Annotated in this window: 59 protein-coding genes (2 of these 59 cut by a window edge); 52 read left to right on the top strand and 7 right to left on the bottom strand. The window is 71.0% G+C overall.

From position 1 onward, the window contains the following. The 6 genes from aroB to nusB all read left to right on the top strand — a co-directional run. Positions 1-588, top strand: partial view of a 3-dehydroquinate synthase gene (gene aroB / locus IE257_RS27855; protein ID WP_189972643.1) — the 3' portion only. 504 nt of this gene lie to the left of the window's left edge; 588 of the gene's 1,092 nt are visible here — the last part of the coding sequence; the start codon falls outside the window, past its left edge; the stop codon is at positions 586-588. Beyond that, positions 585-1,025 carry a type II 3-dehydroquinate dehydratase gene (gene aroQ, locus IE257_RS27850; protein WP_030387213.1) on the top strand — a complete coding sequence of 147 codons (441 nt, stop codon included), beginning with the start codon at positions 585-587 and terminating at the stop codon, positions 1,023-1,025. Before aroB ends, aroQ begins: the two co-directional genes overlap by 4 nt. A gap of 92 nt (positions 1,026-1,117) precedes the next feature. Continuing rightward, a complete protein-coding gene (locus IE257_RS27845) occupies positions 1,118-1,924 on the top strand; it encodes an AAA family ATPase (RefSeq protein WP_189972740.1) in 807 nt (268 codons plus the stop codon). Between the two features lie 94 nt (positions 1,925-2,018). Next, positions 2,019-3,125, top strand: a complete 1,107-nt coding sequence (locus IE257_RS27840; RefSeq protein ID WP_189972642.1) for an aminopeptidase P family protein — start codon at positions 2,019-2,021, stop codon at positions 3,123-3,125. 59 nt (positions 3,126-3,184) lie between these two features. Continuing rightward, a complete protein-coding gene (efp, locus tag IE257_RS27835) occupies positions 3,185-3,751 on the top strand; it encodes an elongation factor P (protein WP_189972641.1) in 567 nt (188 codons plus the stop codon). Between the two features lie 3 nt (positions 3,752-3,754). Continuing rightward, positions 3,755-4,189 (top strand): transcription antitermination factor NusB, encoded by a 435-nt coding sequence (nusB, locus tag IE257_RS27830; protein WP_189972640.1) that lies wholly within the window; start codon positions 3,755-3,757, stop codon positions 4,187-4,189. Positions 4,190-4,358: 169 nt separating this feature from the next. Here the strand turns inward: nusB and bldD are convergent, their stop codons facing one another. Continuing rightward, on the bottom strand, positions 4,359-4,859 hold the full coding sequence (gene bldD, locus IE257_RS27825; RefSeq protein WP_030008755.1) for a transcriptional regulator BldD: 501 nt from the start codon (positions 4,857-4,859) through the stop codon (positions 4,359-4,361). 287 nt (positions 4,860-5,146) lie between these two features. Here bldD and pyrR point away from each other — a divergent pair, with 287 nt between their 5' ends. From pyrR to IE257_RS27755, 14 genes are all read left to right on the top strand, one after another. Beyond that, positions 5,147-5,722: a bifunctional pyr operon transcriptional regulator/uracil phosphoribosyltransferase PyrR gene (gene pyrR / locus IE257_RS27820; RefSeq protein WP_189972639.1), complete on the top strand. Its 576-nt coding sequence runs from the start codon at positions 5,147-5,149 to the stop codon at positions 5,720-5,722. Positions 5,723-5,829: 107 nt separating this feature from the next. Then, positions 5,830-6,822, top strand: a complete 993-nt coding sequence (locus tag IE257_RS27815; RefSeq protein ID WP_189972638.1) for an aspartate carbamoyltransferase catalytic subunit — start codon at positions 5,830-5,832, stop codon at positions 6,820-6,822. Between the two features lie 2 nt (positions 6,823-6,824). After that, entirely contained in the window at positions 6,825-8,111 is a 1,287-nt protein-coding gene (locus IE257_RS27810; protein ID WP_189972637.1) for a dihydroorotase, read from the top strand. Further along, complete coding sequence (locus tag IE257_RS27805) at positions 8,108-8,698, top strand: PH-like domain-containing protein (protein ID WP_189972636.1); 591 nt, start codon at positions 8,108-8,110, stop codon at positions 8,696-8,698. Before IE257_RS27810 ends, IE257_RS27805 begins: the two co-directional genes overlap by 4 nt. Continuing rightward, complete coding sequence (gene carA / locus IE257_RS27800) at positions 8,695-9,858, top strand: glutamine-hydrolyzing carbamoyl-phosphate synthase small subunit (RefSeq protein WP_189972635.1); 1,164 nt, start codon at positions 8,695-8,697, stop codon at positions 9,856-9,858. Before IE257_RS27805 ends, carA begins: the two co-directional genes overlap by 4 nt. Further along, positions 9,851-13,159: a carbamoyl-phosphate synthase large subunit gene (gene carB, locus IE257_RS27795; protein WP_189972634.1), complete on the top strand. Its 3,309-nt coding sequence runs from the start codon at positions 9,851-9,853 to the stop codon at positions 13,157-13,159. Before carA ends, carB begins: the two co-directional genes overlap by 8 nt. A gap of 89 nt (positions 13,160-13,248) precedes the next feature. Further along, positions 13,249-14,358 (top strand): quinone-dependent dihydroorotate dehydrogenase, encoded by a 1,110-nt coding sequence (locus IE257_RS27790; protein WP_189972633.1) that lies wholly within the window; start codon positions 13,249-13,251, stop codon positions 14,356-14,358. Continuing rightward, positions 14,355-15,194, top strand: a complete 840-nt coding sequence (gene pyrF, locus IE257_RS27785) for an orotidine-5'-phosphate decarboxylase (RefSeq protein ID WP_268251442.1) — start codon at positions 14,355-14,357, stop codon at positions 15,192-15,194. The genes IE257_RS27790 and pyrF overlap by 4 nt, the downstream gene beginning before the upstream one ends. Before the next feature lie 304 nt (positions 15,195-15,498). Then, positions 15,499-15,822 (top strand): integration host factor, encoded by a 324-nt coding sequence (locus tag IE257_RS27780; RefSeq protein WP_030008746.1) that lies wholly within the window; start codon positions 15,499-15,501, stop codon positions 15,820-15,822. Positions 15,823-15,883: 61 nt separating this feature from the next. Continuing rightward, entirely contained in the window at positions 15,884-16,447 is a 564-nt protein-coding gene (gmk, locus tag IE257_RS27775) for a guanylate kinase (protein ID WP_030008745.1), read from the top strand. A 73-nt stretch (positions 16,448-16,520) separates the two neighbouring features. After that, a complete protein-coding gene (rpoZ, locus tag IE257_RS27770) occupies positions 16,521-16,793 on the top strand; it encodes a DNA-directed RNA polymerase subunit omega (protein ID WP_004948662.1) in 273 nt (90 codons plus the stop codon). A gap of 130 nt (positions 16,794-16,923) precedes the next feature. Further along, positions 16,924-18,123, top strand: a complete 1,200-nt coding sequence (gene coaBC, locus IE257_RS27765; RefSeq protein ID WP_189972738.1) for a bifunctional phosphopantothenoylcysteine decarboxylase/phosphopantothenate--cysteine ligase CoaBC — start codon at positions 16,924-16,926, stop codon at positions 18,121-18,123. A 212-nt stretch (positions 18,124-18,335) separates the two neighbouring features. Then, positions 18,336-19,544: a methionine adenosyltransferase gene (gene metK, locus IE257_RS27760; RefSeq protein ID WP_189972632.1), complete on the top strand. Its 1,209-nt coding sequence runs from the start codon at positions 18,336-18,338 to the stop codon at positions 19,542-19,544. A 237-nt stretch (positions 19,545-19,781) separates the two neighbouring features. Beyond that, a complete protein-coding gene (locus tag IE257_RS27755) occupies positions 19,782-21,881 on the top strand; it encodes a primosomal protein N' (RefSeq protein WP_268251441.1) in 2,100 nt (699 codons plus the stop codon). Between the two features lie 114 nt (positions 21,882-21,995). Here the strand turns inward: IE257_RS27755 and IE257_RS27750 are convergent, their stop codons facing one another. Beyond that, positions 21,996-22,544 (bottom strand): hypothetical protein, encoded by a 549-nt coding sequence (locus IE257_RS27750; RefSeq protein WP_189972630.1) that lies wholly within the window; start codon positions 22,542-22,544, stop codon positions 21,996-21,998. Between the two features lie 251 nt (positions 22,545-22,795). Here IE257_RS27750 and fmt point away from each other — a divergent pair, with 251 nt between their 5' ends. The 9 genes from fmt to IE257_RS27710 all read left to right on the top strand — a co-directional run bounded on the left by fmt (position 22,796) and on the right by IE257_RS27710 (position 29,380). Further along, complete coding sequence (gene fmt / locus IE257_RS27745) at positions 22,796-23,740, top strand: methionyl-tRNA formyltransferase (protein ID WP_189972629.1); 945 nt, start codon at positions 22,796-22,798, stop codon at positions 23,738-23,740. 135 nt (positions 23,741-23,875) lie between these two features. Continuing rightward, positions 23,876-25,351 (top strand): RsmB/NOP family class I SAM-dependent RNA methyltransferase, encoded by a 1,476-nt coding sequence (locus IE257_RS27740; RefSeq protein WP_189972628.1) that lies wholly within the window; start codon positions 23,876-23,878, stop codon positions 25,349-25,351. A 179-nt stretch (positions 25,352-25,530) separates the two neighbouring features. Then, positions 25,531-25,662 carry a hypothetical protein gene (locus IE257_RS39010; protein WP_268251440.1) on the top strand — a complete coding sequence of 44 codons (132 nt, stop codon included), beginning with the start codon at positions 25,531-25,533 and terminating at the stop codon, positions 25,660-25,662. 89 nt (positions 25,663-25,751) lie between these two features. Beyond that, the gene (locus IE257_RS27735; RefSeq protein WP_189972627.1) at positions 25,752-26,183 is read left to right on the top strand and encodes a hypothetical protein; all 432 of its coding nucleotides are present in this window, start codon (positions 25,752-25,754) and stop codon (positions 26,181-26,183) included. 92 nt (positions 26,184-26,275) lie between these two features. Beyond that, entirely contained in the window at positions 26,276-26,962 is a 687-nt protein-coding gene (gene rpe / locus IE257_RS27730) for a ribulose-phosphate 3-epimerase (protein WP_189972626.1), read from the top strand. A 124-nt stretch (positions 26,963-27,086) separates the two neighbouring features. Continuing rightward, positions 27,087-28,100: a sugar-binding transcriptional regulator gene (locus tag IE257_RS27725; RefSeq protein ID WP_030388458.1), complete on the top strand. Its 1,014-nt coding sequence runs from the start codon at positions 27,087-27,089 to the stop codon at positions 28,098-28,100. 125 nt (positions 28,101-28,225) lie between these two features. Further along, on the top strand, positions 28,226-28,447 hold the full coding sequence (locus tag IE257_RS27720; protein ID WP_030012151.1) for a CarD family transcriptional regulator: 222 nt from the start codon (positions 28,226-28,228) through the stop codon (positions 28,445-28,447). Between the two features lie 49 nt (positions 28,448-28,496). Next, a complete protein-coding gene (locus tag IE257_RS27715) occupies positions 28,497-28,952 on the top strand; it encodes a guanyl-specific ribonuclease (RefSeq protein ID WP_189972625.1) in 456 nt (151 codons plus the stop codon). Then, positions 28,949-29,380, top strand: coding sequence for a barstar family protein (locus IE257_RS27710; RefSeq protein WP_189972624.1), 432 nt, complete (start codon positions 28,949-28,951; stop codon positions 29,378-29,380). The genes IE257_RS27715 and IE257_RS27710 overlap by 4 nt, the downstream gene beginning before the upstream one ends. A 161-nt stretch (positions 29,381-29,541) precedes the next feature. Here IE257_RS27710 and IE257_RS39230 read toward each other — a convergent pair whose 3' ends face one another. From IE257_RS39230 to IE257_RS27685, 5 genes are all read right to left on the bottom strand, one after another. Continuing rightward, positions 29,542-30,018, bottom strand: a complete 477-nt coding sequence (locus IE257_RS39230) for a group II truncated hemoglobin (protein WP_189972623.1) — start codon at positions 30,016-30,018, stop codon at positions 29,542-29,544. Further along, positions 30,015-30,344 (bottom strand): antibiotic biosynthesis monooxygenase family protein, encoded by a 330-nt coding sequence (locus IE257_RS39225; RefSeq protein WP_189972622.1) that lies wholly within the window; start codon positions 30,342-30,344, stop codon positions 30,015-30,017. The genes IE257_RS39230 and IE257_RS39225 overlap by 4 nt, the downstream gene beginning before the upstream one ends. A gap of 73 nt (positions 30,345-30,417) precedes the next feature. Continuing rightward, positions 30,418-30,927, bottom strand: coding sequence for an ATP-binding transcription factor AbmR (gene abmR, locus IE257_RS27695; RefSeq protein ID WP_189972621.1), 510 nt, complete (start codon positions 30,925-30,927; stop codon positions 30,418-30,420). Positions 30,928-30,982: 55 nt separating this feature from the next. Next, a complete protein-coding gene (locus IE257_RS27690; RefSeq protein WP_189972620.1) occupies positions 30,983-32,722 on the bottom strand; it encodes an FAD-dependent oxidoreductase in 1,740 nt (579 codons plus the stop codon). Further along, entirely contained in the window at positions 32,719-32,991 is a 273-nt protein-coding gene (locus IE257_RS27685) for a UBP-type zinc finger domain-containing protein (RefSeq protein WP_372453103.1), read from the bottom strand. Before IE257_RS27685 ends, IE257_RS27690 begins: the two co-directional genes overlap by 4 nt. 296 nt (positions 32,992-33,287) lie before the next feature. On the opposite strand from IE257_RS27685, the gene IE257_RS27680 reads away from it, so the two are divergent. The 23 genes from IE257_RS27680 to IE257_RS27570 form a co-directional block, all read left to right on the top strand. Next, positions 33,288-34,112, top strand: coding sequence for a type 1 glutamine amidotransferase domain-containing protein (locus tag IE257_RS27680; protein ID WP_189972619.1), 825 nt, complete (start codon positions 33,288-33,290; stop codon positions 34,110-34,112). Between the two features lie 42 nt (positions 34,113-34,154). After that, complete coding sequence (locus IE257_RS27675; RefSeq protein WP_189972618.1) at positions 34,155-35,801, top strand: thiamine pyrophosphate-binding protein; 1,647 nt, start codon at positions 34,155-34,157, stop codon at positions 35,799-35,801. 37 nt (positions 35,802-35,838) lie between these two features. Next, positions 35,839-36,273, top strand: coding sequence for a nuclear transport factor 2 family protein (locus IE257_RS27670; protein WP_189972617.1), 435 nt, complete (start codon positions 35,839-35,841; stop codon positions 36,271-36,273). A 35-nt stretch (positions 36,274-36,308) separates the two neighbouring features. Beyond that, positions 36,309-36,764 (top strand): nuclear transport factor 2 family protein, encoded by a 456-nt coding sequence (locus IE257_RS27665; protein ID WP_229920700.1) that lies wholly within the window; start codon positions 36,309-36,311, stop codon positions 36,762-36,764. Between the two features lie 13 nt (positions 36,765-36,777). Next, on the top strand, positions 36,778-37,161 hold the full coding sequence (locus IE257_RS27660; protein ID WP_052873961.1) for a nuclear transport factor 2 family protein: 384 nt from the start codon (positions 36,778-36,780) through the stop codon (positions 37,159-37,161). Positions 37,162-37,174: 13 nt separating this feature from the next. Beyond that, positions 37,175-38,788, top strand: coding sequence for a GMC family oxidoreductase (locus tag IE257_RS27655; protein WP_189972615.1), 1,614 nt, complete (start codon positions 37,175-37,177; stop codon positions 38,786-38,788). Beyond that, complete coding sequence (locus tag IE257_RS27650; protein WP_189972614.1) at positions 38,781-39,392, top strand: DJ-1/PfpI family protein; 612 nt, start codon at positions 38,781-38,783, stop codon at positions 39,390-39,392. Before IE257_RS27655 ends, IE257_RS27650 begins: the two co-directional genes overlap by 8 nt. Further along, positions 39,392-39,826, top strand: a complete 435-nt coding sequence (locus tag IE257_RS27645) for a VOC family protein (protein WP_189972613.1) — start codon at positions 39,392-39,394, stop codon at positions 39,824-39,826. The genes IE257_RS27650 and IE257_RS27645 overlap by 1 nt, the downstream gene beginning before the upstream one ends. Positions 39,827-39,829: 3 nt before the next feature. Continuing rightward, positions 39,830-41,653, top strand: a complete 1,824-nt coding sequence (locus tag IE257_RS27640; protein WP_189972612.1) for an AGE family epimerase/isomerase — start codon at positions 39,830-39,832, stop codon at positions 41,651-41,653. A 37-nt stretch (positions 41,654-41,690) separates the two neighbouring features. Beyond that, complete coding sequence (locus tag IE257_RS27635; protein ID WP_030388474.1) at positions 41,691-42,041, top strand: STAS domain-containing protein; 351 nt, start codon at positions 41,691-41,693, stop codon at positions 42,039-42,041. Further along, complete coding sequence (gene glgX / locus IE257_RS27630) at positions 42,038-44,194, top strand: glycogen debranching protein GlgX (RefSeq protein ID WP_229920699.1); 2,157 nt, start codon at positions 42,038-42,040, stop codon at positions 44,192-44,194. Before IE257_RS27635 ends, glgX begins: the two co-directional genes overlap by 4 nt. Positions 44,195-44,210: 16 nt before the next feature. Further along, positions 44,211-44,522, top strand: coding sequence for an STAS domain-containing protein (locus IE257_RS27625; protein WP_030388476.1), 312 nt, complete (start codon positions 44,211-44,213; stop codon positions 44,520-44,522). Positions 44,523-44,536: 14 nt separating this feature from the next. Further along, the gene (locus IE257_RS27620; protein ID WP_229920708.1) at positions 44,537-44,992 is read left to right on the top strand and encodes an ATP-binding protein; all 456 of its coding nucleotides are present in this window, start codon (positions 44,537-44,539) and stop codon (positions 44,990-44,992) included. Continuing rightward, positions 44,974-46,233 (top strand): PP2C family protein-serine/threonine phosphatase, encoded by a 1,260-nt coding sequence (locus IE257_RS27615; RefSeq protein ID WP_189972611.1) that lies wholly within the window; start codon positions 44,974-44,976, stop codon positions 46,231-46,233. Before IE257_RS27620 ends, IE257_RS27615 begins: the two co-directional genes overlap by 19 nt. Next, complete coding sequence (locus IE257_RS27610; RefSeq protein WP_189972610.1) at positions 46,234-46,995, top strand: MinD/ParA family ATP-binding protein; 762 nt, start codon at positions 46,234-46,236, stop codon at positions 46,993-46,995. It abuts the gene before it with no gap. A 70-nt stretch (positions 46,996-47,065) separates the two neighbouring features. Continuing rightward, positions 47,066-47,806 (top strand): type 1 glutamine amidotransferase domain-containing protein, encoded by a 741-nt coding sequence (locus IE257_RS27605; RefSeq protein ID WP_189972609.1) that lies wholly within the window; start codon positions 47,066-47,068, stop codon positions 47,804-47,806. 29 nt (positions 47,807-47,835) lie between these two features. Then, entirely contained in the window at positions 47,836-49,329 is a 1,494-nt protein-coding gene (locus tag IE257_RS27600) for an aldehyde dehydrogenase family protein (protein WP_189972608.1), read from the top strand. Positions 49,330-49,388: 59 nt separating this feature from the next. Continuing rightward, positions 49,389-50,003 (top strand): NADPH-dependent F420 reductase, encoded by a 615-nt coding sequence (locus IE257_RS27595; RefSeq protein WP_229920698.1) that lies wholly within the window; start codon positions 49,389-49,391, stop codon positions 50,001-50,003. A 2-nt stretch (positions 50,004-50,005) separates the two neighbouring features. Continuing rightward, positions 50,006-50,539, top strand: a complete 534-nt coding sequence (locus tag IE257_RS27590) for a (2Fe-2S)-binding protein (protein ID WP_229920697.1) — start codon at positions 50,006-50,008, stop codon at positions 50,537-50,539. Continuing rightward, entirely contained in the window at positions 50,536-52,941 is a 2,406-nt protein-coding gene (locus tag IE257_RS27585; protein ID WP_189972605.1) for a xanthine dehydrogenase family protein molybdopterin-binding subunit, read from the top strand. The genes IE257_RS27590 and IE257_RS27585 overlap by 4 nt, the downstream gene beginning before the upstream one ends. Then, entirely contained in the window at positions 52,938-53,771 is an 834-nt protein-coding gene (locus tag IE257_RS27580) for an FAD binding domain-containing protein (protein WP_189972604.1), read from the top strand. Before IE257_RS27585 ends, IE257_RS27580 begins: the two co-directional genes overlap by 4 nt. Positions 53,772-53,873: 102 nt before the next feature. Continuing rightward, entirely contained in the window at positions 53,874-55,100 is a 1,227-nt protein-coding gene (locus IE257_RS27575) for an MFS transporter (protein ID WP_189972603.1), read from the top strand. Beyond that, positions 55,097-56,348, top strand: the 5' portion of a protein-coding gene (locus IE257_RS27570) for an ATP-binding protein (RefSeq protein WP_189972602.1). 275 nt of this gene lie beyond the right edge of the window; the window shows 1,252 of its 1,527 coding nt (coding positions 1-1,252); its start codon is at positions 55,097-55,099; the stop codon falls past the right edge of the window. Before IE257_RS27575 ends, IE257_RS27570 begins: the two co-directional genes overlap by 4 nt.

Below are 56,348 nucleotides of genomic sequence, written 5' to 3'. Positions count from 1 at the left end.
TGCGACCTGGCGGCGCTGGACTCGCTGCCGGTCAACGACTACGTCAGCGGCCTCGCCGAGATCATCAAGGCCGGATTCATCTCCGACCCGGTGATCCTCGACCTGATCGAGGCGGACCCGGCCGCGGCCCGTACGCCCGAGGGCCCGCACACCGCCGAGCTCATCGTGCGCTCCATCCAGGTCAAGGCGGACGTGGTCTCCAGCGACCTCAAGGAGTCGGGTCTGCGCGAGGTCCTCAACTACGGCCACACCCTCGCGCACGCCATCGAGAAGAACGAGCGCTACAAGTGGCGGCACGGCGCGGCCGTGTCCGTCGGCATGGTCTTCGCCGCCGAACTCGGTCGGCTCGCGGGCCGCCTCGACGACGCGACGGCCGACCGGCACCGGGAGATCCTGGCCGCCGTGGGCCTGCCGCTGACCTACCGCGGCGACCAGTGGCCCAAGCTGCTCCAGACCATGCAGGTCGACAAGAAGTCCCGCGGCAACCTGCTGCGCTTCATCGTCCTCGACGGACTGGGCAAGCCGACCGTCCTGGAGGGCCCCGACCCGGCGCACCTGATCGCCGCCTACGGCGAGGTGTCGGCGTGAGCCGCCCCGTGCTCGTGCTGAACGGCCCCAACCTGGGCCGGCTCGGCTCGCGCGAGCCCGACGTGTACGGGGCCACCTCGTACGCGGGGCTGGTGGAGAGCTGCCGTTCGCTGGGCGAGGAGCTCGGCTTCGACGTCGAGGTCCGCGAGACCAACGACGAGGGCGAGCTGATCCGCTGGCTGCACGAGGCGGCGGACGGGAAGATTCCCGTGGTCATCAACCCGGGGGCCTTCACCCACTACTCGTACGGCATGCGGGACGCGGCGGCGCAGCGCACGGCGCCGCTGATCGAGGTGCACATCTCGAACCCGTACGCCCGCGAGGAGTTCCGCCACACCTCGGTCATCGCCGCAGTGGCGACCGGGACGGTGGCGGGCTTCGGTATCGGTTCGTACCGACTCGCGCTGCGCGCACTGGCGGACGAGATCTCGGCCTGACACTCTGCCTGAAGGTGCTGGTGGACGGCCGGGCCCCGGCAGTCATATAACGTTCTCGCATCAGTCGCTTGAACGAGACGGAGTGGCAGCGGATGCAGCACGGAGTGGGGGGCGGGGGCGCGGGCGCCGGCTGGGGGCAGCCGGGAGCGCACCCGTCGGCGCCCCCGCAGCCGCCGATACCCCCGGCGCAGGGCTGGCCGGGGTCGCCCCCGCCGCAGTCTCCGCACCAGCCGCCCCACCAGCCCCATCAGCAGCAGTCGTCGTATCCGGCGCAGCCGGTGCCCGCCGTGCCGGAGCCCACCGGGCACATTCCGCTGCCGCCCGCCGTGGCGGGTACCGGCGGGGCCGTCCTCGCCGTGCTGCTGATCGGCCCCGCCGGCGCCGGGAAGACCACCGTCGCCCGGCACTGGGCCAGCACCCGGCCGGTGGCGACCGCCCACGTGAGCCTGGACGACGTCCGCGAGTGGGTCTGCTCCGGCTTCGCGGATCCGCAGGCGGGCTGGAACGAGCACTCCGAGGCCCAGTACCGGCTCGCCCGCCGCACCTGCGGCTTCGCGGCCCGCAACTACCTGGCGAACGGCATCTCCTGCATTCTGGACGACGCGGTCTTCCCGGACCGGCCCGTCGTCGGGCTGGGCGGCTGGAAGCGGCACGTGGGCCCCACTCTGCTGCCCGTGGTGCTCCTGCCCGGCCTGGAGATCGTCCTGGAGCGCAACGCGGCCCGCTCCGGCAACCGCCGGCTCTCCGACGAGGAGGTCGCGCGGATCCACGGCCGGATGGCCGGCTGGTACGGCTCCGGCCTGCCGATCATCGACAACTCCCACCTCGACGTGGAGGGCACCGCCCGCGCCCTCGACGAGGCACTGGCCCGCGCCCTGGCGGCGCCCGGCAGCTGGTAGGCGCTGAACCGCCGGACGCCCCGCCGGACACCCCGGGGCCCGTCCGGACGCGCTCGCCGGGCCGGATCCCGCGGGCGCTCGTACGCTCGAAGACATGTCAGACGTGTACGCCGCCCGCCGGAGCCTGCTTCGCGACCGATGCGCCGCCGCGGGGAACGCCGCCGCACTGATCACGCGTCCGGCGAACGTCCGCTACCTCTCCGGGGCGTCCCCGCTCGGCGCGGTGCTGCTCGTCGGCCCCGCCGAGGACATGCTCTTCTGCGCCGGTGCGCCCACCGGCGAGGCCGACGAGGGCCGCCTCGACGAACGCCTGGACGTCTCCGTGCTGGGCAGCCCCGGCGGTGACCCGGCCGTCGCCGCGGCCGACCTGGCCGCCTCCCTGCGGGCCGAGTCGCTCGCCGTGGAGGAACACCACCTCACCGTCGGCCGGCACCGGGCCCTGCGCTCCGTGGCGCCCAAGCTGCGCCTCGCGGACCTCGGCACCGCCGTGGAGCAGCAGCGCCTCGTCAAGGACGAGGAGGAGATCGCCTGCCTGCGGATCGCCGCGGAGATCGCCGATCAGGCCCTCGGCGAGCTGCTGGAGTCCATCCTGGTGGGGCGTACGGAACGGCACCTCGCTCTGGAGCTGGAGCGCAGACTCGTCGATCACGGGGCGGACGGCCCCGCCTTCCCCACCTCCGTCGGCACCGGCCCGCACTCGGGCCGCTCCCGGCACCGGCCCTCCGACCGCAGGGTGGAGGAGGGCGACTTCCTCACGGTCTGCCTGGGCGCCAACTACCGTGGCTACCGGTGCGAGATCGGGCGGACCTTCGTGATCGGCACCAGCCCGGCCGACTGGCAGATCGAGCTGTACGACCTCGTCTTCACCGCCCAGCGGGCCGGGCGCGAGGCCCTGCTGCCGGGGGCCGCGTACCGGGACGTGGACCATGCCGCACGCTCCGTCCTGGACTCGGCAGGGCACTCGGAAGCCCTGGCTCCGTCGACCGGACACGGCGTGGGCCTCGAAATCGACGAGGACCCGCAGCTTGCACCTACGGCAATGGGTAAACTGGACGCTTGCGTGCCGGTCACCGTCGAACCGGGGGTTCACCTCCCGGGCCGGGGAGGTGTCCGGATCGATGACACGCTCGTCGTACGCCCCGAGGCGGACGGCGGTCCCGAGCTACTCACCATTACGACCAAGGAGCTGCTCGCGCTCTAGTCGGCTCTGCCGGTCCGTGCGCGCACCCGTGGTCTTCCAGTGCAGGAGATTCCGCAACCGTGGCTTCCACGAACGACCTCAAGAACGGCATGGTGCTGAAGCTCGACGGGGGCCAGCTCTGGTCCGTCGTCGAGTTCCAGCACGTCAAGCCCGGCAAGGGCCCGGCCTTCGTGCGTACCAAGCTGAAGAGCGTGATGTCCGGCAAGGTCGTCGACAAGACGTTCAACGCCGGCACCAAGGTCGAGACGGCCACCATCGACCGCCGTGACATGCAGTTCTCTTACATGGACGGCGAGTACTTCGTCTTCATGGACATGAGCACCTTCGACCAGCTGATGGTCGACAAGAAGGCTGTCGGCGACGCCGCCAACTTCCTGATCGAGGGCTTCACCGCCTCCGTCGCCCAGCACGAGGGCGAGGTGCTCTACGTCGAGCTCCCGGCCGCGGTCGAGCTCAAGATCGAGCACACCGACCCGGGCGTCCAGGGCGACCGCTCCACCGGTGGCACCAAGCCCGCCACGCTGGAGACGGGCTACGAGATCCAGGTCCCGCTCTTCGTCACCACCGGCGAGACGGTCAAGGTCGACACCCGCACCAGCGACTACCTCGGCCGGAAGAGCAACTAACCCGTGGCTGCTCGGAGCAATGCGCGCAAGCGCGCCTTCCAGATCCTTTTCGAGGCCGACCAGCGCGGGGTGCCCGTGCGCGAGGTGCTCGCGGACTGGATCCGCCACGCGCGATCGGACGACCGGCAGCCGCCGGTCAGCGCCTTCACGATGGATCTCGTCGAGGGTTACGCCGACAAGGTGGACCGCATCGACGACCTGATCATCACCTACGCCGTGGACTGGGAGCTCGACCGCATGCCGGTCGCCGACCGGAACATCCTGCGGCTCGGTGCCTACGAGCTGATCTGGGTGGACGAGACCCCGGACGCCGTGGCCATCGACGAGGCCGTCCAGCTGGCCAAGGAGTTCTCGACGGACGAGTCGCCCTCGTTCGTGAACGGCCTGCTGGCCCGCTTCAAGGACCTGAAGCCGAACCTGCGGCGCAGCGAGAGCTGACCGCACGGCCCAGCGCCGGCACCGCCCTCATACGGAAGGGCCCGCAACGACAGCGTTGCGGGCCCTTCCGTATGAGGGCGCGAGGGAACGAAAAAGCCGGTGGGTGCCCGACCCCCGCAAGGGTCCGGCACCCACCGGTAAACGTTTCTGCTGGTCTGGGGCCCGGAACTCAGAGTTCCTCGTGCGCCACCGCACGGCGCGCATCCGCGTCCAGCACGCCCCAGCTGATCAGCTGCTCGGTCAGCACCGAGGGGGACTGGTCGTAGATGACGGCCAGGGTGCGCAGGTCGTCCTGGCGGATCGACAGCACCTTGCCGTTGTAGTCGCCGCGCTGGCTCTGGATCGTCGCGGCGTAGCGCTGCAGCGGGCCGGCCTTCTCGGCGGGGACGCCCGCCAGGCGCTCCAGGTCGAGACGCAGCTTCGGCGGCGGCTCGGCCGCTCCGCCGGGAGTCGTGCCCGGCAGCAGTTCCTGAACCGGAACCCCGTAGAAGTCCGCCAGCTCGGCAAGACGCTGGACGGTCACGGCGCGGTCCCCGCGCTCGTACGAACCGACCACGACGGCCTTCCACCGGCCCTGGGACTTCTCCTCGACACCGTGGAGGGAAAGGCCCTGCTGGGTGCGGATGGCGCGGAGCTTGGCCCCGAGCTGTTTGGCGTATTCGCTGGACATAACGCTCCCGGACGCTGTGACGCTGTGACTGATGGACACTGCGACTACGTAACTACGTGCGGCTCCGCCGCGCGGCTGGTAACTCACTGTGAGGTTACGCAGCGTTACTTGGATGCGTCAAGCCGAATGGTCTTGGTCGCCCCCCGGGGGCTCACTCCCGGCAGCCGTGTGAGAGCCGTTCCGTACCGGCCCGGTCCGAGTCACCGGGCTCTCCCTGGTACCGTGTGAGACGTACATCAGACGTCCTTTAAGGTCCGTCCCGTGAGGCGGAGAAGGAGGTCCTTTTCATGGACACCCAGCAGCACACCGATTCCATGCGTCCCGTACTGGACGCGCAGGACATCGCGCGGGTCCTGACCCGCATCGCCCACGAGATCGTCGAACGCGCCAAGGGCGCCGACGACGTGGTGCTCCTCGGCATTCCGACCCGCGGTGTCTTCCTCGCCCGCCGGCTGGCCGCCAAGCTCGAAGAGATCACCGGTACGAAGATCCCGGTCGGCTCCCTCGACATCACCATGTACCGCGACGACCTGCGGATGAAGCCCGCCCGCGCGATCGGTCGCACCGAGATCCCCGGCGACGACCTCGACGGCCGCCTGGTCGTCCTCGTCGACGACGTGCTCTTCTCCGGCCGCACCATCCGTGCCGCCCTCGACGCCCTCGGCGACCTCGGCCGCCCCCGCGCCGTGCAGCTCGCGGTCCTCGTCGACCGAGGCCACCGGGAACTGCCGATCCGCGCCGACTACGTCGGCAAGAACCTCCCCACGTCGCTGCGGGAGACCGTCAAGGTCCAGCTCCAGGAGGAGGACGGCCGTGACGCCGTACTGCTCGGCCAGCGGACCACCCCGGAAGCAGGCCAGTAGACCGTCCGAGTGACGGGCCCCGACCGGGCCCGCGCCGCGGCCTGCCCTGCCCGCTCGCACCTCCGCCCGTCAGTCCGCCTGCCCTCCCGACCTACGGAGCCATCCAGATGAAGCGCCACCTCATCTCGGCCGCCGATCTCACGCGCGACGACGCCGTCCTGATCCTCGACACCGCCGAGGAGATGGCCCGCGTCGCGGACCGGCCGATCAAGAAGCTGCCCACCCTGCGCGGCCTCACCGTCGTCAACCTCTTCTTCGAGGACTCGACCCGCACCCGGATCTCCTTCGAGGCGGCCGCCAAGCGGCTCTCGGCCGATGTCATCAACTTCTCCGCCAAGGGTTCGTCCGTTTCCAAGGGCGAATCCCTGAAGGACACCGCGCTGACCCTGGAGGCCATGGGGGCCGACGCGGTCGTCATCCGCCACCACGCTTCCGGCGCCCCCTACCGGCTCGCGACCTCCGGCTGGATCGACTCCGCCGTCGTCAACGCCGGCGACGGCACCCACGAGCACCCCACCCAGGCCCTGCTGGACGCCTTCACCATGCGCCGCCGCCTGGTCGGCCGCGACGCGGGCCTCGGCAAGGACCTGAACGGCCGCCGGATCACCATCGTCGGCGACGTCCTGCACAGCCGCGTGGCCCGCTCCAACGTCCACCTGCTGCACACGCTCGGCGCCCAGGTCACCCTGGTGGCCCCGCCCACGCTCGTCCCGATCGGCGTCGAGACCTGGCCGTGCGAGGTCTCGTACAGCCTCGACGACGTGCTGCCGAAGTCAGATGCGGTGATGATGCTGCGTGTGCAGCGCGAACGCATGAACGCCGCCTTCTTCCCGACCGAGCGCGAGTACTCCCGCCGGTACGGGCTCGACGGCGACCGCATGGCGAAGATGCCCGAGCACGCCATCGTGATGCACCCCGGCCCGATGAACCGCGGCATGGAGATCACCGCCCAGGTCGCCGACTCCGACCGCTGCACCGCCGTCGAACAGGTCGCCAACGGCGTCTCCACCCGGATGGCCGTCCTGTACCTGCTGCTCGGCGGCTCCGAGCCCGCCGTCACCACCACCCCCGCAGCCACGCGTACCGAGGAGAGCAAGTAACCATGAGCAAGATCCTTATCCGTGGCGCGAAGGTACTCGGCGGCGAGGCGCAGGACGTCCTGATCGACGGCGAGACCATCGCCGAGGTCGGCCGGAACCTCTCCGCCGAGGGCGCGACCGTCATCGAGGCCGAGGGCCAGGTCCTCCTCCCCGGCCTTGTCGACCTGCACACCCACCTGCGCGAGCCCGGCCGCGAGGACTCCGAGACCGTGCTCACCGGCACCCGCGCCGCCGCCTCCGGCGGCTACACCGCGGTGTTCGCCATGGCGAACACCTTCCCGGTCGCCGACACCGCCGGCGTCGTCGAGCAGGTCTGGCGCCTGGGCAAGGAGTCCGGCTACTGCGACGTGCAGCCCATCGGCGCCGTCACGGTCGGCCTGGAGGGCAAGCAGCTCTCCGAGCTCGGCGCCATGCACGAGTCCGCCGCCCGCGTCACCGTCTTCTCCGACGACGGCAAGTGCGTGGACGACGCCGTGATCATGCGCCGCGCCCTGGAGTACGTGAAGGCCTTCGGCGGCGTCGTCGCCCAGCACGCCCAGGAGCCCCGCCTCACCGAGGGCGCCCAGATGAACGAGGGCATCGTCTCCGCCGAACTCGGTCTCGGCGGCTGGCCGGCCGTCGCCGAGGAGTCGATCATCGCCCGCGACGTCCTGCTCGCCGAGCACGTCGGCTCCCGCGTCCACATCTGCCACCTCTCCACCGCCGGCTCCGTCGAGATCGTCCGCTGGGCCAAGGCCCGCGGCATCGACGTCACCGCCGAGGTCACCCCGCACCACCTCCTCCTCACCGAGGAGCTCGTGCGCTCGTACAACGCGGTCTACAAGGTCAACCCGCCGCTGCGCACCGAGCGCGACGTGCTGGCCCTGCGCGAGGCGCTCGCCGACGGCACGATCGACATCGTTGCCACCGATCACGCCCCGCACCCGCACGAGGACAAGGACTGCGAGTGGGCCGCCGCCGCCATGGGCATGGTCGGCCTGGAGACCGCGCTCTCCGTCGTCCAGCAGACGATGGTGGAGACCGGACTGCTCGACTGGGCGGGCGTCGCCGAGCGGATGTCCTTCGCCCCGGCGCGCATCGGCAGCCTGGACAACCACGGCCGCCCCGTCTCGGCAGGTGAACCCGCGAACCTGACCTTGGTCGATACCTCGTACCGTGGTGTCGTGGACCCCGCACACTTCGCCTCCCGCAGCCGCAACACGCCTTACGAGGGCCGTGAGCTGCCGGGGCGCGTCACTCATACCTTCCTGCGGGGCCGGGCAACGGTCGTGGACGGGAAACTGGCGTGACACCTGCAGTAATCCAACTGGCCGCCGAGGCCGCCGAACGACAGTCGGCGGAGGTGACCAGCCTCGGCGCCCGCATCGCGTGGGTGATCGGCCTGGTCGTCTTCATCGCGTTCGTGTACTGGCTGATGCGGCAGGGCTGGAAATGGCGCGGCGCTCTGCAGAACGATCTGCCGGAGCTGCCCGCCGCACCCGACGGTCTCCCCGAGCACCGGCTGGCGCTGACCGGCCGGTACCACGGCTCCACCACCGCCGGACAGTGGCTCGACCGCATCGTCGCCCACGGTCTGGGGCTGCGCAGCCGGGTCGAGCTCACGCTCACCGACGCGGGCCTCGACGTGGTCCGACCGGGGGCCAACGACTTCTTCGTACCGGCCGCGCAGCTGCGCGGCGCCCGCCTCGACAAGGGAATCGCGGGCAAGGTACTCACCGAGGGCGGGCTGCTCATCGTCACCTGGGCGCACGGCGACAAGTTGATCGACTCCGGATTCCGCTCCGACCGCGCGGCCGAACACGCCGCCTGGGTCGAGAGCATCAGCACGCTGACCACACAGAACTCATCCATCACGACGGAAGGCGCCGAACGATGACGACCTCCACCAGGGGAGCAGCCAAAGCTCCCGCCGTACTCGTCCTGGAGGACGGTCGGATCTTCCGCGGCCGCGCCTACGGCGCTGTGGGGGAGACCTTCGGCGAGGCCGTGTTCTCCACCGGCATGACCGGCTACCAGGAGACCCTCACCGACCCGTCGTACCACCGGCAGGTCGTCGTGATGACCGCCCCGCACGTGGGCAACACCGGAGTCAACGACGAGGACCCCGAGTCCTCCCGTATCTGGGTGGCCGGCTACGTCGTACGCGACCCCGCCCGCGTCCCGTCCAACTGGCGCTCGCAGCGCTCGCTTGACGAGGAACTCGTCAAGCAGGGCGTCGTCGGGATCTCCGGCATCGACACCCGCGCCCTGACCCGCCACCTGCGCGAGCGCGGCGCCATGCGCGTCGGCATCTTCTCCGGCGAGGCCTGGGTCGGCATCCGCGACGAGGCCCTGCTGGCCAAGGTCAAGTCGCAGCCTCAGATGAAGGGCGCGAACCTCTCCGCCGAGGTCGCCACCAAGGAGGCGTACGTCGTCCCCGCGATCGGCGAGAAGCGCTTCACCGTCGTCGCCGTCGACCTCGGCATCAAGGGCATGACCCCGCACCGGATGGCCGAGCGCGGCATCGAGGTGCACGTGCTGCCCGCCACCGCCACCGTCGAGGACGTGTACGCGGTCGACCCCGACGGCGTGTTCTTCTCCAACGGCCCGGGCGACCCGGCCACCGCCGACCACGCGGTCTCCGTCATGCAGGGCGTGCTCGCCCGCAAGACCCCGCTCTTCGGCATCTGCTTCGGCAACCAGATCCTGGGCCGCGCGCTCGGCTTCGGCACCTACAAGCTGAAGTACGGCCACCGCGGCATCAACCAGCCGGTCCAGGACCGCACCACCGGCAAGGTCGAGATCACCGCGCACAACCACGGCTTCGCCGTCGACGCGCCCCTCGACAAGGTCTCCGAGACCGCCTACGGCCGCGCCGAGGTCTCCCACGTCTGCCTGAACGACAACGTCGTCGAAGGCCTCCAGCTGCTCGACCAGCCGGCCTTCAGCGTCCAGTACCACCCCGAGGCGGCTGCCGGCCCGCACGACGCCGCGTACCTCTTCGACCGCTTCACGTCTTTGATGGAAACCGCCCTGATGGAGGCCGAGCGTGCCTAAGCGCACCGATATCCAGTCCGTCCTGGTCATCGGCTCCGGCCCGATCGTCATCGGACAGGCCGCCGAGTTCGACTACTCCGGCACCCAGGCCTGCCGCATCCTCAAGGCCGAGGGCCTGCGGGTCATCCTGGTCAACTCCAACCCCGCGACGATCATGACCGACCCGGAGATCGCCGACGCCACGTACGTCGAGCCGATCACCCCCGAGTTCGTCGAGAAGATCATCGCGAAGGAGCGCCCCGACGCGCTGCTCCCGACCCTCGGCGGCCAGACCGCGCTCAACACCGCCATCTCCATGCACGAGCAGGGTGTGCTGGAGAAGTACGGCGTCGAGCTCATCGGCGCCAACGTCGAGGCCATCAACAAGGGCGAGGACCGCGAGCTCTTCAAGGGCGTCGTCGAGGCCGTCAAGGCCAAGATCGGATACGGCGAGTCCGCCCGCTCGGTCATCTGCCACTCGATGGACGACGTCATCAAGGGCGTCGACACCCTCGGCGGCTACCCCGTCGTCGTGCGCCCCTCCTTCACCATGGGCGGCGCCGGCTCCGGCTTCGCCCACGACGAGGAGGAGCTGCGCCGCATCGCCGGCCAGGGCCTGACGCTCTCCCCGACCACCGAGGTGCTCCTGGAGGAGTCCATCCTCGGCTGGAAGGAGTACGAGCTGGAGCTGATGCGCGACACCAAGGACAACGTGGTCGTCGTCTGCTCCATCGAGAACTTCGACCCGATGGGCGTCCACACCGGCGACTCGATCACCGTCGCCCCGGCGATGACGCTGACCGACCGCGAGTACCAGCGGCTGCGCGACATCGGCATCGCGATCATCCGCGAGGTCGGCGTCGACACCGGCGGCTGCAACATCCAGTTCGCGATCGACCCGGTCGACGGCCGCGTCATTGTCATCGAGATGAACCCGCGCGTCTCCCGCTCCTCGGCGCTCGCGTCGAAGGCCACCGGCTTCCCGATCGCCAAGATCGCCGCCAAGCTGGCCATCGGCTACACGCTCGACGAGGTCCCCAACGACATCACCGAGAAGACCCCGGCCTCCTTCGAGCCGTCCCTCGACTACGTCGTCGTCAAGGCCCCGCGCTTCGCCTTCGAGAAGTTCCCGCTGGCCGACGCCACCCTCACCACCACCATGAAGTCGGTCGGCGAGGCCATGGCCATCGGCCGCAACTTCACCGAGGCCCTCCAGAAGGCCCTGCGCTCCCTGGAGAAGAAGGGCTCGCAGTTCACCTTCGTCGGCCCCACCGGCGACAAGGACGAGCTGCTGCGCACCGCGGTCCGCCCGACCGACGGCCGCATCAACACCGTCATGCAGGCCATCCGCGCCGGCGCCACCCAGGAAGAGGTCTTCGAGTTCACGAAGATCGACCCCTGGTTCGTCGACCAGCTCTTCCTCATCAAGGAGATCGCGGACGAGCTCGCCGCCGCCGAGAAGCTCGACCCCGAGCTGCTCGCCGAGGCCAAGCGCCACGGCTTCTCCGACGCCCAGATCGCCGAGATCCGCGGTCTGCGCGAGGACGTCGTCCGCGAGGTCCGGCACGCCCTGGGCGTCCGCCCGGTCTACAAGACGGTCGACACCTGCGCCGCCGAGTTCGCCGCGAAGACCCCGTACTTCTACTCCTCGTACGACGAGGAGTCCGAGGTCGCGCCCCGCACCAAGCCCGCGGTGATCATCCTGGGCTCCGGCCCGAACCGCATCGGCCAGGGCATCGAGTTCGACTACTCCTGCGTCCACGCCTCCTTCGCCCTCAGCGACGCCGGCTACGAGACCGTGATGGTCAACTGCAACCCGGAGACCGTCTCCACCGACTACGACACCTCCGACCGCCTGTACTTCGAGCCGCTCACGCTCGAGGACGTGCTGGAGATCGTCCACGCCGAGTCGCTGGCCGGCCCCGTCGCCGGTGTCATCGTCCAGCTGGGCGGCCAGACCCCGCTGGGCCTCGCCCAGGCCCTCAAGGACAACGGCGTCCCCGTCGTCGGCACCTCCCCGGAGGCCATCCACGCCGCCGAGGACCGCGGCGCCTTCGGCCAGGTCCTGGCCGAGGCGGGCCTCCCGGCCCCCAAGCACGGCACCGCCACCACCTTCACGGGTGCGAAGGCCATCGCCGACGAGATCGGCTACCCGGTCCTGGTCCGCCCGTCCTACGTGCTCGGCGGCCGCGGCATGGAGATCGTCTACGACGAGGCCCGCCTCGAGTCGTACATCGCCGAGTCCACCGAGATCTCCCCGACCCGCCCCGTGCTGGTCGACCGCTTCCTCGACGACGCGATCGAGATCGACGTCGACGCCCTCTACGACGGCCACGAGCTCTACCTCGGCGGCGTCATGGAGCACATCGAGGAAGCCGGGATCCACTCCGGTGACTCCGCCTGCGCCCTGCCCCCGATCACCCTCGGCGGCTACGACATCAAGCGCCTGCGCGCCTCCACCGAGGCCATCGCCAAGGGCGTCGGCGTCCGCGGCCTGATCAACATCCAGTTCGCGATGGCGGGGGACATCCTCTACGTCCTGGAAGCCAACCCGCGCGCCTCCCGGACCGTCCCCTTCACCTCGAAGGCCACCGCCGTTCCGCTCGCGAAGGCCGCCGCCCGCATCTCGCTCGGCACCACCATCGCCGAGCTGCGCGTCGAGGGCCTGCTGCCGAAGACCGGCGACGGCGGCACCCTGCCGATCGACGCGCCGATCTCCGTCAAGGAGGCCGTCATGCCGTGGTCGCGCTTCCGCGACATCCACGGCCGCGGTGTGGACACCGTCCTCGGCCCCGAGATGCGCTCCACCGGCGAGGTCATGGGCATCGACGCCGTCTTCGGCACCGCCTACGCCAAGTCGCAGGCGGGCGCCTACGGCCCGCTGCCCACCAAGGGCCGCGCCTTCATCTCCGTCGCCAACCGCGACAAGCGCTCGATGATCTTCCCGGCGCGCGAGCTCGTCGCCCACGGCTTCGAGCTGATGGCCACCTCCGGCACCGCCGAGGTGCTGCGCCGCAACGGCATCAACGCCACCGTGGTGCGCAAGCTCAGCGAGGGCGAGGGCCCGAACGGCGAGAAGACCATCGTCCAGCTGATCCACGACGGCCAGGTCGACCTGATCGTCAACACCCCGTACGGCACCGGCGGCCGCCTCGACGGCTACGAGATCCGCACGGCGGCCGTCGCCCGCAGCGTCCCCTGCCTGACCACGGTCCAGGCGCTCGCCGCCGCCGTCCAGGGCATCGACGCGCTCAACCGCGGCGACGTGGGCGTCCGCTCCCTCCAGGAGCACGCGGAGCACCTGACCGCAGCCCGCGACTGACGCAGGCCGTAAGCCCGGACACGGGGAGGGGGACACCGGTTTCACGACGGGTGTCCCCCTCTTCACGAGCGCAGAGGGATTTTCCGACGATGTACAAAACCTTCTTCAACCTGGTCTTCAAGCGGATGGACCCGGAGCAGGCCCACTACCTGGCCTTCCGCTGGATCCGCCTCGCCGCCCGCACCCCCGTGCTGCGCACCTTCGTCGCGGCCGCCCTGGCCCCGCGCTACGAGGAGCTCCGCACCGAGGCCCTCGGCCTGCGCATGCACGGCCCCTTCGGCCTCGCCGCGGGCTTCGACAAGAACGCCGTCGCCATCGACGGCATGTCGATGCTCGGCTTCGACCACATCGAGATCGGCACGGTCACGGCCGAGCCGCAGCCCGGCAACCCCAAGAAGCGGCTCTTCCGCCTCGTGCCGGACCGCGCGCTGATCAACCGGATGGGCTTCAACAACGAGGGCTCGGCGGCCGTGGCGGCCCGCCTGGCGGCCCGTGAGGCGGTCTTCAGGACCGTCGTGGGCGTCAACATCGGCAAGACGAAGGTCGTGCCCGAGGAGGAGGCCGTGGGGGACTACGTCGCCTCCACCGAGCGCCTCGCCCGGCACGCCGACTACCTCGTCGTGAACGTCTCCTCGCCGAACACCCCCGGCCTGCGCAACCTCCAGGCCACCGAGTCGCTGCGCCCGCTGCTGACGGCCGTGCGCGAGGCCGCGGACCGCACGGTGACCGACCGCCGGGTGCCGCTGCTGGTCAAGATCGCCCCCGACCTGGCGGACGAGGACGTCGACGCGGTCGCCGACCTGGCCCTGGAGCTGGGCCTCGACGGCATCATCGCGACGAACACCACCATCGCCCGCGAGGGCCTGGGCCTGAAGTCCTCCCCCTCCCTCGTGAAGGAGACCGGCGGGCTCTCCGGCGCCCCCGTCAAGGAGCGCTCCCTGGAGGTCCTGCGCCGCCTGTACGCCCGGGTGGGGGACCGCCTGGTCCTGGTCGGGGTCGGCGGCATCGAGAACGCCGAGGACGCCTGGCAGCGGATCCTGGCCGGTGCCACGCTGATCCAGGGCTACAGCGCCTTCATCTACGAGGGCCCGTTCTACGCCCGCGCCATCCACAAGGGCCTCGCCGCGCGCCTGGCCAACAGCCCGTACGCGACCCTCGCCGAAGCGGTGGGCGCAGAGACCCGAAAGGCCACCAAGTGACTGTGACCCCCTTCGGCACGCGCCTGCGCGCGGCGATGGACTCCCGGGGCCCGCTGTGCGTGGGCATCGACCCGCACGCCGCCCTGCTGGCGCAGTGGGGCCTGCAGGACGACATCGCGGGCCTGGAGCGGTTCTCCCGTACGGTCGTCGAGGCGCTCGCCGAGTCGGTGGCGGTCTTCAAGCCGCAGGCGGCCTTCTTCGAGCGGTTCGGCTCGAAGGGCGTGGCCGTCCTGGAGAAGACCGTCGCGGACGCCCGGGCGGCCGGGACGCTGGTGGTCATGGACGCGAAGCGCGGCGACATCGGCTCCACCATGGCGGCGTACGCCTCGGCCTTCCTGGACCCGGCCTCGCCGCTGTTCTCGGACGCGCTGACGGTCTCTCCGTACCTGGGCTACGGCTCGCTGAAGCCGGCCGTGGACCTGGCCCGGGAGTCGGGCGCGGGTCTGTTCGTCCTGGCGCTGACCTCGAACCCGGAGGGCGCCGAGGTCCAGCGGGCGGTCCGCGAGGACGGCCGCACGATCGGCGCGACGATGCTGGCGCACCTGGCGGCGGAGAACGCGGACGCGGCCCCCATGGGCTCCTTCGGCGCGGTGGTCGGTGCCACGCTGGGCGACCTGTCCACCTTCGACCTGGACATCAACGGTCCGCTGCTGGCCCCCGGCATCGGCGCGCAGGGCGCGACGGCGGCGGATCTGCCGGGCGTCTTCGGCAAGGCCGTGCGCAACGTCGTCCCGAACGTGTCCCGGGGCGTCCTGAAGCACGGTCCGGACGTGAGCGCCCTGCGCGACTCGGCGCGGCGCTTCGCCGACGAGATCCACGAGGCCGTCTCCGCGTAATTCGCTCACCCCGGAAGCCCTGCCGCACCTCCGCGGCAGGGCCTCTCGCATTTCTTGGCGAAACTCGAACGCTCTTCATCGGACAAAACCGGGGTATTTTGTCCGTGATGTACGGTTCAGTGGAGGCTGACCAGGACTTTTCGTCCGTTCTCGCTGACTGGAGCGTTGTTGGCCGCTAGTCTCCGACCAGAGTGAACGCGCAGCGAACGAGTTCCATCGCTGTTCGGGAGCTCGCCTGGTGGGGTGCCCTTTGGGTTACCCACCGGTCCGTATCCGACAGTTCGACATCCGAGGTGACGTAGGCGTGGCTCTTCCGCCCCTTACCCCTGAACAGCGCGCAGCCGCGCTCGAAAAGGCCGCCGCGGCTCGCCGGGAGCGGGCCGAGGTGAAGAATCGACTCAAGCACTCCGGCGCCTCGCTCCAAGAGGTCATCAAGACGGGCCAGGAGAACGACGTCATCGGCAAGATGAAGGTCTCCGCCCTGCTGGAGTCTCTGCCTGGCGTGGGCAAGGTGCGCGCCAAGCAGATCATGGAGCGTCTCGGCATCTCCGAGTCCCGGCGTGTCCGAGGTCTCGGTTCCAACCAGATCGCCTCTCTGGAGCGCGAGTTCGGCAGCACCGGCGCCTGAGGCGTCGACTGAAGTTCTCCCGGCGTTCTCAGGCAGTCCTGAGAACCTGGATAATCGCTCTATGGCAGCAGAGGTTCGTCCGCGGCTGACCGTGCTCTCCGGCCCTTCAGGGGTCGGCAAGAGCACGGTCGTCGCGCATATGCGCAAGGTTCACCCCGAGGTATGGCTCTCGGTGTCGGCCACCACCCGCAAGCCGCGGCCCGGTGAGCGACACGGAGTCCACTACTTCTTCGTCAATGACGACGAGTTCGACAAGCTGATCGCCAACGGCGAGCTGCTGGAGTGGGCCGAGTTCGCGGGCAACCGCTACGGCACTCCCCGCGGCGCGGTGCTGGAACGCCTGGACAACGGCGAGCCGGTGCTGCTGGAGATCGATCTCCAGGGCGCACGGCTCGTCCGCGAGTCCAAGCCCGACGCCCAGCTGGTCTTCCTGGCACCCCCCAGCTGGGACGAGCTGGTCCGCCGGCTGACCGGTCGGGGCACGGAATCGGCCGAGGTCATCGAGCGCCGGCTGGCCGCCGCCAAGATCGAGCTCGCTGCCGAGTCCGAGTTCGACACCACCCTGGTCAACACCTCCGTCGAGGACGTGGCGCGTGAGCTGCTAGCCTTGATGGCAGTTGTCTGATCGTTGATCGATGCTTTTCCGTCGATCGATTCCAGGGCGGCCCCATCTTTCACCCATCTTCGGAAGGTAGAGCGTGTCCTCTTCCATCACTGCGCCCGAGGGCATCATCAACCCGCCGATCGACGAGCTGCTCGAGGCCACGGACTCGAAGTACAGCCTCGTGATCTACGCGGCCAAGCGTGCGCGTCAGATCAACGCGTACTACTCGCAGCTCGGTGAGGGCCTGCTCGAGTACGTCGGCCCGCTGGTGGACACCCACGTCCACGAGAAGCCGCTTTCGATCGCGCTGCGCGAGATCAACGCGGGTCTGCTGACCTCCGAGGCCATCGAGGCCCCGGCTCAGTAAGGCACCAGAAGTCCTTTCACCACAGGCCCGGCAGAACATCTGCCGGGCCTGTGGTGTGTCATGGGTGGGTACGACGTCGATCAGAGCCGAACGCGTCGGACACGTCGGACGCGCCGAAGGGAAGTGCATGGTGGATAAGCCGAAGGTCGTACTGGGAGTCAGTGGCGGGATCGCCGCCTACAAGGCGTGCGAGCTGCTCCGCCGGCTGACCGAGTCCGGCCACGACGTGCGGGTGGTGCCCACCGCGGCCTCCCTGAACTTCGTGGGGGAGGCCACCTGGTCGGCCCTCTCCGGGAACCCGGCCTCCACCGAGGTGTGGGAATCCGTCCACGAGGTGCCGCACGTGCGCATCGGGCAGTCCGCCGACCTCGTCGTCGTCGCCCCGGCCACCGCCGACCTGCTGGCCAAGGCCGCCCACGGGCTGGCCGACGACCTGCTCACGAACACCCTGCTCACCGCCCGCTGCCCGGTGGTCTTCGCCCCCGCGATGCACACCGAGATGTGGGAGCACCCCGCCACCCAGGAGAACGTGGCCACGTTGCGCCGGCGCGGCGCCCTCGTCATCGAGCCGGCCGTCGGCCGGCTCACCGGCAAGGACACCGGCAAGGGGCGGCTCCCCGACCCCGAGGAGATCTTCGAGGTCTGCCGCAGGGTCCTGGCCCGCGGGGTGACCGAGCCGGACCTCGCCGGTCGGCACGTGGTCATCAGCGCGGGCGGCACGCGGGAGCCCCTGGACCCCGTCCGGTTCCTCGGCAACCGCTCCTCCGGCAAGCAGGGCTACGCCCTCGCCCGCACCGCCGTCGCCCGCGGCGCCCGGGTCACCCTGGTCGCGGCCAACACGGCGCTGGCCGACCCGGCGGGGGTGGACGTCGTACGCGTGGGAACCGCCGTGCAGCTGCGGGAGGCCGTGCTCAAGGCGGCCGCGGACGCCGACGCCGTGGTGATGGCCGCGGCCGTGGCCGACTTCCGGCCGGCCGAGTACGCGGGCGGGAAGATCAAGAAGAAGGACGGCCAGGACCCGGCGCCGGTCGCGCTCGTGCGCAATCCGGACGTTCTTGCGGAGATCTCGGCCGACCGGGCCCGGGTCGGGCAGGTCGTGGTGGGGTTCGCCGCGGAGACCGACGACGTCCTCGCGAACGGTCGGGCCAAGCTCGCGCGCAAGGGGTGTGATCTTCTCGTCGTGAACGAGGTCGGAGAATCTCGCACCTTTGGTTCCGAGGAGAACGAGGCGGTTGTCCTGGCCTCCGACGGGTCGGAAACACCAGTTCCCTACGGTCCGAAGGAGGCGCTGGCCGAGGTGATCTGGGACCAGGTGGCGGTCCGACTGTAGTGCGACGCGCCTGGGCCGATTCCCCTTCTCCTGGTCACATCCGTACGTAAGAATGTGAGTGCCGCAGGTCACACGGCTCCCATAAGGCGAGACGGGTGGTCCCGGAAACGGTGGCGACCGATAAACTGCATCCGGAACGTGATCGGGCGCAGCCCCCGATGTGGTTCCGACAAATGATCAGCCAGCAGCCGCTGCAACCCCCAGGGAGCGTTGTGTCCCGTCGTCTCTTCACCTCGGAGTCCGTCACCGAGGGCCACCCCGACAAGATCGCTGACCAGATCAGCGACACGATCCTCGATGCGCTCCTCACCGAGGACCCGACCTCGCGCGTCGCCGTGGAGACCCTCATCACGACCGGTCTCGTGCACATCGCGGGCGAGGTGACGACGAAGGCCTACGCGCCGATCGCCCAGCTCGTGCGCGAGAAGATCCTCGAAATCGGCTACGACTCCTCGAAGAAGGGCTTCGACGGCGCCTCCTGCGGCGTGTCGGTGTCCATCGGTGCGCAGTCCCCGGACATCGCGCAGGGCGTCGACACCGCCTACGAGAAGCGCGTCGAGGGCGACGAGGACGAGCTCGACAAGCAGGGCGCCGGCGACCAGGGCCTGATGTTCGGCTACGCCTGCGACGAGACCCCCGAGCTCATGCCGCTGCCGATCCACATCGCTCACCGGCTCTCCAAGCGGCTCTCCGAGGTCCGCAAGAACGGGACCATCCCGTACCTGCGCCCCGACGGCAAGACCCAGGTCACCATCGAGTACGACGGCGACAAGGCCGTGCGCCTGGACACCGTCGTGGTCTCCTCGCAGCACGCCTCGGACATCGACCTCGACTCGCTGCTCGCTCCCGACATTCGCGAGTTCGTCGTCGAGCACGTCCTGGCCCAGCTCGTCGAGGACGGCATCAAGCTCGACACGGAGGGCTACCGCCTCCTGGTGAACCCGACCGGCCGCTTCGAGATCGGCGGCCCGATGGGCGACGCCGGCCTCACCGGCCGCAAGATCATCATCGACACCTACGGCGGCATGGCCCGCCACGGTGGCGGCGCCTTCTCCGGCAAGGACCCGTCGAAGGTCGACCGCTCCGCCGCCTACGCCATGCGCTGGGTCGCCAAGAACGTGGTCGCCGCCGGTCTCGCCTCGCGCTGCGAGGTCCAGGTCGCATACGCCATCGGCAAGGCCGAGCCCGTCGGTCTGTTCGTCGAGACCTTCGGCACCGCCAAGGTGGAGGTCCAGAAGATCGAGGACGCGATCGGCGAGGTCTTCGACCTGCGCCCGGCCGCGATCATCCGCGACCTCGACCTGCTGCGCCCGATCTACGCCCAGACCGCCGCCTACGGCCACTTCGGCCGTGAGCTGCCGGACTTCACCTGGGAGCGCACCGACCGCGTGGACGCGCTGCGCGCGGCCGCCGGTCTGTAATCACCCGTAGCGAGACGGCCCCGGACCCCAGGTCCGGGGCCGAATTGCGTTGGTGCGGCCCGTCCCGCGCGGATAGGCTGGCGCCGCCCTCCCGGTGCGAGGGGTGACGGCTTCATCTGGAGCGGGGTGCGAACCCCGTGTCGAAGGAACGCAGGACCCGCCGCCGCCCGGCCCGATCTCGGGAGGGCGCATGCACCGCACCCGCCGCTGTCGGTGCCATTTGGTAAGAATGCTGATGTGAGCAGCGCGAACGAGTCCCAGCCGGAGCAGCTCGCACTGATCCGGGAGATGGTCGCCGAGGCGAAGGCCAAGGCGCCCAAGGCCAAGCCGCGCACCTGGCGGGGGGCCGCCCTGGCCGAGGAACTGCCCGTCGCCCGGGTCCTCGTGAACAAGGGCGTGCTCCACCTCGACCGGACCTTCGACTACGCTGTGCCCGCCGAGCTCTCCGAGGCCGCCCAGCCCGGCGTCCGCGTCCGCGTCCGCTTCGGCGCCGGCTCCCACCAGGTGCACAGCGGCCGCCGCGAGGGCGGCAACCTCATCGACGGGTTCATCGTCGAGCGCCGCGCCGAATCCGACTACAACGGAGCACTGGCCGCCCTCGCCCAGGTCGTCTCGCCCGAGGTGGTCCTCAGCCCCCGCATGCTGGCCCTCGCCCGGGCCGTCGCCGACCGGTACGCGGGCAGCCTCGCCGACGTGCTCCAGCTGGCCCTGCCCGCGCGGAGCGCCCGCGCCGAGGCCAAGCCCTCGCCGGAGCCGCTGCCCCCGCCCGCCGCCCCCGAGCCCGGCGGCTGGGAGCGGTACGGCGCCGGCCCCGCCTTCCTGCGCGCCCTGGCCACCGGCGGCGCCCCGCGCGCCGTGTGGACCGCACTGCCCGGCCCCGGCTGGGCCGACGAACTCGCCCGCGCCATGGCCGCCACCCTGGCCTCGGGCCGCGGGGCCCTCGCCGTGCTCCCCGACGGGCGGACCGCCGCACGCGTGGACGCGGCCCTGACCGCCCTGCTGGGCGAGGGCCGGCATGCCGTGCTCACCGCCGACTCGGGACCCGAGAAGCGCTACCGCCAGTGGCTCGCCGTGCACCGGGGCTCCGTGCGGGCCGTGATCGGTACCCGGGCCGCGATGTTCGCCCCCGTGCGGGACCTCGGGCTGGTGGCCGTCTGGGACGACGGCGACTCCAGCCACAGCGACGAGCGCGCCCCCTTCCCGCACGTGCGGGAAGTACTGGAACTGCGCGCCGTCAATGACGGCTGCGGCTTCCTGGCGGGCAGTACGAGCTGCACCGTCGAGGCCGCCCAGCTGGTCGAGTCCGGCTGGGCGAGGCCCCTGGTCGCCGACCGCGAGACGGTACGGGCCTGCGCGCCCCGGATCCGGACCGTCGGGGACGAACTGCTGGCCCGCGACGAGGCGGCCCGGGCCGCCCGCCTGCCGAGCCTGGCGTGGGAGACCGTACGGGAAGGGCTGAAGACCGGGCCCGTGCTCGTGCAGGTACCGCGCCGCGGCTATGCGCCCCGGCTGGCGTGCGAGCGGTGCCGTACCCCCGCCCGCTGCACCGTCTGCGCGGGACCGCTGGAGGCCCCCGACGAGCGGGACCTGCGGTGCGGGTGGTGCGGGAGGGACGAGCCGTCCTGGCACTGCGAGGAGTGCGGCTCGTTCCGGCTCAGAGCCCAGGTGGTCGGCGCCCGGCGCACCGCCGAGGAACTGGGGCGGGCCTTCCCGGCCGTGCCCGTACGGACTTCCGGGCGGGACCACGTCCTGGACGAGGTCCCGGACCGGCCGGCGCTGGTGGTGAGCACCCCCGGCGCCGAACCGGTGGCCGCGGGAGCCGGGTACGCGGCCGCGCTGCTGCTCGACGGCTGGGCCATGCTGACCCGGCCCGACCTGCGGGCCGGCGAGGACGCGCTGCGGCGCTGGATCGCGGCCGCCTCATTGGTCCGGGGGGACGGCCAGGTCGTGGTGGTCGCCGAGCCGACGCTGCGGCCCGTCCAGGCGCTGGTGCGGTGGGACCCGGTGGGCCATGCCGTGCGGGAACTCGCGGAGCGGTCCCAGCTCGGCTTCCCGCCGGTCAACCGGATGGCGGCGGTGGCAGGGCGGGGCGAAGCGGTGGAGGCCTTCCTGGCCGGCGCCGGGCTGCCGCCCGACGCGGAGATCCTGGGACCGGTGCCGCTGCCGGGCCGGCGCGGGGAGCCTTCCCCCGGGGAGCGGGCCCTCGTCCGGGTCCCGCCGGGCAGTGGAGCCGCCCTCGCGGCCGCCCTGAAGGCGGCGCAGGCGGCCCGGCTGGCACGCGGGGTCCCGGCGGCGGAGGCCGTCCGGGTGCGCATCGACCCCCTGGACATCGGCTGACGTCGAAACCCCCGGTGGGGCGATCCGTACGGTCGCCCCACCGGGGGTCGGTCGGATGCCGGGAGCCGGGTCCGGCGGCCGTCGGGTGTCGGCGTCCCGGCGGCAGGACAGCCCTCAGCCGTTGCGCGGCCCGGGGAAGGCGGGGGAGCGGGAAGCCTCGCCCAGAGCCCGCGCGGGAGCGCCCCCGGCAGCGGCCTGGGCCTCCTCGCGCACCGGCTGCGGCGGCATCGAACGCGCGGCCGGGACGGTCGGCAGCGGCCCCAGGGTCCGGGTGGTCGTGCCCTCGGCCGGCGGCTCCGCGGACTCCGCGGACTGCGCCCGCCGGGCCCCGTAGCGGCGGTGCACGGCCTGCTTGGTGACACCGAGCGCCGAACCGACCGCGTCCCACGAGAAACCGAGCGAGCGGTCGAAGTCCACCGCGGCGGTCACCAGCGTCTCGACGCTGTCCCGCAGCTCCTGCGCGAGGCGGACGGTCGGCGCGGGCGCCCGTCCGTAGACGACGAAGCCCGTGGAGGGACCCGATCGGCGCGGGCGGTACACGTTGCCGAGCTGGGCGGTGAGCGTACGCAGGGCATCCACCTGCCGGCGAACCCGCTCGATGTCCCGTACCAGGAGGTGCAGGCTGGCCCGGGCTTGAGCGTCGTGGGTGGCGTGGTCGGCCATGAAGAAGCCTCTCGAACCGGTGCTGAAGGGCGGATCGGGCCGCAGACACCGTTCACGCGCGGCCCGTTTTGGTCAATCTCTCTTGACCAACGCGCCACCCGTCGCCCAGGTCACGCTGTGGGGGCGTGTCGGCATATGCGAGAGGCGCGCGCATATGCGTACGCCCCCTCAACGCCACAGGTGGGCGGCCCGACCCGCGCCCCATAGACTGGTGCGCTGCTGACAGCCGAGATTAGCGAGGTAGTCCCCCAGTGAAGCTCGTCTTCGCAGGCACCCCCGAGGTCGCCGTACCCGCCCTGGACGCCCTGATCGCCTCCGGGCGGCACGAGGTCGCCGCCGTCATCACCCGGCCCGACGCACCGGCCGGCCGCGGCCGGCGGCTCGTCGCCAGCCCCGTCGCCGAGCGCGCCGAGGAGGCGGGCATCGAGGTACTCAAGCCGGCCCGGCCCCGCGACCCCGACTTCCAGGCCCGGCTGCGCGAGATCGCGCCCGACTGCTGCCCGGTCGTCGCCTACGGCGCCCTGATCCCGAAGAGCGCCCTCGACATCCCCGAGCACGGCTGGGTCAACCTGCACTTCTCGCTGCTGCCGGCCTGGCGCGGAGCCGCGCCCGTCCAGCAGTCGATCATCGCGGGGGACCAGGTCACCGGCGCCTCCACCTTCCGGATCGAGGAGGGCCTGGACACCGGCCCGATCTACGGCATCCTGACCGAGGAGATCCGGCCGACCGACACCAGCGGCGACCTGCTCACCCGACTCGCCTTTGCCGGTTCCGGACTTCTCGCCGCCACCATGGACGGCATCGAGGACGGCACCCTGCGCGCCGTGGCACAGCCCCACGACGGGGTCTCCCACGCGCCCAAGATCACCGTCGAGGACGCCCGGATCGACTGGACCGCCCCCGCGATGCGCGCCGACCGCGTGGTGCGCGGCTGCACGCCGGCGCCGGGCGCGTGGACCGTCTTCCGCGGGGAGCGGCTCAAGCTGATCTCGCTGGGCCCGGTGCCCGACCGTACGGACCTGGAGCCGGGCGCGCTGGCCCCCGCCAAGAACAACGTGTACGTCGGCACCGGCTCGCACGCCGTGGAGCTGTTGTGGGTGCAGCCGCAGGGCAAGAAGCCGATGCGGGCCGCCGACTGGGCGCGCGGGGTGCGGATCGCTCCCGGCGAGCGGCTCGGCGGAGCCGACGTAGGCTGATCGGTGGGGACGCCCGGGCGCGGACGTCCCCACGCAGCAGACACCACCCGCCAGGACCGGCACCACCCGCAGGACCGGCACCGCCCGCAGTACTCGTAGCACTCGTAGCACTCGTAAACCCGGAGCACCTTTCACGTGAGCGAACAGCCCCGTCAGCCCCGTCGCAGGCCTGCCCCCGCAGGCGCGGGTGGCAAGCAGGCCAAGCCGCACCGCCGGCCCCAGAAGGACCCCGTCCGGATGCTGGCCTTCGAGGTGCTGCGGGCGGTGGACGAGCGCGACGCCTACGCCAACCTCGTGCTGCCGCCGCTGCTCAAGAAGGCCCGCCAGGACGAGAGCTTCCAGGCGCGCGACGCTGCACTGGCCACCGAGCTGGTCTACGGGACGCTGCGCCGCCAGGGCACCTACGACGCCGTCATCAAGGCGTGCATCGACCGGCCGCTGCGGGAGGTGGACCCGCCGGTGCTGGACGTGCTCTCCCTCGGCGCCCACCAGCTGCTCGGCACCCGCATCCCCACCCACGCAGCCGTTTCGGCGAGCGTGGAACTGGCCCGCGTGGTGCTCGGGGACGGGCGCGCCAAGTTCGTGAACGCCGTCCTGCGGAAGATCGCCGCGCACGACCTCGACGGCTGGCTGGAGCGGGTCGCCCCGCCCTACGAGGACGACGCCGAGGAACACCTCGCGGTGTACCACTCGCACCCCAGGTGGGTCGTCAGTGCCCTGTGGGACTCGCTGGGCGGCGGGCGCGCGGGCATCGAGGACCTGCTGGAGGCCGACAACGAGCGGCCCGAGGTGACCCTGGTCGCCCGCCCCGGGCGGTCCACGCCGGAGGAACTGCTGGAGGCGGTCGGCGAGGACTCGGCACTGCCGGGCCGCTGGTCGCCCTACGCCGTCCGGATGGCCGAGGGCGGCGAACCGGGCGCGCTGGAGGCGGTCCGCGAGGGCCGTGCGGGTGTACAGGACGAGGGAAGCCAGCTGGTGGCCATGGCGCTGGCGGCCGCGCCGGTCGAGGGCCGCGACGAGCGGTGGCTCGACGGCTGCGCGGGCCCGGGCGGCAAGGCGGCGCTGCTCGCCGCGCTCGCGGCGCAGCGCGGGGCGTTCCTGCTGGCCTCGGAGAAGCAGCCGCACCGGGCCCGGCTCGTGGAGCGCTCCCTCGCGGGCAACCCGGGGCCGTACCAGGTCATCACGGCCGACGGCACCCGCCCGGCCTGGCTGCCGGGCTCCTTCGACCGCGTCCTGATGGACGTCCCGTGCTCGGGCCTGGGCGCGCTGCGCCGCCGCCCGGAGTCCCGCTGGCGCCGCCGCCCGGAGGACCTGGAGGGCTTCGCCCCGCTCCAGCGCGGGCTGCTGCGCGAGGCGCTGTCGGCCGTGCGGGTGGGCGGCATCGTGGGCTACGCGACGTGCTCGCCGCACCTGGCGGAGACCCGGGTCGTCGTGGACGACGTCCTGAAGGGCCGCGGCGCGGGCCAGTCCCCGGTGTCCGCGGAACTGATCGACGCACGGCCCTTCATGTCGGGCGTCCCGGCCCTGGGCGACGGCCCGGACGTCCAGCTGTGGCCCCACCTGCACGGCACGGACGCGATGTACCTGGCGCTGCTGAGGCGCACGGCGTAGCGCCGGACCCCGATCCCGCGCTTCCCGTGTCCCGTCGTCCCCGTCGTCCCCGTCGTCCCCGTCGTCCCCGTCGGAAAGGGGACACGGAACATGGGTACGGGTACTCATGAGCTGCGCTCCCGTGCCTTGTAGCGTTCCCGGACGGTGTGATCGTCAGGAGCAAATCGGGGGCTGCGCGCATGGCGTGGGACGAGTGGGAACAGATCGAAGCCGGTGCGGGCGACGGGCACGACGCGGCCATGAGGCTCAACCACGTGCCCGTTGATCCCGGCACCGGCGCCCCGAGCGCAGCGACGGGCGGCCCCGAGTGAAACCACTGAAGGCATTCTCGGTCGCTGCACCGCTCGCGCTGACGGTCACGGTGACCGCGTGCGGGGGAGGGGCGGCGAAGCAGGTCACGATGAACGAGGAACAGGCCGTCGACCGGGCGGAAGGGATCATCCGGCAGGCGGTGGACGGCATGTCGATCAAGCCGACACCGGAGCGTACGGCCCCCGAGACCGTCGGCCCCTGCATCGCCAAGGACGACAGCAGCAGTGACGACAGGCTGCAGGTGACCCTCTACTACAAGCTCACCGGCGTTCCCGGGACCGAGGCCGGAAGCCTCGTGCTGCAGGCGCGGGACGCCTGGCTGAAGCAGGGCCACAAGTACAACTCGTCGGACGAGGCGGACATGGCCGGGCCCTTCCCCTGGGTCAGCATGCGCACGGAGCCCGATGATTTTTGGATGGAGGGCATCACCGGGGTCCTGGACCGCACCAAGGGCGAGGGCCTCGCCACTCTCAAGGTGACATCGCCCTGCTTCCTCCCACCGGTCCGTGAGGGAGGGTGAAGCGTTGTTGGTGATCGGTCGAGCGTTGCTGCGCCCGTCCCGACTTGCGGGGCCGTGGCCGGAACTCGGTGGGGGCATGGCAGGCTTGGGGCATGGCCGCGCAGATTTATCCCAGCATCCTGTCCGCCGACTTCGCCCGACTCGCCGAGGAGGCGAAGGCCGTCGAGGGAGCCGACTGGCTGCATGTCGATGTCATGGACAACCATTTCGTCCCGAACCTCACCCTCGGTATGCCGATCGTGGAATCCCTGAGCAGGGCCACCGACATCCCGCTGGACCTCCACCTCATGATCGAGGACCCGGACCGCTGGGCCCCGCAGTACGTGGAGGCCGGTGCGGGCTCGGTCACCTTCCACGCCGAGGCGGCCGCCGCGCCCGTGCGGCTCGCGCGGGAGATCCGGGCCAAGGGGGCGCGCGCCTCCATGGCGCTCAAGCCCGCGACGCCGATCGAGCAGTACGAGGACATCCTCCCCGAGCTCGACATGCTGCTGATCATGACGGTCGAGCCCGGCTTCGGCGGCCAGCCCTTTCTCGACATCATGCTGCCGAAGATCCGCCGCACCCGGGAGCTGATCGCCAAGCACGGCCTGGAGCTGTGGCTCCAGGTGGACGGCGGGGTCTCGGCCTCGACGATCGAGCGCTGCGCCGAAGCCGGAGCCGACGTCTTCGTGGCGGGCAGCGCCGTCTACGGAGCGGTCGAGCCGGCCGCCGCCGTGCGTACGCTGCGTGAGCAGGCGGGTGCGGCGATCGCCGCCGCGCCCTGGGCGTGCGACCACTGAACCAAGGGTTGATGAACAGCTCGGTGAACGGGAGCTGTCCAGGCTGATCAACGGCCGTCGGATCTGACAGGATGAACGGCGAGTCGAGAGTGTGAACAGCAGTGAGGAGAGCGCGGTGTCTGCAATGTCGGCGGGACGGTCAGCCCTGCGGATGGGACCCGCGGAGCTCGTGCAGGCGGCGGCCATGGCGCGCCGCTTCTACCTGGAGGGCAAGTCCAAGATCCAGATCGCCGAGGAGTTCGGCGTGAGCCGCTTCAAGGTGGCCCGGGTCCTGGAGACCGCCCTGGAGCGTGACCTCGTACGCATCGAGATCCGGGTACCGGCGGAACTCGACGCCGAGCGGTCGGACGCGCTCAGGGCCCGCTACGGGCTCCGGCACGCCGTCGTCGTGGAGTCGCCGGCCGATGCCACCGAGGACGCGCCCGACCCGGAGAACCTGGGCGCGGTCGCCGCCGACCTGCTGGGCGAACTGGTCAACGAGGGCGACGTACTGGGCCTGGCGTGGGGACGGTCGACCATTCACATGGCCGCCTCCCTGCACAGGCTGCCCCAGTGCACCGTGGTGCAGCTGACCGGCGTGTACGACGCGGGCACCGCCGAGCGCGGTTCCGTCGAGGCCGTCCGCCGGGCCGCGCAGGTCTCGGGGGGCGACGCGCACCCGATCTACGCGCCGATGCTGCTGCCCGATCCGGCCACCGCGGCCGCGCTGCGCAGCCAGACCGGTATCGCACGCGCCTTCGAGTACTTCGACAAGGTGACGGTCGCGGCCGTCTCCATCGGCTCCTGGGAGCCGGGCATCTCGACGGTCCACGACATGCTGACCGACGAGGAGCGGGCCCACTACGCCTCGCTGGGCGTCGCGGCCGAGATGTCGGCCCACCTCTTCGACGCCGAGGGCCGACGGGTCGGGCGGGACCTCGGCGAGCGGTGCATCACCGTCGAGGCGGACCGGCTGCGGCGGATCCCCGAGGTCGTGGCGATCGCGGGCGGGCTGCGGAAGGCCTCGGCGATCGGGGCCGTGCTGAGGTCGGGTCTGGTGACCAGCCTCGTCACGGACACGGCGGTCGCCGACTACCTGCTCACCGAGTCGGCCCCGGGGCTGCGGCCGGCCCTGGACCGGGCCGACCCGGACGACTGAAACGGCCTGACCGGCCATGACGGCCCCCGGCGGCCCTTCTGATGTCGCCGCCGGTGCGGATGGTGCTGGAATTGAGATCGGAACGGCGGACCGCGCGGCGGCCTGCGGGGCGCATACTGGTTTCAATGACAAAGTCAGCAGTACCTCGCCGCCATTTGCCGTCCAGCCCGTTCAAGGCCCCCGTGGAACAGCCCATCCGGCAGTTCAACGTCGGCGACCGGGTTACTCACGATGAGCACGGCCTCGGCCGTGTCGTCGGAATCGAGGAGGGGATCGCTGTTCTCGTCGACTTCGGTTCGGTCCAGAAGCGAATCCTGAGTCCCTACACCAAGATGGCCGCCCTCTGAGGCGACCGGGCGATTCGCGAGCGAATCGGATATTTGGCACGATCGGTGCATGATCTTTCGGAACGTGCCCCGATCGTTGCTGCGTTTGCTGGGGGCGCTGTTCCTCTGTGCCGCGCTGGTCGGTGCGGTGGGTTGTGCCGGGCAGAAGGCCGCGCCCGCGCCTACCGCCGCCAGCGCCACTGCAAGTGCCGGTGCCCGCGCCACTGACGTCCCCGGGTGGGCGAAGGGGATGGCCACCGTACGGGCCGACGGGCTGCCGCAGCAGGCCCGTGACGTGCTGGCGCTCATCGACAAGGGCGGGCCGTACGCCTACCGGCAGGACGGCACGGTCTTCGGGAACTTCGAGAAGGCCCTGCCCAAGCAGAAACGTGGCTACTACCACGAGTACACCGTGCGGACGCCGGGGGAGCGGGACCGTGGGGCCCGGCGGATCGTGACGGGCGAGGGTGGGGAGTTCTTCTACACGGACGACCACTACGAGACCTTCAAGGCGGTTCTCCGATGAGCCTGGACCCGCAGCCGCTCGCCCCGGCGCTCGAGGCCGCCGAAGCCGCGGGCCGGACGATCGTACGGCTGGATCTCGACGGGGTACGCGGCAAGGCCGAGCTGATGCGGCGGTGCGGGGGTGCCCTGCGGCTGCCGGAGTGGGTCGGCGGGAACTGGGACGCGCTGGCCGATGCGCTGCGGGACCTGTCCTGGTTGCCGGGGGGCGGGGGGTGGCTGGTGGCGGTGACGTCCTGGCGCGGGTTTGCGGGTGCGCGGCCGGGTGAGTGGGAGACATTCGTCGAGGTGCTGGAGGAGGGCGCGGACTTCTGGCGGGCGCGGGGGGATGGCGGGCCGTTGCTGGTGGTGCTGGCCGAGGCCGAGGTCGGGCCCGGGCCGGTCGCCGGGGCTCCGCCCCCGACCCCGCGCCTCAAACGCCGGCGAGGCTGAAGGATCGGGGCTCCGCCCCCGACCCCGCGCCTCAAACGCCGGCGAGGCTGAAGGATCGGGGCTCCGCCCCGGACCCCGCGCCTCGAACGCCGGCGGGGCTGGAAGTGCGGCGGGGCTGGATGGGCGGTGGGGGCGGGTGGGGCCGGCCCGCCCCCGCTGGGTCAGGTTTGCGGGGTGGGCGGGATCCAGGGTGGGGTCTGGCCCCAGGACCAGACGGGGATCTTGGCCGCGTCGACCGGGGGTGGGTTGGGGCCCGAGTAGATCAGGGCCATGCGGGTGCCCCACTCGATGTAGTAGGCGAACACTCCGCGGAACTCGGGGTCCGTCGGGAGGCCGACCTCGTCGGCCGTGTCCATCAGCAGGTCCACCCAGCGGCGGCGCTGCTTCTCGGTGATCGCCCGCCCCAGGTGCTTGGTGGCCATGTGCTGGTGGCCGCCGTGGTGGGCGGTGTAGTCCGAGGGGCCGCCGAAGACCTCCGACAGCCAGACCGCGACGTGCTGCGGGTGCTCCGAGCCCATGCCGGCGAAGACCGGGGCCAGGATGTCGTCCTGCAGGGCGTGCGTGTAGAAGGCGTCCGTGAGGCGGTTCATCGCCTCCGCTCCGCCCATCCACTCGTAGATGGTGGGTGTGGTGCTCATCGTTCTCCGGCGGCCTTTCCCGTGCCGACCACGCCCGTCACGAGGTAGTGCTGCATCTCCTCGATGGCGGTCACGTACGGACGGATCGCGTTGAAGAAGGCGGGGAACTGGGCGCCCTTGCGGAACCCGCCGAGGTGGTCCTCGATGGAGGTCCAGCGGATCCGGAGGATGTAGCGCTCCTTCTCCTCCTCGCAGCGGGCCAGTTCGTAGTCGATGCACTCGGGCGAGGCGGCCAGGGACTCCGCGGCCCGGGCGTAGGCGTCCTCGAAGGCCGGCTGGTCGTCCAATGCGATCCGGTAGCGGATGTATTCGACGGTGGTGGTCATGGGTGCGTGCCTCTCCCTGGGTGTAGGTCGTCGCCAGCCTTACGCGATCACGCGCCGCAGTGGGCCGGATTCGTCATTCGGACTCGGACTTCATGGAGTCGGTGTTCCCCGAGACGTCGGGGCCCTGGGAGCGGACCCGCCGGACCTTGTCCAGGGAGTCGCGGAGTTCGGTGAGCCACTCGTCCGTGTTGCGCTCGACGAGCCGCACGCACCAGGCGAGGGCGTCGGCCCGGCTGCGGGCCACGCCGCCGGCGACCAGGGTGTCGAGGACCTGGCGTTCGGACTGGCGCAGGCGGGTCATCACCGGGACGGCGAGGTGGGTGAAGAGCGTCGTCTCCTCGCCCGCCCGTACGCCCCAGGCGACCTTCCGGCGGTAGAGGGACTCGGCCTCGCGGGCCACCTCGATGCGCTGCTCGCGGGTGCGTTCGCGGAACTCCTTGACCGACTCGGTCGCCGGTATGACACCGACGACCGTGATCTCCTCGCGGTCGACGACGACCGAGTCCAGGGACTCGTAGACGTCGACCGGCAGGCGCTCGGCGAACCATGCGCGGAGCTGTTCGTTCTGCTCGGCTGTAATCATGTAATCAACGTTGCATCCGTTGCGGCCTTGATCGCAAGGCTCGCGGCGTTCGCTCTCAGCCCATCGAGCGGTACCGGTGGATCAGGGAGACGGCCATCGCGCCCTCGCCCACGCCCGAGGCCACCCGTTTCACCGAGTGGGCGCGGACGTCGCCCGCCGCGAAGACGCCGGGGACGCTGGTCTCCAGGGGGTACGGGGCGCGCTCCAGGCTCCACTCGGCCGGGAGCTCGCCGCCGTTCGAGATCAGGTCCGAGCCGGTGAGGACGAAGCCGTACTCGTCTCGCTCGACCACGCCCGCGAGCCAGTCGGTGTGCGGGCGGGCGCCGATGAAGGTGAACATGAAGCGGGCCGGGACCTCGGTGTCCGCGCCGGTGTCCGCGTCGTGGAGGGTGAGGCGCTCCAGGTGCTCCTCGCCGTCCAGCCGGACCACGGTCGTACGCACCTTCACCTCGATGTTCGGGGTGCGGTCGATCTCGTCGATCAGGTAGCGGGACATGCTCGCGTCCAGGGAGGCCGCCCGCACCAGGATCGTCACGCGGGCGGCGTACTTGGCGAAGTGCACCGCGGCCTGGCCCGCGGAGTTGGCCCCGCCGACGATGAACACGTGCTGCGAGATGCAGGCCGAGCTCTCCGTGGTCGCCGCGCCGTAGTAGAGGCCCGCCCCCTCGAAGCGGTCCGCGCCGGGGGCGTCGAGGCGGTTGTACGAGACCCCGGTGGCCAGGAGCACCGTCTCGGCGGAGATCTCCGTACCGTCCGCCAGGGTGAGGATCTTCGCCGGGTCGTCCCGGGTCAGCGAGACGACCTCGACCGGGTGCAGGATCTCCGCGCCGAACCGGGAGGCCTGGATGGTGGCCCGGCGGGTCAGGTCGCCGCCCGAGAGGCCCGAGGGGAAGCCCAGGTAGTTCTCGATCAGGCTGGAGGTGCCGGCCTGGCCGCCCGGGGCGCGGGAGTCCAGCATCAGGGTCGACAGGCCCTCCGAGGCCGAGTAGACGCCTGCTGCCAGGCCCGCCGGGCCCGCGCCGACGATGACGCACTCGTAGTGCGGGCGGGAGGCGGTGGTGGCCAGGCCCAGGCGCTGGGCGAGCTGGGTGTCGGTCGGGGCCGAGAGCACCGACCCGTCGGGGAAGCGGACGAGGGGGAGTGCGCCTTCGGGCTGGGCGGCGATCAGGGTCAGCGCCTCGGGGTCCCGCTCGACGTTGAGGAAGCGGAACGGCTGGCCGTTGCGGGTGAAGAAGTCCCGGACGGCGTGGGTGCCGGGGGAGACCAGGTGCCCGGCGACGATGATTCCGTCGTACGCGGGCCGGTAGGTGGCCAGCCAGTCCGAGAGCAGGTCGTCGAGGACCGGGAAGAGCCGCTCGTGCGGCGGGTCCCACGGCTTGAGCAGGTAGTAGTCCAATCGGACCCGGTTGATGGCGGTGATCGCCGCGTCGGTCTCCGCGTAGGCCGTCAGCAGGACCCGCCGGGCGTCCGGGAAGCGGCTGACCGCCTCCAGCAGGAACTCGACGCCGGTCACGTCCGGCATGCGCTGGTCCACGAGGAACAGCGCCGGGTCGTGGCCGCGTTCGTCGAGGGAGTCCAGGATCTTCAGGGCGTCGGCTGCCGACGAGGCGCCGAGCACCCGGTAGCGGTCGCCGTAGGCGCTGCGCAGGTCGCGGCGGACGGCGCGCAGCACCTGCGGGTCGTCGTCCACGGCGAGGATGACGGGCTTGCGGTGCTCGGCGCGTTCGGCGGCCGCGGCCGCCGTGGTGGCGGTGGCGGCCGTGGTGGTGGCGGAACTCTCCGGGGCCGCGCTCATGCCGGGTCCAGCATCAGCTGGTCGGCGTAGCACCAGGCCCAGTCCTCGCCGGGCTCGTGGGAGGCGGCGATGGCGTGTTCGGTGGTCCGGTAGTGCCGGGTGGCATGACGGTTCCTCGACGAGTCGCAGCATCCGACGTGCCCGCAGCTGAGGCACATCCGCAGGTGCACCCAGCTGTCGCCGGCGACGAGGCACTCCTCGCAGCCCACCGCCGTGGGTTTCACCGGACGTATCTGATCGATGTGTGTGCACAACAGGTCCATCGTCATCGTCCCCGTCCCTCTCCTCGTGCTCCTGCACGTTCGGCAACGCATCAACACGGCCCGCACGCCCGCGATTCACGGCGCGTGCAGACCATAGGGCGGGGTCGGTGCAATGGTTCATCGAATCGGCCGAAGTCAGGTAGTCCTGAAGCTACTTCCTGACCTCCGCGGACGACTTCCTGAGGTGCTGCCACGAGCTGGGCCGCTACCTCACGAAGTCGCACACCAGCGCTTTGACGAAGCCCCCGGGCGCGGCCAGTGTGGGGGACGCCAACGACAACAGGCGGCGCCTGGAGGAATACGTGAGCAGAAAGATTCTGGTCATTGTCTCCGAACATGGTTACTGGGCCGAGGAACTGATAGGACCGGTATCGAAGTTCGACGAGCGGGGCTACGAGGTCATATTCGCCACGCCGACCGGAAAGCGTGCACACGCTCTTCCGCCGAGCCTCGACGCGAACTACATCGATCCGCCGCTGGGACGCTCCGTCACCACCGAGGAGAACGCCCGGCTGGGGCGGGAGTTCGAGCAGTCGAGCCGGCTGGACTCGCCGCTCGACATCGAGGCGTGGGTCCCCGAGCGGCCGTACACGAGCGAGGCGGGCTACCTGCCCAAGCTGGAGCAGTACCACCGTGATCTCGACAAACTCGACGCGGACGTCGCCGGGTACGACGCGATCCTCATCGTCGGCGGCAGCGGACCGATCGCCGACCTCGCCAACAACGAGCGCGTGCACGCCCTGATCCTGGCCTTCCGGAAGGCCGGCAAGGTCGTCGCGGCCGAGTGCTACGGCGTCGCCTGCCTGGCCTTCGCCCGCGACTGGGGCGACCGCAGGAGCATCATCTGGGGCAAGCACGTGACCGGCCACTGCAAGGAGTACGACTACAAGGACGGCACCGGTTTCCTCGGCACCGATTTCAACATGGGGCCGCCGCCGTATCCGCTGGAGTACATCCTGCGCGACGCGACGGGCCCGCGCGGTGCGTACCACGGGAATTTCGGCAAGCCGGTCTCGGTCATCGTCGACTTCCCCTTCGTCACCGGACGCTCCACCCCCGACTCCTATCTCACGGGGCAGAAGATCGTGGAAGTCCTGGAGGACGGTCTCACCCGATACGGCTGGTAGTCCCGGAATTCGCCGGGAAATCGGAGAATCGAGGGGGAATTCATGGAAGCCACTCCCGGACGGGAAAGGCTGATCGAGCAGTTCAAGGCCGACGGCCTGAAGGTGATGTTCGGAAATCCGGGGACGGTGGAACAGGGATTCCTCGACGCGGTGGACGCGGCGGAGGACTTCACCTACGTCCTCGCCCTCCAGGAGACCGTGGCCGCCGGCATCGCCGACGGGTACGCCCGGGCGACCGGTGGCGCGGCCCTGCTCCAACTGCACTCCGGGGTCGGCCTGGGCAACGGCATCGGCATGCTCTACCAGTCGTTGCGCGGCCACACCCCGCTCGTCGTGGTCGCCGGTGACGCCGGGGTGCGCTACGACGCCATGGACGCGCAGATGGCGTCCGATCTGGTGGCGATGGCGAAGCCGGTGACCAAGTACGCGACCCGCGTCACCGACCCGCGGTCCGTACTGCGCACCGTCCGGCGGGCCGTGAAGATCGCGCTCACCCCGCCCCGGGGGCCCGTGTTCGTGGCCCTGCCCATGGACGTGCTGGACGAACTCAACTCCGAGCCCGTGCTCCCCGCCACGCGGGTGCTCACCGACGTGGCGCCCTCGCCGGCCTCGGTGGGGCGGGCGGCCGAGCTGCTCGCCGCGGCCGAGCGGCCGATCGTCCTCGTCGGGGACGGGGTCGCGCTCTCCGGGGCGCAGAACGAGCTCGCCGCCGTCGCCGAACTGCTGGGCGCCGACGTGTACGAGGTCGACTCCTCCGAGGTGAACATCGCGGCCTCGCACCCGCTGCGGCGCGGCCAGACCGGGCACATGTTCGGCCCGCACAGCAAGGAGCTGGTGGGGGACGCCGACGGGGTCCTGATCGTCGGCACCTATGTCTTCCCGGAGGTCTTCCCCGAGCTGGAGAGCCCCTTCCGGGCGGGCGCGAAGGTCGTCCACATCGACCTCAACGCCTACGAGATCGCCAAGAACCACCCGGTGGACCTGGGCCTGGCCGCGGATCCCCAGCAGGCGCTGCGCGCGCTGGTCGGCGTACTGGAGCAGCGACTGGGCCCGCAGCAGCGGGCCGCGGCGGCCGCCCGGCTCGACGTACGGACCCGTGAGCGGGTCCGTCAGGAGCGACAGGCGCGCTCGGCCCCGGACGACGGCACGCCGATGGCCGTCTTCCTGAGGACCCTGGCCGAGCGCACCGGCGGGGACCTGATCGTCTTCGACGAGGCGCTGACCACCTCACCCCTGGTCACCCGGTACCTGCCGGCGGAGCGCCCCGGCGACTACCACCTCACCCGGGGCGGTTCGCTCGGCGTGGGCTTCCCGGGCGCGGTCGGCGCCAAGCTGGCCCGGCCGGACCGGCTCGTGGTGGGCTTCGCCGGCGACGGCGGGTCCATGTACACCTACCAGGCCCTGTGGACGGCGGCCCGGCACGGCATCGACGCCAAGTTCGTGGTGTGCAACAACCGCAAGTACCGGCTGCTGGACGACAACATCGCCCAGTACTGGCGGGAGCGGGACATCCCGGAGCACGGCTTCCCGGGCTCCTTCGACCTCTCCCACCCCGAGATCGACTTCGCCGGGCTGGCCCGGTCGCTCGGCGCCGGCGGGATGCGCGTGGAGAAGCCGGACGAGGCGGCCGCCGCCGTGGGCCGGATGCTGTCCCACCCCGGGCCCTTCCTCGTGGACATCCAGATCTGACCAGAGCACTCACGCAGCACGGACAGGAGGAGAGCGCATGCCCGCCGAGCGGCAGTTGACCGAGGACGCGATCCGCAGTTTCGCCGAGCACTGGTACGTGGCGCTGGACCAGCACGTGGGCCTTGCCGACGTGCTCGCCCTGACCACCGAGGACCTGGAGTTCAAGGTGCCCGAGGACACCTTCCTCGGGCACGAGGGCTTCGGCCGCTGGTACGCGGCCGTCACCCACCGCTTCTTCGACGAGGTCCACACCGTGACGAAGGTGGAGCCCGTCATCGAGGGCGACCGGGCCGTCGTCCGGGTCCTCGTCAACTGGCAGGCCAAGGTCTGGGACCCGCCGGCGGCCCGCAGCGTGTGGCTCGGCTTCGACGCCGACCAGACCTGGACCGTCGTCGCCGGTCCCGACGGACCGCTGATCAAGCAGTACACCGTCAACGACCTGGCACCGATGCCCGGTTCCGCGTCGCTCTGAGCGCCGGCGAAGGAGAGAGAGCGGGAGAAGAGACGATGACCGAAGTGACACAGGAGCGGGTCCGGGCCGCCTACGCGGCCCTCGGCTCGGGCGACCGGGCGCGCATCCTGGAGTACTACTCCGAGGACCTGCGCTGGCTGGTGCCGGGCAACCATCCGCTGGCCGGCTGGTACGAGAGCCTGGACGCCTTCCTGGAGCTGATGGGGCAGACCCACAAGCTCACGGCCGGCACCTTCCGGATGGACATCCGGGCGGTCCTCGTCGGCGAGGACTGCAGCGCCGACGTGTGCCGCAACGTGGCCGTGCGGGACGGCGCGGACGCGGCGAGCGGGTCCCCGTACGAGCGGATGGACTACCCGGTCTTCCACTTCATGCGGTGGCGGAGCGGCCGGATCGTCGAGGGCCGCGACGGGCTCTTCGGGGACTCGGCGACCGCCTTCAGCCAGTTCTGGGCACCGTTCGCGCCGGACGGGACCCGCAGGGACCGATAGGGGGACGATCACGATGGACCGACACGAGAGCCATACCGAGATCCTGCGCAAGTACTACGAGTACGCCAACGCCGGGGACTGGGACCGCTGGTGCGACCTGTTCGCCGACGACCAGGTGATGGACGAGCAGCTGGCCGGCCACATCGAGGGCCTGGACGTCCTGCGCTCGATGATGAAGGGCATGGGGACGATGTACCGGGTCTTCCGGAACGAGCCCGTGCACTTCGTCGTCGACGGCGAGAAGGCCGCCGCCGTCTCGCACCTGACGGCGGTCAGCGCCTCCGGCGAGCCCATCGAGGCCGAGGTCATGAACTTCTTCCGGATCGTCGACGGAAAGATCGCCTACATGGCGAACCACCACGACACGGTCCCCTTCCAGGTGCTCGGCCAGGACTGAGGGGAGCACGGTCATGGCTGCAGAACAGGCAGAGGAATACGACTACGTGATCGTGGGCTCCGGCACCGCCGGCAGCGTGCTGGCGGACCGGCTCTCCGAGGACCCGGACGTCTGCGTCCTCGTCCTGGAGGCGGGCGGCTCCCGCATCCCGCCCGAGGTGGACGACCCGTCCTCCTGGTACAAGCTCCTCGGCGGTCCGGTGGACTGGGGCTACACCAGCACCCCGCAGCCCGGACTCGACGGCCGTCGTACCTACGAACCGCGCGGCAAGGCCCCCGGCGGCAGCAGCAACCTCTACATCATGATGCACATCCGGGGCCACGCCTCGGACTTCGACAACTGGGCCTACCAGGGCGCCGCCGGCTGGTCGTACGAGGACGTGCTCCCCTACTTCGCCCTGCTGGAGGGCCAGGAGGACGCCACCGCCACCACCACGGGCACCCGCGGCCCGCAGCGGATCACCAACGCCTCCCTGCACGGGCCCAACCCGGTCTCCCGCGCCTTCATCGACGCCGCCGTCGAGCTGGGCCACCAGGAGATCGCCGACTTCAACACCGACGGACCCCGGCGCGGCCTCTTCGGCACCGGCTGGCACCACATCGACGTGGCCGACGGCCGCCGCCAGGGCGTCCTCGCCGCCTATCTGGAGCCCGCGCTGCGGCGCCCCAACCTGACCCTGCGCACCAGCGCGCAGAGCACCCGGCTGCTCTTCGACGGCGACACCTGCACGGGAGTCGAGTACACCCAGCTCCGCGCCCCCGCCGAGATCCCGGGCCGGACCGTCCGGGACGCCCACAGCAGCCCCGCGGAACCAGGGCCGCACACCGTACGGGCCCGCCGCGAGGTGATCGTGGCGGCCGGGGCGATCGAGTCCCCGAAGCTGCTGCTGCTGTCCGGCATCGGCCACCCGGAGCAGCTGCGCGAGCACGGCATCGAGGTCACCGCGGCCCTGCCCGGGGTCGGCGAGAACTTCCACAACCACGTACTGACCGGGCTGATGGCCGAGGTCACGCAGGAGCTCCAGCCACCGGCGCAGAACCTGTCGGAGAGCGCTCTATTCCTGTCCTCGCAGCCCGGCCTGCCCGCCCCCGACCTGCAGATCGCCTTCGTCCACGTGCCCTTCGACGTGATCGTCGGCCAGGACCACCCCAACACGGTGTCCATCCTGCCCGGTGTCGTACGGCCGGTCTCCCGCGGCTGGATCAGGCTGGCGAGCGCCGACCCGCTGGCCCACCCGCTGATCAACCCGAACTACCTGGGCGACCGGTGGGACCTGGAACGGATGGTGCAGGGCGTCAGGATCGCCCGGGAGATCTTCGCGACCTCCGCCTTCTCGCCCTGGTACAAGCAGGAGCTGCAACCCGGACCCGGCTGTGCGAGCGACGACGACCTGCGGACCTTCGTGAAGCAGAAGTCGGAGAGCTACCACCACCAGGCCGGCTCCTGCCGGATGGGCATCGACGACCTCTCGGTCGTCGACCCCGAGCTGCGGGTGCACGGCGTACGCAACCTGCGCGTGGTCGACGCCAGCGTGATGCCCGCGGTCCCGTCGGGCAACTGCCACACCGCCATCGCGATGATCGCCGAGCGCGCGGCGGACTTCCTGAAGGGGGCCTCCCGTGTCTGACGCGGTCCTGCGCGACGGCGCACTGTCCGGGACCCGGATCGCGGTCCTGGTCGAGAGCGACTACTACGAGCCGGAGATCTTCTACTACCAGCGCCGCTTCGCGGAGGAGGGCGCCGAGGTCGACTTCCTGACCCGGCTGTGGGGCAACGACTCCATCACCTTCACCGGGCACGAGTACCGGGCGCCCTTCACCGCCACGCAGTCCCTGGAGGGGCTGAGCGACGAGGAGCTGCGCCGGTATGCGGCGATCATCGTGCCCTCCGGCATGGTGGCCGACCGGCTGCGCTACACCGAGGACGTGGACGTCCTCGCCCCGGCGACCGACCTGCTGCGCCGGGCCTTCGCGGAACCGACGGTCCTCAAGGGGATCATCTGCCACGGCATGTGGCTGGCCTCCTCGATCCCGGACCGGATCCGCGGCCGCAAGGTGGTCTGCCACAACAACCTCATCGGTGACGTGCGGAACATGGGCGCCGAGTACGTCGACGAGGACGTGGTGGTCGACGGTGACCTGGTCACCGGCCGCACCGGGGCCCACCACCACCTCTTCGCCCGCCGGATCATCGAACTGATCGCGGCGGGCCGGGGCCGGGGAGCCGGCTGATGGCCGGGCTGCGCTGGTCCCACGTAGGACTGAACTGCACGGACCAGAAGACCACCGAGGAGTTCTACACCCGGTACTTCGGCTTCGCCCGGGCCCGGGTGGTCGACCTCGGAGAGGCGCAGATCGTGTTCCTGCGCAAGGGGGACGCGTACCTGGAGCTCTTCGCGGCCGGCGGCACCGAACCGGCGCGGACGGCGCACGAAGACGGCCCGCAGGCACCCGGCCGGATGCGCCACCTGGCCTTCCAGACCGACAGCGTGGACGCGTTCCTGGCATCGCTCGGCGACGCGGCGGAAGTGACCCTGGGGCCACTGGACTTCGACGACTTCATCTGCGGCTGGCGGACCGTGTGGGTCCGCGATCCCGACGGGGTCATCGTCGAGGTCAGCCAGGGGTACGAGGACGACGGCTCTCACGACAAGGACGGTGCGTGACCCATGGCTGACGCCGTGACCTTCTCCTTCTCCGACACGATCGCGGGCTACGTCACCCGCTTCGACTCCGGGACCCGGCTGCTGAGGCTGAAGACCTCCGACGGGCGCGAGTTCGACGTCTCGCTCACCGGCGGCCCCAGCGCCGAGCTGGTGCGCAACCTGGACGAGCCCTACATCGACGCCTCCGGGCACATCGACGAGATGCTCTCACCGGGACGCTTCCTCTTCGTCTACGGAGTCCACTACCCGGAGCGCGGCGGCAGCTTCGACGCCAAGCGCCTGGTCTTCCTGGGCCGCGGGGCGGAGGACTTCCGCTTCGAGGAACCGAGCTGGTGGATCAAGCAGATCGAGTCCCTGGCCGACTTCTACAAGCGGGCCCAGTTCGGCGACGGGCCGGTGGACTTCACCGAGTACCGCACCGAGATCCGGCTCGGCGGTGACAAGACCGCCAGCCACGTCCAGGAGACCGACACGATCTCCCGGCTGGTCTACGGCATGGCCTCGGCCTACCTGCTGACCGGCAAGGACGAGTACCTGGAGGTCGCCGAGCGCGGCACCGAGTACCTGCGCAAGCACATGCGGGTCGTGGACAGCGAGGAGGACGTGGTCTTCTGGTACCACGGCATCAGCGTCGACGGGGACAGCGAGCGCAAGCTCTTCACCTCGGAGTTCTCCGACGACTACGACGCGATCCCGATGTACGAGCAGATCTACGCGCTCGCCGGCCCCATCCAGACCTACCGGGTCACCGGCGACATCCGGATCAAGAACGACGCGGACGCCACCATCCGGCTGTTCGACAAGTTCTTCTTCGACCCGGAGCAGGGCGGCTACTACTCGCACATCGACCCGATCCTCTTCAGCGCCGACCACGAGTCCCTCGGCGAGAACGCCGAGCGCAAGAACTGGAACTCGGTGGGCGACCACGCGCCGGCGTACCTGATCAACCTGTACCTGGCGACCGGCGACCAGAAGTACGCCGATTTCCTGGAGTACACCTTCGACACCATCGCGGACAAGTTCCCGGACTACAAGCACAGTCCCTTCGTCCAGGAGCGCTTCTTCCGCGACTGGTCGCACGACACCGCGCACAGCTGGCAGCAGAACCGTGCGGTGGTGGGCCACAACCTGAAGATCGCCTGGAACCTGATGCGGATGAACTCGCTGAAGGCCAAGCCGGAGTACGAGCAGCTCGCCAAGAAGATCGGCGAGATCATGCCGGCCGTCGGCAGCGACGTGCAGCGCGGCGGCTGGTACGACGTCGTCGAGCGGCTCAAGGAGGGTGACCAGGAGGCGTACCGGTTCGCCTGGCACGACCGCAAGGCCTGGTGGCAGCAGGAGCAGGCGATCCTCGCCTACCTCATCCTGAACGGCACGGTCGGCGGCGAGGCGAACCTGCGCGAGGCCCGGCAGGCCCAGGCCTTCTACAACACCTTCTTCCTCGACCACGACGAGGGAGCCGTCTACTTCAACGTCCTCGCCAGCGGTACGCCGTACCTGCTCGGCACCGAGCGGCTCAAGGGCAGCCACTCGATGTCCATGTACCACTCGGCGGAGCTCTGTTACCTCTCCGCCGTCTACAACAACCTGCTCATCAACGGCCGGGAGATGGACTTCCACTTCCAGCCCGCCCCGACCGACCTGCCGGACCGCGTCCTGCGCGTCTCGCCCGACCTGCTTCCCGCCGGTTCGGTGCGGATCGCGTCCGTGGACATCGACGAGAAGCCGTACACCGACTTCGACGCCGATGCCCTCACCGTGCGGCTGCCCGACGTCCAGGGCCGGGTGAAGGTCAAGGTCCGGCTGCGTCCGGTCGTCAAGAAGTAGCGCTCAACGGGGGGCGCCCCAACCAGAGGGGAACGCAATGACTCTCAACGTCAAGGAACGCCGGAACAAGACGGGCACCGTGCTCGTCGCCACCGGCGAGATCAACAGCGAGACATCCGGAGCACTGCTCCAGGCCCTGCTGCCGCTGGTCCGCGAGGGCAAGCCGCTGCGGATCGACCTCACGGCGGTCACCTACGTCTCCAGCGCGGGCCTGCGCACCCTGCTCGTGGTCTACCGCGAGGCGCAGCACGCCGGCGTCGCGGTCACCCTGTACGGGGTGAGCGAGGAGGTCCGGTTCGTCATGTCGGCCACCGGCTTCCTCGACTTCTTCGAGACCGGCGAGGCCGTCGCGGCGGCCGCCAAGGCCAAGGCCAAGGCCGCGCGATGACCGAGACCCGGTCCGAGCAGGTGCTGCGCGTCGACGCGTACCCGACCCACGAGGTGGGCGGCTACCGCGTCCGGGCGGGCAAACCGTTCCCCTTCGGGGCCAACGTGGTCCCCGGCGGGGTCAGCTTCTCCGTCTTCTCCGATCAGGCGACCAGCATGACGCTGGTCATCTACAAGCGCGGTGAAGCCGATCCGATGGCCGAACTGGAGTTCCCCGAGGAATTCCGCACCGGCAGCGTCTTCGCCATGACCGTCTTCGGCCTCGACCACGAGAACATCGAGTACGGGTACCGGGCCGACGGCCCCTACGACCCCGTCACCGGCCACCGCTTCGACGCCCGCCAGGTGCTCTCCGACCCGTACGCCCGGCTGATCGCCGGCCGTGACGTGTGGGGCGTGGAGCCCGACCGCAGCCGCGGCTACCAGTACCGCTCCCGCGTCTGCCTCCAGGACTTCGACTGGGGCGACGACACCCCGCTGGGCATCCCCGCCGAAGACCTCGTCGTGTACGAGACCCACGTGCGCGGCTTCACCCGGCACCCCTCCTCGCAGGTCACCGCACCCGGCACCTTCGCGGGGCTGCGCGAGAAGATCCCGTACCTGAAGGAACTCGGGGTCAACTGCATCGAACTGCTCCCGGTGTTCGAGTTCGACGAGAGCGACAACCCGCGCACCAACCCGGAGACGGGCGAGCAGCTCTTCGACTACTGGGGCTACAACACCGTCTCGTTCTTCGCGCCCAAGGCCGGCTACGCGGCCACCGGACGCTACGGCATGCAGGGCGACGAGTTCCGCACCCTGATCAAGGACCTGCACGCGGCCGGCATCGAGGTCATCCTCGACGTCGTCTTCAACCACACCGCCGAGGGCAACGAGCAGGGCCCGACGATCTCCTTCAAGGGGCTCGACAACGCCACGTACTACATGCTCACGCCCGAGGGGTACTACTTCAACTTCAGCGGCACGGGCAACACCGTCAACTGCAACCACCCCGTCGTGCGCAACTTCGTGCTCGACTGCCTGCGCCACTGGGTCGCCGACTACCACATCGACGGCTTCCGCTTCGACCTCGCCGCCATCCTCGGCCGCGCCCTGGACGGCACCCCGCTGCCCAACCCGCCGCTGCTGGAACTGCTCGCCTACGATCCGGTCCTGCGGCACACCAAGCTCATCGCCGAGGCATGGGACGCCGGCGGCCTCTACGAGGTCGGCAACTTCCCGGCGTACGGCCGCTGGGCCGAGTGGAACGGCAAGTACCGCGACACCGTACGCAGCTTCCTCAAGGGCGATCCCGGCGTCACCGGCGAACTGGCCACCCGGATCGCCGGCTCGCCCGACCTGTACTCCAGCCGCGGCACCGCGGCCTCGGTCAACTTCCTGACCGCGCACGACGGTTTCAGCCTGGCCGACCTGGTCTCCTACAACGACAAGCACAACGAGGCCAACGGCGAGGGCAACAACGACGGCGGCAACGACAACGCCAGCTGGAACTGCGGCGTCGAGGGGCCGACCGACGACCCCGGGATCAACACGCTGCGGCTGCGCCAGATGAAGAACGCCCTCGCGATCCTCTTCACCAGTCAGGGCATCCCGATGCTCCTGGCCGGTGACGAGGTTGCCCGCACCCAGCAGGGCAACAACAACACCTACTGCCAGGACAACGAGCTCTCCTGGTTCGACTGGGACCAGGTCGACGACAACGCCGAACTGCTCCGGTTCACACGGGAGATGATCGCCTTCCGGGGGCGCCACCGAGAGCTGCGCTCCACAGCCCACCCCACCGGGCAGGTCCGGGAGCACCTCGGCCTGCCGGACATCAGCTGGCACGGGGAGCGGGCCTGGCAGCCCGACTGGTCCGACGAGAGCCGGCTGCTGGCCGTGGCCCGATGCGGCACCGGGGACGACGACGTGGTGTACGTGGCCATGAACGCGCACTGGGAGTCGCACGACCTGGAACTGCCCGCCCTGCCGGGAGGCCGGAGCTGGCACCTGTTCGCCGACACCGGGGCGGCGCCGCCGCACGACATCCGCACCCCGGGCGGCGAGCAGGAACTGGACAACGCCGGGAAGTACCTGATCGGCCCGCGCTCGGTCGTGATCCTGGTGGGCCGCACCAACGGCCCCGACGATCGCGACGACCTCGACACGCCCTGACCGAAGGAGACCTGACATGCCGCTTTCCGTGTCCCTGAGCATCGAGGGCGACACCACCGTGATCGAGCTGACGGGCGAGCTGGACGCCAAGACCGCGCCGGACTTCCACCGGACCATCGAGAAGGCCGCCGGCCACGGCACCCACACCGTCGAGATCAGGATGGCCGGCGTCGGCTACATGGCCAGCGCCGGACTGCGCTCCCTGGTCTTCGCCCAGCAGAAGGTCGCGAACGACGTCACCATCAAGGTGGTCGGCGCGATCGAGCCGGTGTCCCGGACCATCCGGACCGCAGGGCTCGACCGCAGCATCGTTCTCTCCGATGAGTGACCACCGTGACTGACATGGTCGAACGGGCGAGGACCTCCCGCGTGCTGGACGTGCCCGCGACGGTGGCGGCACTGGGATCCATCGCCTCGTTCGTCCTGCGGCTGGCCGGAGCGGCGGGCCTGGACAAGGGTGCCACCTACCGGCTCCGGCTGGCCGTGGACGAACTGGCCACGAACGTCGTGATGCACGGGTACCGGGGCGGCGACGGACGGATCACCGTCCGCGGCCGCTCCGGCCCGGGCGGGGTGCAGATCGTCATCGAGGACTCCGCGCCCCCCTTCGACCCCGTCGAAGGCCGCCTGCCGCCCGCCCCCGGGGTTCCCCCGCAGGACCGGCGGATCGGCGGCCTCGGCATCCACCTGGCACTGACCAGCGTGGACGAGTTCGGCTACGCGCACAGGGACGGCCGCAACATCAGCACGCTGACTGTGAAGGCTGAGGGGACGGACCGATGCCCTCCACGACCGTGATCATCCTCGACGCGTACCCGCCACCACCGCCCGAGCTGCTCGACGCCCTGCAGGCGATGGACGCGTCGCTCGTCACCCGCACCCTGAGGGAACTGCGCGAAGCCCCGCCGGAACTGCTGCCCGTCGCGGACGTGCTGCTCGCCCCGGCCGAGTCCGACGGTGCGGCCGTACGGATGGCCGTACGCCGGCTGCGCCGCTGGGCGGGAGCGCCCATCGTGGTCGTCTGGACCGTGACGGAGTTCGCCGCGCTGGAGGAACACGTCCGGATCGGGCACGACTACCTCGTGCCCCCCTTCCTGCCCGCCCTCGTCGGGGCCCGGCTGCACAGCTGCTCGGAGCGCGCCGGACTCGGCCGCACCCTGCGGGAGGCCGATGCCCGCGCCGAGCTCATGGGCTACGAGAAGGAGCTGGAGATCGGCCGGGAGATCCAGGCGGGCTTCCTGCCCGAATCGATGCCCGTGCCGGACGGCTGGGAGATCGACGTCCGGTTCCGTCCCGCCCGGCAGGTCGCCGGGGACTTCTACGATGTCTTCGAGATCTCCCGCGGCCGCCGTCTGGCCGTCGTCGTCGCCGACGTCTGCGACAAGGGGGTCGGAGCCGCGCTGTTCATGGCACTCATCCGTTCCCTGCTGCGGCACACCGCGCAGAACAGCGGCCTGCAGCACCTGGTCGCCGCCGGACGCGCCGGAGGCAGCCGGCGGATCCCGGTCGTCGGCGCCACACCGCTGCTCAACGCGGTCACCGCCACGAACAGCTACCTCACCCGCAACCACCTGCGGCAGGGCTACTTCGCCACCCTGTTCTTCGGGGTGCTCGACCCGCTCACCGGCAGCCTCGTCTACATCAACGGCGGCCACAACCCGCCGCTGCTGCTGCCCGCCGACGGCAGCCCGCCCGTCGCACTCGACGTCACGGGACCCGCCGTCGGCGTCCTGCCCGACTGCGTCTACACCCTCGGCTACGCCCAGCTCGACCCGGGCGACACCCTGTTCGTGTTCACCGACGGGGTCCCCGAGGCCCGCTGCCCGGACGGCCGCTTCCTCGGGGACGACCGGATGCTGGAACTGCTCGCCGGGCCGCCGTCGAACGGCAAGGTCCTGGTCGACCTGATGGACCTGGCAGTGCGCGAGCACACCGGCACAGCCGAACAGCACGACGACGTCACCATGCTGGCCCTGCACCGGCCACGCGCGGCGCGGGGGCCGCACGTGGACGGCGCGGGCACCCGGGTGGTGGCCTAGATGACCCGCACCATCGTCGTGCACTCGCACCGCGGTGGGACGGGCAAGTCCTCGGTACTGGCGAACCTCGCGCTGCTCATCGCGGGCGAGGGACGCCGGGTGGGGGTGGTGGACACCGATATCCAGTCACCCACCCTGGACCTGCTGTTCCGCCTGGGACCCGGCGCCTCCCTGACGGACTACCTGCTCGGCCGCTGCGAGATCGAGGCCACCGCCCAGCAGGTGGGGGACAGTTTCGGACCGGGGACGGGCGGGCTGTACGTCGTACCGGCCCGGACCGGGACGGCCGCCCTGCGCGAGATCATGGCCGTGGGCTACGACGTGGGGATGCTTCCGGAGGGCTTCGACCGGCTGGCCGCCCACCACGCCCTCGACGTGCTGCTGCTCGACACCCACGCCGGACTGAACAACGAGTCGGTGATCGCCATGGCGAGCGCCGATGTGTTGATGATCATGGCTCGGGCCGACCGGATCGACCTCTCAGGGGTCGAGGAGACCATCGCCCTCGCCGGCCGCCTGACCTGCCGCCGGACCCTGGTGCTGAGCATGGCCCCCGCAGGCATCGACCGGGAAGAGGCCCGGCGGCGCACCGAGGAGGTCTACGGGGCGCCGCTGGCCGGAATCCTTCCGTACTCCCCGGAAATGGCGGCCCTGTACGGGGAGCGCATATTTGCGGAAGCCCACCCCGACCACCCCATGGTCGGTGAATTTCGCACCATCATCTCGGCGTTGGACGCACGTGACGAAGTATCGCGGGCCTGACGCCACCCCCCTTACGCCCCCCGCGGGTGGCGTGTTGAATCGGCAGCGAATCCAGAACAAGGAGAGAATCATGAAGATTCTCGTCGTCATGACGGCCAAAGCCACACTGCATCTGCTCGACGGCGAACAGCACCCCTCGGGATTCTGGGCCGAGGAATTCGTGGTGCCCTTCTCGCTCTTCAAAGCGGCCGGACACGACGTGGACGTGGCGACGATCGCGGGCAGGACGCCGACGGTCGACCAGACGAGCATCGACCCGCAGTTCCTCCAGTGGGTCCGCCCCCAGGGCTCGCCCGACGAGGACGCGGCCAACGCCGCCGAGTACGTCCGCGTCATCGGGAGCACCCCCCAGCTGAGGGCTCCGCTCGCCCTGGAAACCCTCACCGAGAAGGACATCGCCGACTACGACGGCGTGTACGTCAGCGGCGGCCACGGCGCCATCGGCGACCTGCCCAAGTCCGACGAACTCGCCCAGATCCTGCGCTGGGTCATCGCCCAGGACAAGCCGCTCGCCACCGTCTGCCACGGCCACACCTCGCTGCTCGCCCTGCGCGACGGCGAAGGCCGCTGGCCCTTCGAGGGCTACCGGATGACCGCCTTCTCGCACAGCGAGGAGCTGGTCACGAACATGGCTGGCCGGCTCCCGCTGATCCTGGAGGTCGAACTCACCCGGCTCGGCGCCCGCTACGAGAAGGCCGAAGCGATCTGGGACTCGCACGTGGTCGTGGACCGCAGGCTGACGACCGGCCAGAACCCCTACTCCTCCAAGGCCCTCGCCGAGACCTTCTTACGGCAGCTCGCGAAGGGCTAGTACCCCCGCAACCGAACCGGAAGGCAGCCATGACCAAGCGTGAGCTGAGCGGCCAGCCCCTCGCCAACCCCGGGAAGCTGTTCATCGGAGGTGCCTGGGTTCCGGCCCGGGACGGCCGTACCGAACCGGACATCAGCCCCGTGGACGGACAGGAGATCGTGCCGGTGGCCCAGGCCGCCGCCGCCGACGCGGACGCGGCCGTCGCCGCCGCCCGCACGGCGTACGAGGAAGGCCCCTGGAGCAGACTCTCCGCCCAGGAGCGCGCGCTGCGGCTGAACCGGGTCGGTGAGCTCATCGAGCGCGACCTGGAGGAGATCGCCCTGCTGGAGACCGTGGACATGGGCAAGCCGTTCGCTTTCTCCAGCACGGTCGACGCCCCCATGGCCGCCCAGCTCATGCACTACTACGCCGGGGCGGTGACCCGCGTCGACGGCTCCTCGCGCGCCCCGGCCGGCGGCCAGCTCGCCTACACCCTGCGCGAACCGCTGGGCGTGGTCTGCGCCATCACCCCGTTCAACTTCCCGCTGCTGCTGTCGATGACGAAGATCGCGCCGGCGCTCGCGGCGGGCAACACGGTGGTCCACAAGCCCTCCCCGGCCACCCCGCTCACCGCCCTGAAGATCGCCGAGCTCTTCCAGGAGGCGGAGATCCCCGACGGGGTGCTGAACGTCATCACCGGCCCGGGTGTGGAACTGGGGGAGACCCTCACCGGCCACCCCGACATCGACAAGATCGCCTTCACCGGCTCCACCTCGGTCGGCCAGACGATCATCCGCAAGGCGGCGGGCACCCTGAAGAAGGTGACGATGGAGCTCGGCGGCAAGTCCGCCAACATCGTCTTCGCCGACGCCGACCTCGACGCCGCCGAGGAACTCGCCTTCTTCGGCATCTACTACAACAAGGGCGAGATCTGCACCGCCGGCTCCCGGCTGCTGCTGCAGCGCCCCGTCCACGACGAGATGGTCGAACGGCTGGTCCGCCGGGCCGCCGCCCTCAAGCCCGGCGACCCGCGCGACCCCGCCACCCTCTTCGGACCGCTGGCCCACCGCGGACAGTTCGACAAGGTCAGCTCGTACATCGAGGTCGGCGAGAAGGAGGGCGCGATCCTGCGCACCGGAGGCAGCGGCTGGACCCCCGAGGGCGCCTCGAACGACCTCTCGGCAGGCTTGTACTTCCTGCCGACGATCTTCACCGGCGTCGACAACAGCATGCGGATCGCCCAGGAGGAGATCTTCGGCCCGGTCCTGTCGATCATCCCCTTCGACACCGAGGAGGACGCCGTACGCATCGCCAACGACAGCGCGTACGGCCTCGCCGCCGGCGTCCACACCAAGGACCTGCGGCGTGCCCACCGGGTCGCCTCCCAGATCAAGGCCGGCACGGTCTGGGTCAATTGCTACAACCAGTACGACCCCGCCGTGCCCTACGGCGGCTACAAGGCCTCCGGCTACGGCCGTGAATGCGGCCCCGAGTCGCTGGAGAGCTACACCCAGACCAAGTCGGTCTGGATCGGCATGGACTGAGAGCGCGACCGGGACCGCGCCCCACACTGCGACCGAGACCCCATTCCCGAGGAGCGGCAATGCGGACAGGCATCATCGGCACCGGACGGATCGGCTCGACCCTCGCCAGGATCCTCGTGGCGGCGGGTCACCAGGTCGTCCTCGCGGGCGCCCGGGGCCCGCGGGCACTCGGCCCGCTGGTGACCGAGCTGGGAACGGCGGCCTCGGCGGCGCGCCCCGCCGAGGCCGCGGCCCGGACCGAACTCTTGGTGCTGATGGTGCCCTTCGGGGCCGTCCGCGGACTGCTCCCGCCGCACGCCGTGCAGGACAAGGTGCTGGTCGACGCGACGAACGCGTTCGGCGGCCCCGGAGCGCCCGCCGACCTCGGCGGGCGCGGCTCCAGCGACCTGGTCGCCGAGTGGTATCCCGGCGCCCAGGTCGTGAAATCCCTGAACACCATGCATTTCGAAACCCTCGCCGTCGCCGGCACCGCATCCGGAGACCGCCTGGCACATTTCACCGCGGGCGACGACGTGAAAGCGAAGGAAATCGTCGCGGGAATCATCACGGATCTCGGATTCGCGCCCGTGGATACCGGCCCGTTGCACTCCGGGGGAATTCTCCAGCAGCCCGGCGGGCCCCTCTTCAACCGGCCGCTCACGGAAGCGCAGGCGCTGGCATGGATATCACACTGAAAGTGAACGGAAGACCCGAGCAATTCTCGGCGCAGCCGAACGAGCTGCTCGTGGAACGGCTCCGCGACGGCCTCGGGCTGACCGGCACCAAGGTCGGCTGCGACACCGGCCAGTGCGGCACCTGCGTCGTCCGCCTCGACGGCAGGTCCGTCAAGAGCTGCCTGGTCCTCACGGCCTCCGCCGGCGGCAGCGAGGTGGCCACCATCGAGGGCGAGACCACCCGCGGCGGTGAACTGACCGGCCTCCAGGAGGCACTGCGCCAGGAGCACGGCACCCAGTGCGGCTTCTGCACCCCGGGCATGGTGATGGCCCTCGGTGAACTCGTCGACTCCACCGCCGGCGGCGCGGCCCCCACCGAAGCCGAGATCCGCGAGTGGCTCACCGGCAACCTGTGCCGCTGCACCGGTTACCACAGCGTCGTACGGGGCGTGCAGCGCGCCTGCGCGGTCGCCCGCGCCGAGGCGCCCGCCGGCACCGCCGAGTCCGCCGCCGTCGCCGCATCCGGCGCTGCCGCACAGGAGGTGCGAGGGACATGACCGCAGTGACGGGGGAGGCCCCCGCCGTGGGAGACGGTGTCCTCGGGCAGCCGCTGGACAGCCGCGAGGATCCGCAGCTGCTGCGCGGCGAGGCCACGTACGTGGCGGACATCGACCTGCCGGGCACCGCCCACATGGCCATCCTGGGCAGCCCGGTGGCGCACGCGAAGATCCTCTCCATCGAGACCAAGGCCGCCGAGCAGCTGCCCGGCGTACTCAAGGTGGCCACCGCCGCCGACTTCACCGACGTCATGCCGCTGCCCTGCATCTGGATCCCCGGCGGCGTCGAGAGCCACTTCCCGCCCCACCCCTACGGACTTCCCGGCGCCCGCCCCGTACTCACCGGCGACACCGTCCGGCACGTCGGCGACCCCATCGCCGTGGTCGTCGCCGAGACCCCGCGCCAGGCCGCGGCCGCGCTGGCCGCCATCGCCGTCGAGTACGAGCCGCTGCCCGTGGTCACCCGCGCCGACGAGGCGCTCGCCGCGGGCGCGCCCCAGCTGCACGAGGCCGTCCCCGGCAACCTGAACGCCTACTGGACCTGCGGCGACAAGGACCGCGCCGACGCGGCCATCGCCGCGGCCGAGGTCACCGTCGAGCTCGACCTGGTCAACCAGCGCACCATCAACAGCCCGATCGAGCCGCGCGGCGCGGTCGGCGACTACGACGCCACCACCGGCGAGTACACCCTCTATGCCTCCACCCAGGGCCCGCACAACCACCGCTTCCTGCTCTCGGCGCTGGTCCTCGGCATCCCCTTCAACAAGCTCCGGGTGATCGCCCCGACCGTCGGCGGCAGCTTCGGCACCAAGGGCTACCTGTACCCGGACATGGCCCTCGTCCTGCTGCTCTCCAAGGCGCTCGGCCGCCCCGTGAAGTGGGTGGACACCCGCACCGGACTGATGAACTCCACCGTCCAGGGCCGCGACCACCGCCAGCACGTCACGCTCGCGGGCACCCGTGACGGCCGGATCACCGCCGTGCGCTGCACCAGCTACGCCAACCTCGGCGCGTACCCCTCCACCATCGGCCCCGGTGTCGCCACCGCCCTGATGGGCCGCTCCATCAGCGGCATGTACGACATCGACGCCGCCTTCTGCGAGGTCTACGCAGCCTTCACCAACACCGTCTCGCTCGGCGCCCAGCGCGGCAGCGGGCGCGCCGAGGCCGCCTTCCTCATGGAGCGCCTGGTCGACCGGTACGCCTCCGAGATCGGCATGGACCCGGCGGCCGTCCGCCGCAGGAACCTGGTGCCGAAGGAGAAGTTCCCCTACGACAACGGTCTCGGCTGGACGTACGACTCCGGTAACTACCGGCTCAACTTCGACCGGGCCATCGAGCTGTCGGGCTACGCGGACATGCCCGCCCGCAAGGCCGAGGCCCGCACCCGCGGCAAGCGGCTCGGCGTCGGCCTCGCCACCTACGTCGCGATCTGCGGGGTCGGCCCCTCCACCCGGATGTCCCGGGAGGGCATGCTCGGCGGCACCTGGGAGAGCGCGAACATCCGCGTCCACCCGACCGGCGAGGTCACCGTGATCGTGGGCTCCGCCTCCACCGGCCAGAGCCACGGCACGGTCTTCGCGCAGGTCGCCGCCGACGAGCTGGGCATCGACCCGGACACCGTCCAGGTCCTGGAGGGGGACACGCAGAAGGCGCCGTACGGGCAGGGCACCTACGGTTCCCGCTCGTACAGCATGGCGGCGCCCGCCGTCGCCCTCACCGCCCGGAAGATCAAGAGCAAGCTGATCCGGGCCGGGGCCGTCTTTCTGGGAGTCCCCGAGGACAAGGTCGTCTACGAGGGCGGCCGGGTCCACGAGGAGGGGAACGAGGAGAACAGCAAGACCTTCGCCGAGCTGGCGATGGCCATGTGGTACGGCTGGGGACTGCCCGCGGAGATCGAGCCCGCCCTCGACGAGACCACCCACTTCGACCCGCCGGACTTCAACTACCCCTTCGGGACGCACGTCGCGGTCGTCGAGATCGACGAACTGACCGGCGAGACGGAGGTGGTGTCCTACACCGCCGTCGACGACGCCGGCCACATCGGCAACCCCAAGATCGTCCTCGGCCAGATCGAGGGCAGCATCACGCACGGCCTCGGCCAGGCCCTGATGGAGGCCGCCGTCTACGACGAACAGGGCCTGCTGGTCAGCTCCGACCTCACCCGCTACGCCCTGCCGCGCGCCGCCGACGTGCCGTTCTTCACGCTCGACAAGACCGTCACGCCCAGCCCGCACAACCCGCTGGGCGCCAAGGGCGCCGGCGAGATCGCCACCGTCCCGCCCGCCGCGGCCGTCGTCAACGCCGTCGTCGACGCCCTCTCCGACCTGGGCGTCCAGCACATCGACATGCCCGTCACCCCCGAGAAGGTCTGGCGCCGCCTGAGAGGGGAAGCCCAGTGATCCTCGCCGAGTTCGACTACGTCCGGCCCGCGGGCCTCGACGAGGCGCTGGCCCTGCTGTCCGGGACGCGCGGGGCCAAGGCCCTGGCCGGTGGCCAGAGCCTGCTGCCCGACCTGCGCTCCGGGGCCGACCGGGCCGGGCTGCTGGTCGACATCAGGCGCCTGGCCGAGCTGCGCGGCATCGGGCGCACCACCGACGGCACGCGGCTGCGGATCGGGGCCCTCACCACGCTCGCCGAGCTCGCCACCGACCCGCTGGTGCTCGCCGAGGCCCCGGAACTGGCCGCCGCGGCCCGCGCCAACGGCGATCCCCAGGTCCGCAACCTCGGCACCATCGGCGGCAACCTCCTCGCCGCCGGGCGCGCCACCGACCTGCCGGTCGCCGCCCTGGCCGCCGACGCCGTGGCCGAACTGGCCGGCCCCGACGGGCGGTCCACCGTGCCGGCCGAGGAGCTCGCCGCCGGACCCGCACCAGCCGGTTCGGTCCTCACCGCGCTGCTGGTGCCCGCCGCCGGCCCGGCCGCCGCCTTCGAGAAGACCGCCGACCGGGCCACCCGCTACCCGGTGTGCGCCACCGCCGTACGGATCACCCCGGGCGGGCCGCGCATCGCCGTCACCGGAGCCACCTCCCGCGCGCTGCGGCTGCGCGGGGTCGAGGACCGGCTGCGCGGGGGACCGTACGGCACGGACGCCGTGCTCGCGGCCTTCCGCGCCGAGCCCCGGGAGCTCTTCGTGCCCGGGCGCGGCACCTCGGCCGAGTACCTCGGCCATCTCGTGGGGGTCCTCACGGCCCGCGCCCTGCACAGGGCCGAGCAGGCCCTCGCCCGCTAGCCCATCACAGGGTCCCTCACGGGGCCCATCAGGGCCCGCCACGGGCTCATCACGGGGGAGTTGAGTGACGCAGTGGCCGAAACATCCAAGACGATCACGGGGGTGACCGTGCACCGAGCCGCCCGCGCGGCCAGTGCGCCCAGAGGTTCCGGCTTCTGGGTGGTGGGCGCGGTCCTCGTCCTGTTGATGCTCTCCTCTTCCGTGCCCTCCGCCCTCTACGTGCTCTACCAGCAGAAGTGGGGGCTCTCCTCCGGCACGATCACGGTGGTCTTCGCCCTGTACGCCGTCACGGTGCTGGCCGGACTCCTGCTGTTCGGGTCGCTCTCCGACACCCTGGGCCGGCGCCCGGTCCTCGGCGCCGCACTGGTCCTGGCGATGGTCTCGATGGCCCTGTTCGCCGGAGCCGGAGGACTCGGACTGCTGCTGGCCGCTCGCGCCGTCCAGGGACTCGCCGTGGGCCTCGCCACCGGGGCGATGGGCGCGGCCCTGCTGGAACTCAGCCCCGCGTCGAGACCCGCGCTCGGCGCCCAGGTCAACAGCGCCGGCCCCACCGTGGGCATCGGGCTCGGGGGGATCGGAGCCGGACTCCTCGTCCAGTTCGCGCCCGCGCCGACCGCCCTGAGCTACCTGCTGCTGGTCGGGGCCTTCGCCGTGACCCTGGTGGGGGTGGCCCGGATGCGGGAGAGCGCGCCGGGCGCCGGCGGCCGGTTCCGGGGGGTTCCGCACCGGATCCACGTACCGGCCGGTGCCAGGGGCCGCTTCACCGTCCTCGTCCTGACGATCGTCGCCGTCTGGTCGGTGGGCGGCTTCTACCTGTCGCTCGGCCCGCACCTGGCCCTGTCCCTGCTGGAATCCACCAATTACCTGGTCGGCGGGGCCACGGTCGCCCTGCTCGCGGGCGCCGCCACCGTCGCCCAGCTGATGCTCGGCCGCACCGAGGCGCTGCGCACCGCCGTGCTCGGGCTGGCCGGCCTCCTCGCCGGACTCGGCCTGGTGCTCCTCGCCCTGGGTATCGGCTCGGCCGCCGTGTTCCTCGTGGCCACGGCCGTCCTCGGCGGCGGCTGGGGTGCGGCCTTCCTCGGTTCCTTCCGCGCGCTGAGCGCGCTGGCGGATCCGGCGCACCGCGGTGAACTGACCGCCGCGGTATACGTTTTCGCGTACCTCGCGATGAGCGTGCCGGCAGTCCTGGCCGGGATGCTCACCAACATCCACGGACTGCACCGCACCTCGGTCGGCTTCATGGCCGCGGTGGCCGGCGTGTGCGCTCTGGCCCTGCTGGCCACCCTGCGTCTGGCCGCCCGTACCCGGGCCGAGGGGAGTACGGCGTGAACGCGGCCGACACGAACGACCCCGGGCTGAGGTCCGCCCTGCGCGGGCTGGAGATCTTCGCCCGGATCACCGAGGAGCAGCTGGACTGGCTGGTCTCCGTGTCGCAGCCCCGTGTCCTCGCCGACGGCGACGTCCTCTTCCGGGACGGCGAGGAGGCGACCGGCTTCCACATCCTGCTGTCCGGCGGGTTGGTCGTCACCAAGGTCGTCGACGGCCGGGAGGAGGTGCTCACCCGGCACTCCACCGAGGAGGAGAGTGCGGCCGCCGAGGACCACGACGGCAAGCCCTCCGCCGCCCACCGCTTCACCGGCGAACTGCCCCTGCTGACCGACGGCTCGTACGTGGCCACCGCGGCCGCCAGCGGCCCGTCGACCACCGTCGTGGCCTACCCGAAGCCGGTCTTCTTCGAGATGCTGACCCGCTGCCACGGGGTGGCCGCCGTCCTGATCCCCGTACTGGCCTGGCGCATCAAGTCCTCCGAGGTGCAGGCCCGCAAGCGGGCCACCGTGGAGGCGCTCGGCACCCTGGCCGCCGGGCTCGCCCACGAGCTGAACAACCCGGCGGCGGCGGTGGCCCGGGCCGCGCAGGAACTGGCCCCCGCCCTGGAGCGGCTCACCTGTACCGCCCAGGCCTGGGGCGCGGCCGCCTCGGGCGCCGAGCGCGCCGTCCTCGACCGGCTCGCGGAGGAGCTGGACAAGCTGCCGCCGCCGGTGACCACCGACCCGTTCGCCCAGGCCGACGCGGAGGAGGAGATCGCCGACTGGGCCGAGGAGGCGGGCACCGAACGGCCCGGCCTGCTCGGCTCGGGGGTCGCCGACCTCGGGCTGGAGCTGGGCTGGCTGCTGGAGCGGCTGGAGGGGGTGGGAGCGCCGGCCCTCGCCTGCGCCCTGGACCACTTGGCGGCGCTGCTGGAGATCCGCTCGCTCGCCGCGGAGCTCCGGGCCGCGGGTCCCCGGATCTCCCAACTCGTCTCCGCCACCCGGGATTACGCCAACCTGGACCGCGCGCCCGAGCAGAGCTTCCGGGTGACCGAGGGGCTGGAGAACACGCTGGTCGTCCTGCGTGCGAAGCTCGCCGGTATCAGCATCGTGCGTGAGTACGAGCCCGGACTGCCCGAACTGACGGGCTATCCAAGCGAGTTGAATCAGGTGTGGACCAACCTGGTCGACAACGCGGCCGAGGCCATGGAGGGCGCCGGCGTACTGACCCTGCGGGCCCGCGCCGAGGGCGTCTGCATGGTCGTGGAGG

The sequence above is a fragment of the Streptomyces avidinii genome, assembly GCF_014650695.1.
Lineage (GTDB): Bacteria > Actinomycetota > Actinomycetes > Streptomycetales > Streptomycetaceae > Streptomyces > Streptomyces avidinii.
Note: the sequence above shows the minus strand (reverse complement) of the source record. Positions and strands in the feature narration are given on the sequence as shown.

Excerpts from the sequence above, each read along its gene's own strand:
- IE257_RS27655 (WP_189972615.1), top strand. The coding sequence starts at position 37,175 with ATGGCTGCAGAACAGGCAGAGGAATACGACTACGTGATCGTGGGCTCC.
- IE257_RS39010 (WP_268251440.1), top strand. The coding sequence starts at position 25,531 with ATGGCGTGGGACGAGTGGGAACAGATCGAAGCCGGTGCGGGCGACGGG.
- IE257_RS27660 (WP_052873961.1), top strand. The coding sequence starts at position 36,778 with ATGGACCGACACGAGAGCCATACCGAGATCCTGCGCAAGTACTACGAG.
- IE257_RS27610 (WP_189972610.1), top strand. The coding sequence starts at position 46,234 with ATGACCCGCACCATCGTCGTGCACTCGCACCGCGGTGGGACGGGCAAG.
- IE257_RS27845 (WP_189972740.1), top strand. The coding sequence starts at position 1,118 with ATGCAGCACGGAGTGGGGGGCGGGGGCGCGGGCGCCGGCTGGGGGCAG.
- IE257_RS27585 (WP_189972605.1), top strand. The coding sequence starts at position 50,536 with ATGACCGCAGTGACGGGGGAGGCCCCCGCCGTGGGAGACGGTGTCCTC.
- IE257_RS27670 (WP_189972617.1), top strand. The coding sequence starts at position 35,839 with ATGCCCGCCGAGCGGCAGTTGACCGAGGACGCGATCCGCAGTTTCGCC.
- IE257_RS27685 (WP_372453103.1), bottom strand. The coding sequence starts at position 32,991 with ATGACGATGGACCTGTTGTGCACACACATCGATCAGATACGTCCGGTG.
- IE257_RS27615 (WP_189972611.1), top strand. The coding sequence starts at position 44,974 with ATGCCCTCCACGACCGTGATCATCCTCGACGCGTACCCGCCACCACCG.
- carA (WP_189972635.1), top strand. The coding sequence starts at position 8,695 with ATGACGACCTCCACCAGGGGAGCAGCCAAAGCTCCCGCCGTACTCGTC.
- IE257_RS27735 (WP_189972627.1), top strand. The coding sequence starts at position 25,752 with ATGAACGAGGAACAGGCCGTCGACCGGGCGGAAGGGATCATCCGGCAG.
- IE257_RS27605 (WP_189972609.1), top strand. The coding sequence starts at position 47,066 with ATGAAGATTCTCGTCGTCATGACGGCCAAAGCCACACTGCATCTGCTC.
- IE257_RS27665 (WP_229920700.1), top strand. The coding sequence starts at position 36,309 with ATGACCGAAGTGACACAGGAGCGGGTCCGGGCCGCCTACGCGGCCCTC.
- abmR (WP_189972621.1), bottom strand. The coding sequence starts at position 30,927 with ATGATTACAGCCGAGCAGAACGAACAGCTCCGCGCATGGTTCGCCGAG.
- glgX (WP_229920699.1), top strand. The coding sequence starts at position 42,038 with ATGACCGAGACCCGGTCCGAGCAGGTGCTGCGCGTCGACGCGTACCCG.
- IE257_RS27640 (WP_189972612.1), top strand. The coding sequence starts at position 39,830 with ATGGCTGACGCCGTGACCTTCTCCTTCTCCGACACGATCGCGGGCTAC.
- IE257_RS39230 (WP_189972623.1), bottom strand. The coding sequence starts at position 30,018 with ATGAGCACCACACCCACCATCTACGAGTGGATGGGCGGAGCGGAGGCG.
- IE257_RS27750 (WP_189972630.1), bottom strand. The coding sequence starts at position 22,544 with ATGGCCGACCACGCCACCCACGACGCTCAAGCCCGGGCCAGCCTGCAC.
- bldD (WP_030008755.1), bottom strand. The coding sequence starts at position 4,859 with ATGTCCAGCGAATACGCCAAACAGCTCGGGGCCAAGCTCCGCGCCATC.
- IE257_RS27645 (WP_189972613.1), top strand. The coding sequence starts at position 39,392 with ATGGCCGGGCTGCGCTGGTCCCACGTAGGACTGAACTGCACGGACCAG.
- rpe (WP_189972626.1), top strand. The coding sequence starts at position 26,276 with ATGGCCGCGCAGATTTATCCCAGCATCCTGTCCGCCGACTTCGCCCGA.
- IE257_RS27720 (WP_030012151.1), top strand. The coding sequence starts at position 28,226 with ATGACAAAGTCAGCAGTACCTCGCCGCCATTTGCCGTCCAGCCCGTTC.
- IE257_RS27620 (WP_229920708.1), top strand. The coding sequence starts at position 44,537 with ATGGTCGAACGGGCGAGGACCTCCCGCGTGCTGGACGTGCCCGCGACG.
- IE257_RS27810 (WP_189972637.1), top strand. The coding sequence starts at position 6,825 with ATGAGCAAGATCCTTATCCGTGGCGCGAAGGTACTCGGCGGCGAGGCG.
- IE257_RS27790 (WP_189972633.1), top strand. The coding sequence starts at position 13,249 with ATGTACAAAACCTTCTTCAACCTGGTCTTCAAGCGGATGGACCCGGAG.
- IE257_RS27710 (WP_189972624.1), top strand. The coding sequence starts at position 28,949 with ATGAGCCTGGACCCGCAGCCGCTCGCCCCGGCGCTCGAGGCCGCCGAA.
- IE257_RS27595 (WP_229920698.1), top strand. The coding sequence starts at position 49,389 with ATGCGGACAGGCATCATCGGCACCGGACGGATCGGCTCGACCCTCGCC.
- IE257_RS27675 (WP_189972618.1), top strand. The coding sequence starts at position 34,155 with ATGGAAGCCACTCCCGGACGGGAAAGGCTGATCGAGCAGTTCAAGGCC.
- IE257_RS27725 (WP_030388458.1), top strand. The coding sequence starts at position 27,087 with ATGTCGGCGGGACGGTCAGCCCTGCGGATGGGACCCGCGGAGCTCGTG.
- IE257_RS39225 (WP_189972622.1), bottom strand. The coding sequence starts at position 30,344 with ATGACCACCACCGTCGAATACATCCGCTACCGGATCGCATTGGACGAC.
- pyrR (WP_189972639.1), top strand. The coding sequence starts at position 5,147 with ATGGACACCCAGCAGCACACCGATTCCATGCGTCCCGTACTGGACGCG.
- IE257_RS27690 (WP_189972620.1), bottom strand. The coding sequence starts at position 32,722 with ATGAGCGCGGCCCCGGAGAGTTCCGCCACCACCACGGCCGCCACCGCC.
- IE257_RS27715 (WP_189972625.1), top strand. The coding sequence starts at position 28,497 with ATGATCTTTCGGAACGTGCCCCGATCGTTGCTGCGTTTGCTGGGGGCG.
- gmk (WP_030008745.1), top strand. The coding sequence starts at position 15,884 with ATGGCAGCAGAGGTTCGTCCGCGGCTGACCGTGCTCTCCGGCCCTTCA.
- IE257_RS27635 (WP_030388474.1), top strand. The coding sequence starts at position 41,691 with ATGACTCTCAACGTCAAGGAACGCCGGAACAAGACGGGCACCGTGCTC.
- IE257_RS27600 (WP_189972608.1), top strand. The coding sequence starts at position 47,836 with ATGACCAAGCGTGAGCTGAGCGGCCAGCCCCTCGCCAACCCCGGGAAG.
- IE257_RS27625 (WP_030388476.1), top strand. The coding sequence starts at position 44,211 with ATGCCGCTTTCCGTGTCCCTGAGCATCGAGGGCGACACCACCGTGATC.
- IE257_RS27840 (WP_189972642.1), top strand. The coding sequence starts at position 2,019 with ATGTCAGACGTGTACGCCGCCCGCCGGAGCCTGCTTCGCGACCGATGC.
- IE257_RS27815 (WP_189972638.1), top strand. The coding sequence starts at position 5,830 with ATGAAGCGCCACCTCATCTCGGCCGCCGATCTCACGCGCGACGACGCC.